This window comes from Agrobacterium sp. GW821-FHT14E08, assembly GCF_058803865.1.
The window spans coordinates 57,672-113,335 of the sequence record NZ_JBXAPJ010000005.1 but is presented as its reverse complement, the minus strand read 5'-3'; the positions used below and the strand labels follow the sequence as shown (position 1 = coordinate 113,335).

The 55,664-nt window shown below is 59.0% G+C and carries 54 protein-coding genes, 1 pseudogene and 1 riboswitch (2 of these 56 cut by a window edge); of the genes and pseudogenes, 12 read left to right on the top strand and 43 right to left on the bottom strand.

Annotated features, from left to right (window positions below; translation table 11 throughout):
- The 6 genes from proB to rplU form a co-directional block, all read right to left on the bottom strand.
- Positions 1 to 1,057: the 5' portion of a glutamate 5-kinase gene (gene proB, locus AC1ROR_RS18700; RefSeq protein ID WP_498590339.1), read on the bottom strand. Its footprint begins 113 nt before the window's first position; 1,057 of the gene's 1,170 nt are visible here — the first part of the coding sequence; its start codon is at positions 1,055 to 1,057; its stop codon lies beyond the left edge, outside the window.
- Entirely contained in the window at positions 1,054 to 2,121 is a 1,068-nt protein-coding gene (gene obgE, locus AC1ROR_RS18695; protein ID WP_498590338.1) for a GTPase ObgE, read from the bottom strand. The genes proB and obgE overlap by 4 nt, the downstream gene beginning before the upstream one ends.
- A 215-nt stretch (positions 2,122 to 2,336) precedes the next feature.
- Positions 2,337 to 2,927 carry a GNAT family N-acetyltransferase gene (locus AC1ROR_RS18690; RefSeq protein ID WP_003492677.1) on the bottom strand — a complete coding sequence of 197 codons (591 nt, stop codon included), beginning with the start codon at positions 2,925 to 2,927 and terminating at the stop codon, positions 2,337 to 2,339.
- Positions 2,924 to 3,556: a GNAT family N-acetyltransferase gene (locus tag AC1ROR_RS18685; protein WP_498590337.1), complete on the bottom strand. Its 633-nt coding sequence runs from the start codon at positions 3,554 to 3,556 to the stop codon at positions 2,924 to 2,926. Before AC1ROR_RS18685 ends, AC1ROR_RS18690 begins: the two co-directional genes overlap by 4 nt.
- A 131-nt stretch (positions 3,557 to 3,687) precedes the next feature.
- Entirely contained in the window at positions 3,688 to 3,957 is a 270-nt protein-coding gene (gene rpmA / locus AC1ROR_RS18680) for a 50S ribosomal protein L27 (protein WP_003492686.1), read from the bottom strand.
- Between the two features lie 40 nt (positions 3,958 to 3,997).
- Positions 3,998 to 4,312, bottom strand: a complete 315-nt coding sequence (rplU, locus tag AC1ROR_RS18675) for a 50S ribosomal protein L21 (RefSeq protein WP_003492690.1) — start codon at positions 4,310 to 4,312, stop codon at positions 3,998 to 4,000.
- A 330-nt stretch (positions 4,313 to 4,642) separates the two neighbouring features.
- Here rplU and AC1ROR_RS18670 point away from each other — a divergent pair, with 330 nt between their 5' ends.
- Positions 4,643 to 5,083 (top strand): metallopeptidase family protein, encoded by a 441-nt coding sequence (locus AC1ROR_RS18670; protein ID WP_003492693.1) that lies wholly within the window; start codon positions 4,643 to 4,645, stop codon positions 5,081 to 5,083.
- Positions 5,084 to 5,101: 18 nt separating this feature from the next.
- Here AC1ROR_RS18670 and AC1ROR_RS18665 read toward each other — a convergent pair whose 3' ends face one another.
- Together AC1ROR_RS18665 and AC1ROR_RS18660 are read right to left on the bottom strand one after the other, a co-directional pair.
- The gene (locus tag AC1ROR_RS18665; protein ID WP_003492695.1) at positions 5,102 to 5,308 is read right to left on the bottom strand and encodes a DUF1737 domain-containing protein; all 207 of its coding nucleotides are present in this window, start codon (positions 5,306 to 5,308) and stop codon (positions 5,102 to 5,104) included.
- A complete protein-coding gene (locus AC1ROR_RS18660) occupies positions 5,305 to 6,216 on the bottom strand; it encodes an HpcH/HpaI aldolase/citrate lyase family protein (RefSeq protein WP_498590336.1) in 912 nt (303 codons plus the stop codon). The genes AC1ROR_RS18665 and AC1ROR_RS18660 overlap by 4 nt, the downstream gene beginning before the upstream one ends.
- 109 nt (positions 6,217 to 6,325) lie before the next feature.
- On the opposite strand from AC1ROR_RS18660, the gene AC1ROR_RS18655 reads away from it, so the two are divergent.
- The 3 genes from AC1ROR_RS18655 (at position 6,326) to leuB (ending at position 8,662) form a co-directional block, all read left to right on the top strand.
- Positions 6,326 to 6,556 (top strand): hypothetical protein, encoded by a 231-nt coding sequence (locus tag AC1ROR_RS18655; protein ID WP_020809819.1) that lies wholly within the window; start codon positions 6,326 to 6,328, stop codon positions 6,554 to 6,556.
- A 165-nt stretch (positions 6,557 to 6,721) separates the two neighbouring features.
- Entirely contained in the window at positions 6,722 to 7,327 is a 606-nt protein-coding gene (leuD, locus tag AC1ROR_RS18650; protein WP_020809820.1) for a 3-isopropylmalate dehydratase small subunit, read from the top strand.
- Positions 7,328 to 7,549: 222 nt separating this feature from the next.
- Positions 7,550 to 8,662, top strand: coding sequence for a 3-isopropylmalate dehydrogenase (leuB, locus tag AC1ROR_RS18645; protein ID WP_031233748.1), 1,113 nt, complete (start codon positions 7,550 to 7,552; stop codon positions 8,660 to 8,662).
- Here leuB and AC1ROR_RS18640 read toward each other — a convergent pair.
- The 3 genes from AC1ROR_RS18640 to cobA form a co-directional block, all read right to left on the bottom strand.
- On the bottom strand, positions 8,643 to 9,893 hold the full coding sequence (locus AC1ROR_RS18640; protein ID WP_498590335.1) for a cytochrome-c peroxidase: 1,251 nt from the start codon (positions 9,891 to 9,893) through the stop codon (positions 8,643 to 8,645). The genes leuB and AC1ROR_RS18640 overlap by 20 nt on opposite strands.
- Before the next feature lie 222 nt (positions 9,894 to 10,115).
- A complete protein-coding gene (locus tag AC1ROR_RS18635; protein ID WP_498590334.1) occupies positions 10,116 to 11,432 on the bottom strand; it encodes a cobyrinic acid a,c-diamide synthase CobB in 1,317 nt (438 codons plus the stop codon).
- Positions 11,429 to 12,217 (bottom strand): uroporphyrinogen-III C-methyltransferase, encoded by a 789-nt coding sequence (cobA, locus tag AC1ROR_RS18630; protein ID WP_498590333.1) that lies wholly within the window; start codon positions 12,215 to 12,217, stop codon positions 11,429 to 11,431. Before cobA ends, AC1ROR_RS18635 begins: the two co-directional genes overlap by 4 nt.
- A gap of 58 nt (positions 12,218 to 12,275) precedes the next feature.
- On the opposite strand from cobA, the gene AC1ROR_RS18625 reads away from it, so the two are divergent.
- The gene (locus AC1ROR_RS18625) at positions 12,276 to 13,406 is read left to right on the top strand and encodes a cobalt-precorrin-5B (C(1))-methyltransferase (protein ID WP_498590332.1); all 1,131 of its coding nucleotides are present in this window, start codon (positions 12,276 to 12,278) and stop codon (positions 13,404 to 13,406) included.
- On the opposite strand, the gene cobM is transcribed toward AC1ROR_RS18625, so the two are convergent.
- From cobM to cbiE, 3 genes are read right to left on the bottom strand one after another with little or no spacing between them, the layout of a single operon-like run.
- Positions 13,361 to 14,134 carry a precorrin-4 C(11)-methyltransferase gene (gene cobM / locus AC1ROR_RS18620; protein ID WP_498590331.1) on the bottom strand — a complete coding sequence of 258 codons (774 nt, stop codon included), beginning with the start codon at positions 14,132 to 14,134 and terminating at the stop codon, positions 13,361 to 13,363. The two genes, AC1ROR_RS18625 and cobM, sit on opposite strands and share 46 nt — an antisense overlap.
- On the bottom strand, positions 14,131 to 14,550 hold the full coding sequence (locus tag AC1ROR_RS18615) for a cobalamin biosynthesis protein (protein ID WP_498590449.1): 420 nt from the start codon (positions 14,548 to 14,550) through the stop codon (positions 14,131 to 14,133). The genes cobM and AC1ROR_RS18615 overlap by 4 nt, the downstream gene beginning before the upstream one ends.
- On the bottom strand, positions 14,544 to 15,803 hold the full coding sequence (gene cbiE, locus AC1ROR_RS18610; RefSeq protein ID WP_498590330.1) for a precorrin-6y C5,15-methyltransferase (decarboxylating) subunit CbiE: 1,260 nt from the start codon (positions 15,801 to 15,803) through the stop codon (positions 14,544 to 14,546). Before cbiE ends, AC1ROR_RS18615 begins: the two co-directional genes overlap by 7 nt.
- On the opposite strand from cbiE, the gene AC1ROR_RS18605 reads away from it, so the two are divergent.
- On the top strand, positions 15,802 to 16,584 hold the full coding sequence (locus AC1ROR_RS18605) for a cobalt-precorrin-6A reductase (protein ID WP_498590329.1): 783 nt from the start codon (positions 15,802 to 15,804) through the stop codon (positions 16,582 to 16,584). The two genes, cbiE and AC1ROR_RS18605, sit on opposite strands and share 2 nt — an antisense overlap.
- On the opposite strand, the gene AC1ROR_RS18600 is transcribed toward AC1ROR_RS18605, so the two are convergent.
- The 7 genes from AC1ROR_RS18600 to AC1ROR_RS18570 are packed head-to-tail and all read right to left on the bottom strand — an operon-like array spanning position 16,551 to position 24,870.
- Entirely contained in the window at positions 16,551 to 17,312 is a 762-nt protein-coding gene (locus tag AC1ROR_RS18600) for a precorrin-3B C(17)-methyltransferase (protein WP_498590328.1), read from the bottom strand. The two genes, AC1ROR_RS18605 and AC1ROR_RS18600, sit on opposite strands and share 34 nt — an antisense overlap.
- Entirely contained in the window at positions 17,309 to 18,076 is a 768-nt protein-coding gene (locus AC1ROR_RS18595; RefSeq protein WP_498590327.1) for a precorrin-2 C(20)-methyltransferase, read from the bottom strand. Before AC1ROR_RS18595 ends, AC1ROR_RS18600 begins: the two co-directional genes overlap by 4 nt.
- On the bottom strand, positions 18,073 to 18,705 hold the full coding sequence (locus tag AC1ROR_RS18590) for a precorrin-8X methylmutase (RefSeq protein WP_498590326.1): 633 nt from the start codon (positions 18,703 to 18,705) through the stop codon (positions 18,073 to 18,075). The genes AC1ROR_RS18595 and AC1ROR_RS18590 overlap by 4 nt, the downstream gene beginning before the upstream one ends.
- Positions 18,702 to 20,060 (bottom strand): precorrin-3B synthase, encoded by a 1,359-nt coding sequence (gene cobG / locus AC1ROR_RS18585; RefSeq protein ID WP_498590325.1) that lies wholly within the window; start codon positions 20,058 to 20,060, stop codon positions 18,702 to 18,704. The genes AC1ROR_RS18590 and cobG overlap by 4 nt, the downstream gene beginning before the upstream one ends.
- Positions 20,057 to 23,407, bottom strand: a complete 3,351-nt coding sequence (gene cobN, locus AC1ROR_RS18580) for a cobaltochelatase subunit CobN (RefSeq protein ID WP_498590324.1) — start codon at positions 23,405 to 23,407, stop codon at positions 20,057 to 20,059. The genes cobG and cobN overlap by 4 nt, the downstream gene beginning before the upstream one ends.
- 3 nt (positions 23,408 to 23,410) lie before the next feature.
- Positions 23,411 to 24,448: a cobalamin biosynthesis protein CobW gene (gene cobW / locus AC1ROR_RS18575; protein ID WP_498590323.1), complete on the bottom strand. Its 1,038-nt coding sequence runs from the start codon at positions 24,446 to 24,448 to the stop codon at positions 23,411 to 23,413.
- Positions 24,445 to 24,870: a DUF1636 family protein gene (locus tag AC1ROR_RS18570; protein WP_498590322.1), complete on the bottom strand. Its 426-nt coding sequence runs from the start codon at positions 24,868 to 24,870 to the stop codon at positions 24,445 to 24,447. The genes cobW and AC1ROR_RS18570 overlap by 4 nt, the downstream gene beginning before the upstream one ends.
- A 118-nt stretch (positions 24,871 to 24,988) precedes the next feature.
- A riboswitch (cobalamin riboswitch) is annotated at positions 24,989 to 25,200 on the bottom strand.
- A 134-nt stretch (positions 25,201 to 25,334) separates the two neighbouring features.
- Here AC1ROR_RS18570 and cobO point away from each other — a divergent pair.
- Together cobO and AC1ROR_RS18560 are read left to right on the top strand one after the other, a co-directional pair.
- A complete protein-coding gene (gene cobO, locus AC1ROR_RS18565) occupies positions 25,335 to 25,952 on the top strand; it encodes a cob(I)yrinic acid a,c-diamide adenosyltransferase (RefSeq protein ID WP_498590321.1) in 618 nt (205 codons plus the stop codon).
- A 1-nt stretch (position 25,953) separates the two neighbouring features.
- On the top strand, positions 25,954 to 27,411 hold the full coding sequence (locus AC1ROR_RS18560; protein ID WP_498590320.1) for a cobyric acid synthase: 1,458 nt from the start codon (positions 25,954 to 25,956) through the stop codon (positions 27,409 to 27,411).
- Here the strand turns inward: AC1ROR_RS18560 and cbiB are convergent.
- On the bottom strand, positions 27,398 to 28,363 hold the full coding sequence (cbiB, locus tag AC1ROR_RS18555) for an adenosylcobinamide-phosphate synthase CbiB (protein ID WP_498590319.1): 966 nt from the start codon (positions 28,361 to 28,363) through the stop codon (positions 27,398 to 27,400). The two genes, AC1ROR_RS18560 and cbiB, sit on opposite strands and share 14 nt — an antisense overlap.
- Between cbiB and cobD the strand changes: the two are divergent.
- A pseudogene (cobD, locus tag AC1ROR_RS18550) lies at positions 28,362 to 29,409 on the top strand (threonine-phosphate decarboxylase CobD). The gene cbiB and the pseudogene cobD sit on opposite strands and share 2 nt — an antisense overlap.
- On the opposite strand, the gene AC1ROR_RS18545 reads toward cobD, so the two are convergent.
- From AC1ROR_RS18545 to AC1ROR_RS18505, 9 genes are all read right to left on the bottom strand, one after another.
- Entirely contained in the window at positions 29,391 to 30,668 is a 1,278-nt protein-coding gene (locus AC1ROR_RS18545) for an L-fuconate dehydratase (protein WP_498590318.1), read from the bottom strand. The pseudogene cobD and the gene AC1ROR_RS18545 overlap by 19 nt on opposite strands.
- Positions 30,669 to 30,704: 36 nt before the next feature.
- The gene (locus AC1ROR_RS18540) at positions 30,705 to 31,034 is read right to left on the bottom strand and encodes an L-rhamnose mutarotase (protein WP_498590317.1); all 330 of its coding nucleotides are present in this window, start codon (positions 31,032 to 31,034) and stop codon (positions 30,705 to 30,707) included.
- A gap of 11 nt (positions 31,035 to 31,045) precedes the next feature.
- Entirely contained in the window at positions 31,046 to 32,179 is a 1,134-nt protein-coding gene (locus AC1ROR_RS18535; RefSeq protein ID WP_498590316.1) for a mannitol dehydrogenase family protein, read from the bottom strand.
- Positions 32,176 to 33,186, bottom strand: coding sequence for a zinc-binding alcohol dehydrogenase family protein (locus tag AC1ROR_RS18530; protein ID WP_498590315.1), 1,011 nt, complete (start codon positions 33,184 to 33,186; stop codon positions 32,176 to 32,178). The genes AC1ROR_RS18535 and AC1ROR_RS18530 overlap by 4 nt, the downstream gene beginning before the upstream one ends.
- 3 nt (positions 33,187 to 33,189) lie before the next feature.
- Positions 33,190 to 34,011 carry an amidohydrolase family protein gene (locus AC1ROR_RS18525; RefSeq protein WP_498590314.1) on the bottom strand — a complete coding sequence of 274 codons (822 nt, stop codon included), beginning with the start codon at positions 34,009 to 34,011 and terminating at the stop codon, positions 33,190 to 33,192.
- A 4-nt stretch (positions 34,012 to 34,015) separates the two neighbouring features.
- Entirely contained in the window at positions 34,016 to 35,029 is a 1,014-nt protein-coding gene (locus AC1ROR_RS18520) for an aldo/keto reductase (RefSeq protein WP_498590313.1), read from the bottom strand.
- A gap of 115 nt (positions 35,030 to 35,144) precedes the next feature.
- Positions 35,145 to 36,086: an ABC transporter substrate-binding protein gene (locus AC1ROR_RS18515; protein ID WP_498590312.1), complete on the bottom strand. Its 942-nt coding sequence runs from the start codon at positions 36,084 to 36,086 to the stop codon at positions 35,145 to 35,147.
- A gap of 75 nt (positions 36,087 to 36,161) precedes the next feature.
- Positions 36,162 to 37,184, bottom strand: a complete 1,023-nt coding sequence (locus AC1ROR_RS18510) for an ABC transporter permease (protein ID WP_035221922.1) — start codon at positions 37,182 to 37,184, stop codon at positions 36,162 to 36,164.
- A gap of 8 nt (positions 37,185 to 37,192) precedes the next feature.
- Positions 37,193 to 38,758 carry a sugar ABC transporter ATP-binding protein gene (locus tag AC1ROR_RS18505; protein ID WP_035221924.1) on the bottom strand — a complete coding sequence of 522 codons (1,566 nt, stop codon included), beginning with the start codon at positions 38,756 to 38,758 and terminating at the stop codon, positions 37,193 to 37,195.
- 258 nt (positions 38,759 to 39,016) lie between these two features.
- On the opposite strand from AC1ROR_RS18505, the gene AC1ROR_RS18500 reads away from it, so the two are divergent.
- Entirely contained in the window at positions 39,017 to 39,709 is a 693-nt protein-coding gene (locus tag AC1ROR_RS18500; RefSeq protein ID WP_035221925.1) for a FadR/GntR family transcriptional regulator, read from the top strand.
- Between the two features lie 42 nt (positions 39,710 to 39,751).
- Positions 39,752 to 41,284, top strand: a complete 1,533-nt coding sequence (locus AC1ROR_RS18495) for a UxaA family hydrolase (protein WP_035221928.1) — start codon at positions 39,752 to 39,754, stop codon at positions 41,282 to 41,284.
- 119 nt (positions 41,285 to 41,403) lie between these two features.
- Here AC1ROR_RS18495 and purH read toward each other — a convergent pair whose 3' ends face one another.
- The 4 genes from purH to htpX form a co-directional block, all read right to left on the bottom strand.
- Entirely contained in the window at positions 41,404 to 43,020 is a 1,617-nt protein-coding gene (gene purH / locus AC1ROR_RS18490) for a bifunctional phosphoribosylaminoimidazolecarboxamide formyltransferase/IMP cyclohydrolase (RefSeq protein ID WP_498590311.1), read from the bottom strand.
- A gap of 154 nt (positions 43,021 to 43,174) precedes the next feature.
- Positions 43,175 to 44,842, bottom strand: coding sequence for a heparinase II/III family protein (locus AC1ROR_RS18485; RefSeq protein WP_498590448.1), 1,668 nt, complete (start codon positions 44,840 to 44,842; stop codon positions 43,175 to 43,177).
- A gap of 124 nt (positions 44,843 to 44,966) precedes the next feature.
- Positions 44,967 to 46,352, bottom strand: coding sequence for an RsmB/NOP family class I SAM-dependent RNA methyltransferase (locus tag AC1ROR_RS18480; protein WP_498590447.1), 1,386 nt, complete (start codon positions 46,350 to 46,352; stop codon positions 44,967 to 44,969).
- Positions 46,349 to 47,314 (bottom strand): zinc metalloprotease HtpX, encoded by a 966-nt coding sequence (htpX, locus tag AC1ROR_RS18475; protein ID WP_035221934.1) that lies wholly within the window; start codon positions 47,312 to 47,314, stop codon positions 46,349 to 46,351. Before htpX ends, AC1ROR_RS18480 begins: the two co-directional genes overlap by 4 nt.
- A 119-nt stretch (positions 47,315 to 47,433) precedes the next feature.
- Here htpX and AC1ROR_RS18470 point away from each other — a divergent pair, with 119 nt between their 5' ends.
- Positions 47,434 to 47,634, top strand: a complete 201-nt coding sequence (locus AC1ROR_RS18470; protein ID WP_035221936.1) for a DUF1674 domain-containing protein — start codon at positions 47,434 to 47,436, stop codon at positions 47,632 to 47,634.
- A 60-nt stretch (positions 47,635 to 47,694) separates the two neighbouring features.
- On the opposite strand, the gene AC1ROR_RS18465 is transcribed toward AC1ROR_RS18470, so the two are convergent.
- The 8 genes from AC1ROR_RS18465 to hemE all read right to left on the bottom strand — a co-directional run.
- Positions 47,695 to 48,576: a ParB/RepB/Spo0J family partition protein gene (locus AC1ROR_RS18465; RefSeq protein ID WP_080836325.1), complete on the bottom strand. Its 882-nt coding sequence runs from the start codon at positions 48,574 to 48,576 to the stop codon at positions 47,695 to 47,697.
- A gap of 30 nt (positions 48,577 to 48,606) precedes the next feature.
- Positions 48,607 to 49,401 (bottom strand): ParA family protein, encoded by a 795-nt coding sequence (locus AC1ROR_RS18460; RefSeq protein ID WP_035221942.1) that lies wholly within the window; start codon positions 49,399 to 49,401, stop codon positions 48,607 to 48,609.
- A 19-nt stretch (positions 49,402 to 49,420) separates the two neighbouring features.
- Entirely contained in the window at positions 49,421 to 50,038 is a 618-nt protein-coding gene (rsmG, locus tag AC1ROR_RS18455; RefSeq protein ID WP_498590310.1) for a 16S rRNA (guanine(527)-N(7))-methyltransferase RsmG, read from the bottom strand.
- A gap of 11 nt (positions 50,039 to 50,049) precedes the next feature.
- The gene (mnmG, locus tag AC1ROR_RS18450; protein ID WP_498590309.1) at positions 50,050 to 51,933 is read right to left on the bottom strand and encodes a tRNA uridine-5-carboxymethylaminomethyl(34) synthesis enzyme MnmG; all 1,884 of its coding nucleotides are present in this window, start codon (positions 51,931 to 51,933) and stop codon (positions 50,050 to 50,052) included.
- A 62-nt stretch (positions 51,934 to 51,995) separates the two neighbouring features.
- Positions 51,996 to 53,321 carry a tRNA uridine-5-carboxymethylaminomethyl(34) synthesis GTPase MnmE gene (gene mnmE, locus AC1ROR_RS18445; protein WP_498590308.1) on the bottom strand — a complete coding sequence of 442 codons (1,326 nt, stop codon included), beginning with the start codon at positions 53,319 to 53,321 and terminating at the stop codon, positions 51,996 to 51,998.
- An 88-nt stretch (positions 53,322 to 53,409) separates the two neighbouring features.
- A complete protein-coding gene (gene rho / locus AC1ROR_RS18440) occupies positions 53,410 to 54,675 on the bottom strand; it encodes a transcription termination factor Rho (protein WP_003492784.1) in 1,266 nt (421 codons plus the stop codon).
- Positions 54,676 to 54,859: 184 nt separating this feature from the next.
- Entirely contained in the window at positions 54,860 to 55,405 is a 546-nt protein-coding gene (gene hemJ / locus AC1ROR_RS18435) for a protoporphyrinogen oxidase HemJ (RefSeq protein WP_498590307.1), read from the bottom strand.
- Positions 55,402 to 55,664, bottom strand: the end of a protein-coding gene (gene hemE / locus AC1ROR_RS18430; RefSeq protein ID WP_498590306.1) for a uroporphyrinogen decarboxylase. Its footprint extends 772 nt past the window's final position; the window shows 263 of its 1,035 coding nt (coding positions 773-1,035); its start codon lies beyond the right edge, outside the window — the gene reads right to left on this strand; the stop codon is at positions 55,402 to 55,404. Before hemE ends, hemJ begins: the two co-directional genes overlap by 4 nt.

The following is a 55,664-nucleotide window of genomic DNA, read 5'->3' as shown; positions in this document are numbered from 1 at the left end:
CGATCTCGTTCGACTTGTGGCCGATGATGAGACGCGCCTCTTCCGCATCGTAACCCGCAAGACCACGCGCGACCTCGCGGCCCTCCACGCCGATGATGGCGATGGCATCACCGCGGCCGAAATTGCCCTTGACCACCCGCACGCCCGCGGGAAGCAGGCTTTTACCGGCATAGAGGGCTTTTTCCGCGCCGGCATCCACGTGGATTTCACCGGCCGGCTGCAACTGCCCGGCAATCCAGGTCTTGCGCGCCGTCACTGGTGTGCCTGATGGCGCAAACCATGAGGAGCGGGCACCGTTTTCGATGGCCTTCAGTGGATTGAGCGTCTTGCCGGAGGCGATGATCATGCCGCAGCCCGCAGCCGTCGCGATCTTGCCCGCATCGATCTTGGTGCGCATGCCGCCACGCGAAAGCTCGGAGGCCGCGCCGCCTGCCATGGCCTCGATCTCAGGTGTAATATCCGCAATCGTCTCAAGGAATTTCGCATACGGATCGAGATGCGGTGGGGCGGTGTAAAGCCCGTCAATATCCGACAGCAGCACCAGAAGATCGGCACCCGTCATGGTCGCGACGCGCGCCGCCAGACGGTCATTGTCGCCATAACGGATTTCGGTGGTCGCAACCGTGTCGTTTTCATTGATGATCGGTATGGCGCCGATCTTCAGGAGCTGGTTGATGGTCGCCCGCGCATTGAGATAACGGCGGCGCTCCTCGGTATCGGAGAGCGTCAGCAGAATCTGGCCCGCAACAATCTCATGCCGCGACAGACTTTCAGACCATGCCCGCGCCAGCGCAATCTGGCCGACTGCGGCGGCCGCCTGACTTTCCTCCAGCTTCAATGCGCCGGAAGGCAGGCCGAGCACGGTACGGCCGAGCGCGATGGCACCCGAAGACACGACCTGCACATCCGCGCCGTTTTTCTTCAGCGCGGCGATATCCTCGCAGATGGCGTCAAGCCAATCCTTCTTGAGCCCGCTTTTCCGGTCCACCAGAAGTGCCGAACCGATCTTGATGACGATCCGGTGATGGCTGGCCAGCGGTTTGCGGGTCAGGCTCATAGGCGATCGTCCTCTTCCTCAACCTCGCTCTCGGAAGGCATCGAACGATCGGGAAGGGCGGTTTCGCCGCCATGGCTCGCCGAGACAATGATATCGCGAAGGGCGCGCAACGCTTCCGTCATGCCGATATGGGCGGCAGCGGACAACAGGAGCGGCGGACGGCCGCAGGCCTTCTCCAGTTCCTTGGCCTTCTTTTTCAGCTCTTTTTCATCGAGCACGTCGATCTGCGACAGCGCCACGATTTCCGGCTTGTCGGTCAGCCCGCCACCATAGGCGTCCAACTCGGCCTTGACCGTCTTATAGGCCTTGCCGACGTTTTCTTCCTGCGCCGAGACGAGATGCAGAAGAACGCGGGTACGTTCCACGTGACCGAGGAACCGGTCACCGATGCCGACGCCCTCATGTGCGCCTTCGATGAGGCCCGGAATATCGGCCAGCACGAATTCACGGCCATCGATGGTCGCGACGCCCAGGTTCGGATGAAGGGTGGTGAAGGGATAATTGGCGATCTTCGGCCGCGCACGGGTGACCGTCGCAAGGAACGTGGATTTTCCCGCATTGGGCAGACCAACAAGACCGGCATCGGCGATCAGCTTCAGGCGAAGCCAGACCGTCTTTTCCTCGCCGGCAAGACCCGGATTGGCATGGGTGGGCGCCTGGTTGGTGGACGACTTGAAATAGGCATTGCCGAAACCGCCATTACCGCCGGCGGCAAGACGAAAGCGCTGACCTTCCTTCGTGAGGTCGACGATCAGCGTTTCATTGTCTTCCTCGAATATCTGTGTACCGACGGGTACCTTCAACACCACATCCGAACCCTTGGCGCCGGTGCGGGTCTTGCCCATGCCGTGCTGCCCGATGGAGGCCTTGAAATGCTGCTGAAAGCGGAAATCGATCAGCGTGTTGAGGCCGTTAACCACCTCAACCCAGACATCGCCGCCGCGTCCGCCATCGCCACCGTCAGGGCCACCGAATTCGATGAATTTTTCGCGCCGGAAGGAAACAGCGCCTGCGCCACCATCACCGGACTTGATATAGACTTTTGCTTCATCGAGAAATTTCATCGGACTGCCGTTCTGTCGGTTTGCGGGCGCATTCGTCAATCGCGTTGCGCCAAACAAAAATATCGTCGTTTCGAATACAAGCGCTTCTTCACGAGGTCAAAGACTATCGTGCGGGAAGCCCCTGCGTGAGACAAGGTCGGTTTGGGATAAACCGGCCCTGTTCAAAGCATCGGGCCGAAAACTGTAATGGTTTTCGGCCCGATGCTCTTCAGGTGTCAGCGATGCGGCGGAATGAAATCCTCAGCCGTGATCACCGTATCGATATGCGCCACCATGGCGGCACGCGCCGTGGCATAGATCTGGTGGCAGCCGGTCACCCGGAAGCCCAGTTTCTCCTGCACGCGCAGGGATGCAGGGTTATCCGCGAACACGCCGGAATGGAGAACCACCCCCGGCATGCGGCGGAAGAACCGCTCGACCACAGCAGCCACCGCCTCGGTCATGTAACCCTTGCCCCAGTAGAAACGGTTGAGCCAGTAGCCCAGATGCCACTCGCCATGCCGCAGCTCGATCGAGACAACCCCGATCAGGGTATCGTCACCACTGGTGATGGCGAAATCCCAGTCGGGCAGGGTGCCGGAAGTGCGCAGAACCAGCCATTCCAGCGCATCCTGCCTGTGGTAGGGTGCGGGAACACGGGCCAGCATCCTGGTCACGGCGAAATCGCCAAGCGATTCCGCAATGCTACCAGCATCGGAAAGCCGCTGCGGGCGCAGCACAAGACGCGACGTCTCAATGACAGGGCAGGGGCCGGGCGGCGCTGCGGTTGCAGCTGCACGGCGACGGGTAAGCTCGAGCGTGCTCATCCCATATCCCCCCAGCTCTTCAGCGAAACCCAGGTCTTGCGGTCCAGCCGGTACCATTCAACCGGCACCATGCCGCCCAGCGCCAGCGAACCAACCATGCCGGAGCCCTGGAACTGGAAACCGCACTTCTGGATGACGCGACGCGAGGGAATGTTGGTGACCCGGCAACGCGCATCGATCTGGTCGATTTCACGCGTGCGGAAGGCCATGTCGATCAGCGCATGCGCGGCTTCCGTCATATAGCCCCGGTTCCAGTAGGGTTCCCCCAGCCAGTAACCGATTTCCAGCGTCTTTTCGTCTTCCTGGGGTTCCAGCGCGCAGCAGCCCAGAAACTCGCCATTGTCCATGCGGGTAATCGCATAGACGCACTTGCCAATCTCGCCAGCTTTGGTGCGTCGCACGAAGTCCGCGGCGTCTTTGGCCGTGTACGGGTGCGGCATACGCGACACCATGGTCGCGATATTGGCGTTGTTGGCAAGATGGGCAAGGGCGTCGATGTCTTCTTCGTGAGGCTTGCGTAAAACCAGCCTCTGCGACAGTAAAACGGGGCAATCGCTCCTCGACCGATCGGGCCTCGGCCGTTCCTCGGGTGACCGTGATTGGTCATCCCTTAACAATTCAGCTTGCATGGTTCAGTCCCTCCATGAGGTTAAAGAAAAAGGGGAGTTGGGTGGTGCCCCATCTCCCCTGTTTTCTTGACTGAACCTGATACGTCTCAGCCGGGTCGATGGGACACCGGCTGCATATGACGCTTACCGGCTTATTCTGCGGCTTCCGCTTTCGGAGCCACGGATACGAACACGCGGCCGTTGGCCTTCGTGCGGAAGTTCACGTTACCTGCGGTCAGCGCAAAAATCGTGTGGTCCTTGCCGATGCCGACATTGGCGCCCGGATGCCACTGCGTGCCGCGCTGACGCAGAATAATGTTGCCTGGAATGACGGCTTCGCCGCCGAACTTCTTCACGCCAAGGCGCTTGGATTCGGAATCGCGACCGTTACGCGAGGAACCGCCAGCTTTTTTGTGTGCCATTGGAGTTCTCCTTTAAACCTTGTTTCCCGTGTCGCGCCGATCAGGCAGCAACGATGTCCGTGATGCGGACGACAGTGTGATGCTGACGATGGCCGCGCGAACGCTTGGAGTTCTGACGACGACGCTTCTTGAAGGCGATGACCTTCTTGCCGCGATTGTGCTCGACAACTTCAGCCTTGACGATGGCGCCCTTGACAAAGGGTGCACCGAACTTGGCGTCGGCGCCTTCGCCAACAACGAGAACTTCGGTGAATTCTACAGTTGCGCCTGCCTCTGCTTCCAGCTTTTCGATGGTCAGCACGGCGTCGGCCGCTACGCGGTACTGCTTACCGCCGGTCTTGATGACTGCGAACATTTTTTATCCTTTCATGTTCGTTCCGGCTCTGCCCGCATATGCAAGCTGGCCGTCTTTTTATCAGTCGGAGTAGCGGAAATCCGTCAGGACTGAATGCCCCTTTGAATGTCTGCCGGTGAAGCCGCCTTTTGAGGGGCGGAATAAACAGAAGGCGCACTACGCCATCAATTTGGGTGCCGATTACGCGAGACGTCCGTTTATGTCAAGATGACGACGGCTTGAAAAGTAACTGTAACGCCAAGAATTTCATGCTTTTTCGGCAGGTGGAGCAGTCGGGTCTCGAAATTTGCGCAGCAAGTGTTTATATGGGCCTTCCAACAAGGAGCAGAAATGGCCCGCATAGACCAGACCGACGATTGGCGGGACCGCCATGCGCCGACACTTTCCGCCTTCGAGTCGCTTGCGATCGAGGCATATGGCCACCTGCCAGAAGAATTCCGCGCCTTAACGAAGGATCTCATCATCGAGATCGCCGATTTTCCGACCGATGACGTGTTCGAAGACATGGCGCTCGAAACACCCTTCGATCTTCTCGGGCTGTTTGAGGGACGCGGCATCTCCGAACGTTTCACCATGGAAACGGGCGAGATGGTGAACCGCATCACGCTTTATCGTCGCCCCATTCTCGACTATTGGGCCGAGAACGAGGAAACCCTGGGCGATATCATCACCCATGTCCTCATCCACGAGATCGGCCATCATTTCGGCCTTTCAGATGATGACATGGAGCGGATCGAAGAAAGCGCTGACGAGGCCGCGGCGGAGCGATAGCCCCGCCGACGGCGCGTCTTATTGCTCGCCGAGCTTCATATCCGGATGGTATTCCTTGCCCTCGACCACCTTGGTCACGGCCTGGCCGCAATGCATCACGCCGCTTGCGGCGTTGAAGGCGTAGCTCGGCGAACCGGCAAGCTCCCATCCCTTGTTCAGCGCCTCGGTGACCCGATGGCAGAACTTCGAGTCATCGGGACCGGTTATGAAACGATAGACCTTCACGTCTTTTTTGCCTTTCTCTGTGCGATGATATCGGCCATGGCGACCAGCCTCTCGGCCTGCCCCACATGCAGCCGTTCGATCATCCGCCCGTTCATGTTGATGACGTTCAATTCCATAGATTCAGGTTTTGCGAAAGCGGCAATAATCTCTCTCGCATCCGCAACAGCGGCATCATCTGGCGCAAAGTGCCGATTGGCCGGCTCGATCTGTGCCGGGTGGATCAGCATCTTGCCATCGAACCCCATGGCGCGACCCTGTTCGCATTCACTGTCAAAAGCTGCAATGTCTCGAAAATCGTTGGACACGCTGTCGATGACCTCAAGGCCATAGGCGCGGGCGGCGAGCACCACCTGCATCATCCAGGGTACGAGATAGGTTCGCCCGGGGAGGGCTGGAACACGCGTTTCCTTGCGCAGATCATTCAGCCCTATAACGAATGCGGCAAGCCGTGCGTCGGGCGTATGCGCTGCCTCCGCAATCGCAGCGGCGTTCAAAACACCGAGCGGCGTCTCCATCATCGCCCAGATTTTCAGGTCCTGGGGCGCATCGGCCTCCGCCAGAAGGTCGGCCACGTCATGAATATCTGCGGGCTGCTCCACCTTCGGCAGTAAAACCGCATCCGGCCGGCAGGAAAGCACAAGCTTCAAATCCGCCGCCCCATCAGGCGTGGAAAGCGGATTGATACGGATAATGGTCTCGCGTCCGGCAAATGGCGCGTCCGAAAAAAGCCTGCTGAGATTTTCCCGCGCTGCGCCCTTCATCTCCGGCGCAACGGAATCCTCGAGATCAAGGATTACCCCATCACAATCGAGATCGCGGATTTTTTCGAGCGCTCTGGCATTGATGGCCGGAACCGACAGCAGCGAACGGCGCGGTCTCACAAGAATATTTCCGAAAAAATTAGTCATGCCGCACTTGTGTCAAGCTTTTGTGACATCTGCAACCTGACAATCCACCGAATCCTCTTGCAAGCCGGAAGAAGAAGGCCCACATTCGTCTGGAAAGAAAGGTTGAATCATGCAAGGCATCCGTTCATTTTTCATCGCCGCCTCCGGCATCGCAATTCTGGCGATTGTCGCTCTTTTCACGGCGTCGCTCACTGTCGCTTTTATCGGCGTACTCGCCGTTCTTAGCGCTGCCCGTCTGCTTTCGGCGCGTCTGAAGCCGGCCCCCATTCCGGTCAAGCCCCGCAACCAGCGCGATATGCGTGTCTGGAACGACGGCAAAGGCACGATTATCGATCTCTGAGATCGTTTGATCCGGTCAAAATGCGCGGGCGCCGCACGAGGCGTACCGAAGAACGCGGGTTTGCGCTTCTAAAGCGCCGAGTTTTGCAGTATTTCCCGGCAGAGAACATGCGGCAGCCTTTGGCCAGTGCCGGATTTTGTTCAAGGGAAACACGGGAAGCGACAGATGGAAAAGTTCACGAAGCTGACGGGCGTTGCGGCGCCTATGCCGGTTGTCAATATCGACACCGATATGATCATTCCGAAAGACTATCTGAAGACCATCAAGCGCACAGGCCTCGGAAAGGGCCTTTTCGCCGAGTCGCGCTATCTTGAGGATGGATCGCCAAACCCGGATTTCGTGCTGAACAAACCCGCCTACCAGAACGCCCAGATCCTTGTCGCCGGCGACAATTTCGGTTGCGGCTCCTCGCGCGAACATGCGCCATGGGCGCTTCTCGATTTCGGCATCCGCTGCGTGATTTCCACCAGCTTCGCCGATATCTTCTACAATAACTGTTTCAAGAACGGCATCCTGCCGATCGTCGTCAGCCCCGAAAACCTCGAAAAGCTGCTGGACGATGCGTCGCGCGGATCGAACGCCGTTCTCTCCGTCGATCTGGAAAGTCAGGAAATCAGCGGCCCCGATGGCGGCACGATCACCTTCGAGATCGATGAATTCAAGCGCCATTGCATGCTGAACGGTCTTGATGATATCGGCCTGACGCTGGAACATTCCGGCGCCATCGACACGTTCGAAAAGGCAAATGCCTCGGTCCGCCCCTGGGCCTGACCACATTTCCGCTCTTCAAAAAAGCCGATCCTGTACCAAACAGTACCGGATCGGCTTTTGCTTTGCTTGAAAAGCCCTTGAGGCGGAGATAAGAAGCCTCCGATCCCGTCCGGCCGCGATACGATTTGCCATGTGCAGGACGGAATGAGTTTGACGCCGCGCTCGCCGCAATCGAAAACCCTTCAGGATGTTTTTCGGCGCGCCGCCCAAGGAGGGTTTCTCATGACAGTCCGTTCGCTTTTCCTGCTGCCCGGTGACGGTATCGGCCCCGAAGCCATGGCCGAAGTTCGCAAGCTGATCGATTATATGAACAGCGCGCACAATGCCGGTTTCACCGTCTCGGAAGGTCTGGTCGGCGGCTCTGCCTATGACGCCCATGGCGTTGCGATTTCCGATGCGGATATGGAGAAGGCGCTTGCCGCCGATGCGATCCTGTTCGGCGCCGTCGGCGGCCCGAAATGGGACGGCGTGCCCTACGAGCACCGCCCGGAAGCCGGTCTGCTTCGCCTGCGCAAGGATCTCGAACTCTTCGCCAATTTGCGCCCCGCCATCTGCTACCCGGCGCTTGCCGCCGCTTCCTCGCTGAAGCCGGAACTGGTCGAAGGCCTCGATATCCTCATCGTCCGCGAGCTGACGGGCGGCGTTTATTTCGGTGAACCGAAGCAGATCATCGATCTCGGCAACGGCCAGAAGCGCGGCATCGACACGCAGATCTACGACACTTTCGAAATCGAGCGCATCGCCAGCGTCGCTTTCGAACTGGCCCGCACCCGCGACAACCGCGTCTGCTCGATGGAAAAGCGCAACGTGATGAAGTCAGGTGTTTTGTGGAACCAGGTGGTCACCGAAACCCACGCCGCCAAGTTTAGAGATGTTCAGCTGGAACATATGCTGGCCGATGCCGGCGGCATGCAGCTGGTGCGCAAGCCCAAGCAGTTCGACGTGATCGTCACCGACAACCTCTTCGGCGACATGCTCTCCGACGTCGCCGCCATGCTCACCGGCTCACTCGGTATGCTGCCCTCCGCTTCGCTTGGCGCACCTGACGCCAAGACCGGCAAGCGCAAGGCCATGTATGAGCCGGTGCACGGTTCGGCTCCTGACATTGCCGGCAAGGGCATCGCCAACCCCATCGCCATGATCGCGTCCTTCGCCATGTGCCTGCGTTACTCGTTCAACATGGTGGATGAGGCAACAAAGCTCGAAGCAGCGATCGCAAACGTGCTCGACAAGGGCATCCGCACCGCCGACATCATGGCCGAGGGCAGCCGCCAGGTCGGAACCTCCGAAATGGGTGATGCGGTTCTCGCCGAATTCAAGGCGCTTTCGGCGTAACGCTCGACGAAACCGGTTGGGCAGGCGGCGCGTTCGCCTGCCCATCTTCCTTCGGCAGAAGATGCTCATATCTTTTGTCAGTCAGCGTCTTCAGAAAGGCGACGATGGCGTCCACACGCTTGTCGTCCAGCGCAGGCGCGGATGTCAGTTCCGCCATGGCGATATTTTCAGGCACTTCCGGCGCATCCCACGTCTTGCCCGTTTCCGGATTGATCTGGCGGCTCGGCTTCTTGCTTTTATATTTCACATAAAACAGCACCACCGTGCGCAAATCCTTGAACACGCCATTGTGCATGTAAGGACCGGTGACGGCGACATTGCGCAGCGTCGGCACCTTGAACTTGCCACGCTGGGCAGCATCGCCAGCAACTCCAGGATTTTGCGCCAGACCCAGATCGACCGCGCCCGGCTTGGAGCCGTTCACGGCCCGAACCGATATATTGGCGGGAACGCCGATGTTAAAATATTTGTGGTTGGTGAAGAGGCCGTCTTCCAGACCCTTGGCACCACGGATTTCATGGCAGGTATTGCAATTGGTGAATTGTGTCGAGGAGATCAGAACCCGGCCCAGCTCTTCCTGATCGGTCAACTTCTCCTCGCCGCGCAGGAAGCGGTCATATTTGGAATCGAAGGTGGAGAACTCATCCGAGCGCTCAAAGCTGGCCAATGCCTTCGTCATCGCGGCATAGGCGGTGTCGTCGCTCGCAAAAACATCCTTACCGAACTGCGTGCCGAAAGCCGCGACATAATCCGGGTTTTCCCTGAGCCGTTTGACGACCGAGGCCTTGTCCGGCATGCCCATTTCGAGGGGATTGAGCGGCGGACCGCCCGCCTGATCTTCAAGCAGGGAGGCGCGGCCATCCCAGAACTGCCCGCCGACATATTCTCCCGCCGCATTCCTGCCGAAAGGCGGCGTGAAGCGGGCATAAGCTGCAGTGGGCGCGTTGCGGTCACCCAGTGAAATGCCGTCATCGCCGAGCGATACGTCCCGCCCCACCTTATCGCTCTCCCGCGCATCGGAAAAACCGGCGGCCTGCATATGGCAGGTGGAACAGGCCATGGTGCGGTTCATGGAAAGACTGGGATCGTCGAACAGCGCGGCACCGAGCTTTTCCAGCGTCGCATAGTCTTCACCGCCATGGGCAGCCATGCCATCGACACCGGTGCCCAAGGGGGCCAGCAGAATGGATGCGGCAAGAGCAGCGGAGACAAAAAATCCGGGTTTCATCATCGGTAGGCACGCTCGATATAAATGCGCGAGAGCAGGTTCGGACCGGGACATATGAAGCGGCTTTCGGTCCCACCGCGCTTCATCGAACATGGATCACGGGAGATAACTCCGCCCTTCCATGCCCTATAAAGACATCTATAGCACTTTCCCGTGATCCAGGCCTACAAACTTTCGCAGCTTGGTCCACTTTGCCGCAGGTCCACGGACCACAACGGGAAACGATCAACCGCCTCTGGCAATGGCATGGAAAAAGGTGCCCGAGACAAAACCTCTTCTGCCACCTGATGGCCCGAGCGGACGACCCTGCCCGTCAGCAATCTGGGCGAAGGGCTCATCGCGGCCGGCATCGGTAACCCGCGCATAATGGAATTCATGGCCGCGCAGAACATCACCCGCCGTGCCGAGCGGTCCGCTTGCCGCGATTGTTGCCTGCCGGTAGCCGAGATTCATCTTGCGCGTCGCAAAGCTGGTGGCATGGGACAGAAGCCCGGTCATGGCATGGGTCACGCCATCCGCATCTTCCAGCGCCTCGCCGAGCACCATGTAACCGCCGCACTCGCCATGAACGGGCTTTGTCGCGGCAAAGCGGGCAAGGCCGGCCTTGAAGCCAGCCGCATCCGCAAGCTTTCCGGCAAAAAGCTCGGGATACCCTCCCGGTAGCCAGCAGATATCGCAGCTCCCGTCAGGCGCCTCATCCGCGAGCGGGGAGAACGGCACGATCTCGGCCCCGGCCGACTGCCAATGCTTCCTGAGATGCGGATAAAGGAAAGTGAACGCCGCATCCTCCGCCAGCGCGATGCGCTGGCCGGGTGGTGCAATCGCCGCGTCCACCGAGCCGGAAGGCACATTCACCGGCGCGGCGAGAGAAAACAGGGCATCGAGATCAATGGATTTTTCCATCGCATCCGCCAGCCGTTCGATATGCGCATCGATCTCCGGATGTTCGCTGGCCTGCACCAGCCCCAGATGCCGCTCGGGCAGGATGAGCGAAGGATCACGCAGCACACAGCCGGCAACGGGAAGGCCGATTCTTTCGATGGCTTCCGTACACAGCGTCCGGTGTCTTTCGCTGCCCGCCCGGTTCAGCACAACGGCCGCCATGGTAACGGCCGGATCGTAGTGGGCAAAACCATGGGCGACGGCAGCGGCCGTCTGCGACTGGCCGGACACGTCGAGCACCAGCAGGACGGGAATGCCGAACAGCCGCGCCAGATCCGCCGCCGAACCCGTGCGATTTTCCGCAACCGGAATACCGTCGAACAGGCCCATGGCGCTTTCGATCAGAACAAGTTCCGCATCCCCGGTCTGCTGCGAAAACAGATACCGCAGCAATTCCGGCCGCATGGCCCAGCTATCCAGATTAAGACCCGATGTGCCGGTGGCGAAGGCATGGAAACCGGGATCGATGTAGTCAGGCCCCGTCTTGATGCCGCGCACCTTGATACCGCGTCGGGCAAAGGCCCGGAGCAAGCCGATGGTCACGCTGGTCTTGCCAGAGCCCGAGCGCGGCGCACCAATGATGATCGCCCGCGCCGTCATGAACCGGAAACTCCAAGACGCGCCCGCATCGAAACAATCTCGCCAATGACGATCAAAGCTGGCGCTTCGAAATTTTCCCGCTTTGCATCGTCAGCTATGCTTTCCAGTGTGCCGATGAAAATCCGCTCCTGCGCCGTCGTTGCCGACATGATGACGGCGACCGGCGTTTCGCCGGAACGGCCACCCTGCATCAGAAGATCGGCGATCGTACCGATATTCTTCAGCCCCATATAAACGACGATGGGTTCGCGTGTTTTCGCCAGCGCCAGCCAGTCCAGATCCTCTTCCGTGCCCGCCGCGTGGCCAGTGGCCAGCGTTACGGCGCGGCTGATGCCGCGCATGGTTGCGGGGATGCGGGCTGAAGCAAGCGCTGTGAACGACGAGGTCATGCCCGGCAATATGCGAAACGGAATGCCGGCATGGACAAGCGCCTCCGCCTCTTCACCGCCGCGCCCGAAAATAAAGGGATCACCGCCCTTCAGCCGCAGCACCTTTTTGCCCTGGCCGGCGAAATCGATCAGTGAAGCGGTAATATCGTCCTGTGTCGCGGAGGGCTTGCCACCCCTTTTGCCCGCAAAAACAATCTCCGCCTGCGGACCAAGCGCTATGACTTCGTCGCTCACCAGCGCATCACGCACGATGATATCGGCCTGAGACAGCGCGAGCGCCACTTCCAGCGTCAGATAACGCACATCGCCCGGCCCTGCACCCGCGAGCCAGACGTCACCGGCCTCGAAGACCGGACCTTTTGCGGCAATGCTGTTCAAAATCTGCGCTATCGACATTCTTCTTGGCTGCTTTTTAACGATGACGGAAAAAGCCGTCCCGGCTATAGAAATTCATATGGATACGGATGGAAAGACCCTTCGCCGCGGCTGGACCACGGGCACCTGCGCGGCAGCCGCCACGAAGGCGGCCTGCGCCGCCCTTCTGACCGGCGAGTTTCCTTACCCTGTCGAGGTCGAACTTCCAAGCGGCGCGAGGCCGGCATTTTCCCTCGCCACCGAGGAAAAGGGCGAAAACTTCGCGCGCGCCGGCGTCGTCAAGGATGCCGGAGACGATCCGGACGTTACCCATGGTGCGCTGATCGAAAGCACGGTTAGACGAGGTCAGCCGGGAAGCGGCATCACCTTCAAGGCCGGAAAGGGCGTCGGCACCATCACCCGGCCAGGCCTGCCCTTGCCGCCGGGAGAACCCGCCATCAACCCCGTGCCGCGCAAGATGATCGAAACCGCCATTCGCGAAGTGGCTGGCGAAGAGGCCGATTTCGAGGTCGAGATTTCCGTCCGCGATGGCGAGAAACTGGCGGAGAAAACCCTGAACGGCAGGCTCGGCATCGTCGGCGGCATTTCCATCCTCGGCACCACCGGCATCGTCATTCCCTTTTCCTGCTCGGCGTGGATTCACTCCATCTGGCGCGGTATCGATGTGGCGCGTGCGACCGGCTGCACCCATGTGCTGGGCGCCACCGGCAACACCTCCGAAAAAGCCGGGCAGGCGCTTTACGATCTGCCGGAAACCGCGCTGATCGACATGGGCGATTTCATCGGCGGCATGCTGAAATATCTGCGCAGCCACCCCGTCGAGCGGGTGACGATTGCCGGCGGCGTCGCCAAGATGACCAAGCTTGCCCAGGGCATGCTCGACGTGCACTCCAAGAAGGGGCTCGCCGATCTCGATGCGCTGGCGGCACTGGCGATGGAAGCCGGAGGAGATGAAAATCTCGCCATTGCCATCCGTCAGGCCAATATGGTCGCGCACGCCTTTGAGCTGGCCGAACGCGCAGGGATAGACCTCGGCGCGATCGTGGCGGAAAAAGCCTGGGTTACCGCAGCGGCGGCGCTGAAGACGCCGGCCATTGCGCTCGATATTCTGGTGTTCGATCGTCAGGGCACGCTCAAAGGGCGCACCGCCTCCACGCCGTCGCATCAGCCCTGCGCATCTTCCTTCGGAGACCGGAACCGCCGCACATAGTCGGTGCTATAAAGCGCGCTTTCGCGAAAATCTGTCGAGGCAAGTCCACGCCCAACGAAGATCAGGGCCGTCCGCTCCACCGGTTCGGCGGCGAGCTTGTCCTCAATGTCGAACAGGGTGCCACTGATAACCCGCTCATCCGGCCAGGACGCGCGAACGACGATGGCGACCGGGCAGTCGGAGCCGTAAAGCGGCGTCAGCTCTTCCACCACCGTGCCGATGGCATGAATGGCGAGATGGACGGCGAGCGTTGCGCCCGTCGCACCGAAAGCCTTCAGTGTCTCACCCTCGGGCATCTTCGATGCGCGCCCGGAAATGCGGGTCAGCACAAGGCTCTGCGCCACTTCCGGCACCGTCAGTTCCCGCTGCAAAGTGGCGGCCGCAGCGGCAAAGGAGGGCACGCCGGGCGTGACGGTATAATCGAGACCCAGTCGCTCCAGACGGCGAATCTGTTCGCCCATGGCGCTCCAGACGGAAAGGTCGCCGGAATGCAGCCGCGCCACATCCTTGCCGGCCTTTGCTGCGGCCACGAATTCCGCCTCGATCTCATCCAGCGAAAGTGCTGCCGTATCGACGATGCGGGCGCCCGGCGGGCAATATTCGATAAGCGCCTTCGGAACCAGCGACCCGGCATAAAGACACACCGGGCAGGCGGCGATAAGATCGCGCCCGCGCACCGTAATGAGATCGGCGGCGCCCGGACCGGCGCCGATGAAATGAACCGTCATTGTTGTTCTCCATATTCGATGGCACAGCCGCTATCGCGTGGGGCATCGTCAGTCGTTGCGATGGCCACAGTCACATCGCCAACGACAAGACGCGGCGCGACCAGCCTTGCATTCTCTCCGGCGGCGGCAAGCGCCGCCGCTTCGCTCACGCTCGGCGAGCCGGCATAATCAAGGCTTGCCTGTGAAAATGTCATTGTTTTCGAAGCAACCGCCTCGAGCCGCTCCTGCGATACGATTTCAAGCGGCAGCGACAGGCTTTTCGCCGCTTCCACAAGACCGGCTTCATCGGCTTTGAGCGGCGCAGTCGCCAAGCGTTCCGCCCTCATTCCCAAAGCATGCTCCGCAGCGCGCACGGCGGCAATAACAGCATCTGAACCCGTGCCTCTGCGACAACCTATGCCAGCCACGGTCACCATGGCTTGTTCCAGCTCCATTGCGTCACCGGCATTGCCGGACGCCAGCCCGACATGGAACCGACAGCCGCCACCCGCGACACATCCAGACGGATCATCGAGCCGCCGTGCCGTGCATGTGCGGCAAGAAGCATAGCCTCCATTTCCAGCGTCACCGCATTGGCAACCAGCCGCCCGCCGGGTTTCAGGGCCTCCATAGCTCCCTCTAGCACGCCCGCTTCACTGCCGCCGCCGCCAATGAAAATCGCATCCGGCTGAGGCAAGCCTTCAAAAGCCGCAGGGGCCGCGCCGATCATGACCTCAAGCCCCGGAACACCGAAAGCTTCGGCATTACGAGCGATACGCTCTGCCCTTTCCGGGTGTTGTTCTATGGCGATGGCGCGGAGCGAGTGGTGCGACAGCATCCATTCTATGCCGATTGAACCCGAACCGGCACCGATATCCCACAGCAACTCGCCCCGCCGTGGGGCAAGAGAGGAAAGTGTCACCGCGCGGATTTCACGCTTGGTGATTTGCCCGTCATGTTCGAACAGGCTGTCATCAAGCCCACATGTGAAAGGCAGAATACGCGCACCCTCATCCGCCACAACATCAATCGCCACCACATTCAGCGGATCAATATCAGCAAATGCGAAATCAGCCGCCCTGACCTGCCGCCGCCTCTCCCGCTCTCCACCCAGGGCTTCGAGCAAGATGAATTCCGACTGGCCGAAACCCAAATCGGACAACAATTCCGCGATCAAGGCCGGGGCGTGGGCGTCCGAGGTAAGCGCGATGATCCGCGCACCGGCATGGAGATACGGCCGCAAGAGATCGATGGAACGCCCGTGCAGCGAAATGCAGTCGACCGATTGCAGCGCCCAGCCAAGCCGTGCGGCGGCCAGCGAGAAAGCGGAGGGCGAGGGATAAGAAACTGTCTCACCCGCATCGATACGCCGCAGAAGCGTAACACCGACGCCATAAAAGAACGGATCGCCGGAAGCCAGAACGCAAACCCTTTTGCCGCGCAGCGCCACGACATCGCCCATATCCGTGTCGAACGGCACCGGCCAGCGCCGTGCTTCACCATGAATGGCCGCAGCCGCCAGTTCCAGATGGCGTTTGCCGCCGAAAATCACCTCGGCCGCCTCTATCGCCTCAATCGCGTTCCGGCCCAACCCTTCGAGCCCATCCTCACCAATACCGACGATGGAAAGCCAGGGCTTTTCTTTCTTTTCTGTGGAAGCATCGCCCGTTCCGGAATATTCAGACGTCATGACACGCTCCATACTCATCCTTGGCGGCACGGCGGATGCCCGTATTCTGGCCGGCAGGCTGGCCGAAGAACCCGGCTACCGAATTCTGCTCTCCATGGCCGGCCGCACGCTCTCGCCGGTCGAACAGCCGGTGCCGATGCGCAGCGGCGGTTTTGGCGGCGCGGGCGGTCTTGCGGATTTCATTCGCACCGGGGGTTTCGATATTCTGGTGGATGCCACCCATCCCTATGCGGCGAAGATTTCCGCCAATGCCATTGAGGCCGCAGGGCTTGCCAAAGTTCCGCTGGTCGTTCTTTCGCGCCCTGCCTGGCAGCGCCAGCCGGGTGACAGGTGGCATGAGGTCGACAGCGTCGAACAGGCTGTCACCGCGCTCGGCAGCGAAGGCAGGCGCGTGTTTCTGGCTTTGGGACGGCAGGAGCTTCTTCCTTTCGAAGCCGCGCCCCAGCACAGCTATCTCATCCGCAGCGTCGATCCGGTGGAGCCGCCACTGAAACTGCCGCATGCGCGCTATATTACCGCGCGCGGCCCCTTTGCTTTGGACGACGAAATCCGCATGCTGGAAGAAAACCGCATCGAGACGGTGGTCTCGAAAAACTCCGGCGGCAGCGCGAGCTATGGCAAGATCGAAGCCGCAAGACGGCTCGGCCTGCCGGTCATCATGATCGACCGGCCGCAACGGCGGAACGACGCGTCCCCGGATGGCGCGACCGTGACGGATATTGCATCCGCGCTCACCGCCATCCACCATCAGCTCTCTCTTCTTGAAAAACGCGGCGAATAAACCAGCGGTTCTTTGCCAGAGCGCTCGATCAGACGGGTTTCAACCGAACCGACGATGATGCAGGTGGCCATATCCGCCATATCGCTCGTTGCTTCCGACAGGGGCACGACACGAACACGCTCATCCGCCCGTCCGGCGGCCCGTCCGAAGATTACGGGCACTGAGGCTGGCAAATGTGCCCGCAACAGATCAAAAGCGGTACCGAGCTGGTGCGGACGCGCCTTGCTGACGGGATTGTAGAAAGCCATTACAAATCCGGCCTCAGCCGCCGCGATCAAACGCTTTTCGATAATGCCCCAGGGTTTCAGATTATCCGATAGCGAAATGGCGCAGAAGTCATGACCAAGCGGCGCGCCGGCCTTTGCGGCCACGGCCAGCATGGCTGTCACACCCGGCACGACGGAGAAATCGATATCGCGCCATTCGGCGGGGCCGCTTTCGATCGCCTCGCAAACCGCCGCCGCCATGGCGAAAACACCGGGATCACCGCCGGACACCACACAGACCTTGCCGCCCTCGGCCGCAAGCCGCAGCGCCTGTTCGGCGCGGGAGATTTCCTCACGATTGTCCGAAGCATGGCGGCGTTGATCGGGTCTCAGCGATAGACGGTCGAGATAGGGAATATAGCCGAAGAAATCCTCCGACACCTCGACGGCGGCAAGCGCCTCCGGCGTTACCTGCGCCGCACTGCCGGGGCCGAGGCCGACAACGACCAGCCTGCCGGTCATGGCTTTTCACCTGCAGAGGGTCTGGTTTTCCAACCCGGCACCAGAACCAGCGAAAAATAGGGGGCAGGCGATGCATCACGTTCGATGAGCCGCACCGCATGGCTGTTGGCCATGGTGCCGCGCTCGACATAAAGCGCCTCGTTGAGCTTACCCGCTTTTTCCAGCGCCCGGCGAATTTTTGGAAGGTTGCGCCCCACCTTCATGATAACGGCACCATCCGTGCCGGACAGACGTTCCGTCAGCACATCTTCACCAAGCGTGCCGGGAAGCACGCTCAAAATATCATCGCCCTGCACCAGCGGGAGACCGGCCATGGACCAGCAGCCGGACATGGCCGTGATGCCAGCAACGACCTCCGCCGGGTAAGACGGCGCAAGCCGCAGATGAAGGTGCATATAAGAACCGTAAAACAACGGATCGCCTTCCGACAGCACGGCGACATTGCGCCCGGCTTCGAGATGCACAGCGATGTCCTTCGCCGACTGATCGAAAAAGGCGGCAATGGCATCGCGGTAATCGTTGCCATTTTTATCGCTTTCGACGGTTACCGGATAGACCAGCGGCATTTCCAGCGTTCCGGGCCGGATGAAGGCTTCGACAATACCGCGACCGTTGCCGCTGCTGCCTTTCTTGCAGAAGAAGGCAAGCACATCGGCATTTTCAATGGCGCGGACAGCCTTCAGCGTCAAAAGCTCGGGATCGCCGGGGCCGGTGCCGACGCCCACGAGTTTACCCTTCGGATGTTCAAAAAGAGCCGCGCTCACAGGCCAGCCCTCGCAACCGCATTGACAGCGGCAGCCGTCATCGCCGAACCACCCATGCGTCCCTTGACGATGGCATAGGGAATGCCGAGCGAACTTGCCTCCAGCGCGTCTTTCGATTCCGCCGCACCGACAAAGCCAACCGGCATGCCGATGATGGCGGCCGGGCGTGCAGCACCTTTTTCCAGCATCTCAAGCAGATAGAACAGTGCAGTCGGCGCATTGCCAATGGCAACCAGAGCGCCGTCCATTTTCTCTGCCCACAGGTCAAGCGCGGCGGCGGAGCGGGTGTTGCCGATCTTTTTTGCCAGCTCCGGCGTGCGGGGATCGCGAAGGGTGCAGACCACCTCATTATCAACCGGAAGGCGGGCACGCGTTACGCCATGGGCAACCATTTCCGCATCGCAGAGAACCGGCCTGCCGGCGAGCAGGGCACCGCGTGCCGCGGCAACAAAATCCGGCGAAAAGCGGAAATGGCTGGCCGCCTCCACCTGCCCGCAGGCGTGGATCATGCGAATGGCGATATCCGCCTGTTCTTCGGTAAAGGCGGACAAATCCGCCTCTTCGCGAATGATGGCGAAGGAGCGCTCATAGATCGCATTGCCGTCGCGAATATAGTCATAGTCAGTCATCGGTCATCCTGTCGAAGCGCCGCGCCGATCACCTGTTTGCCCAGCCGGGCAAAGAAGTTGGCCGCGTTTTCCCCGGGCTTATGTTCTTTTTCGTAAAGACGGGCAAGCCGCGAAAGCGCCGTCCTCTGCTGCTCAAAAGGTAAAATACCGTCCTGCGCGTCGCAGGCGCGGCCCGAAATCGAAAAGCCCAGGCCATCGGCGCTGCCGGAAAAAGTGAGAAGTGATGGGGCAGGATACGCGCAGCCCTTTCCGCAGCCGGAAATATGCAGCGTAAATGACCCATCGAGCAGAGAGACCAGTTCCTTCGACGCAAAGGCGGCCAGATCATGTGTGGGAAGGAAAGCCGAAGCGCACCCCGGCACCCCGGGACAGACGGCAATGAAAGACCGCACATCATCTGCCGCAATGATGAAACCGGAAGCCCTGGCCACTTCCAGCACCGCAAAGCAGGTATCCCATGAACCGAAGAATAGCAGGCTATGATTGAGTGACGGCCGCAATGTTTCTATACCGATTGCGCGCACCCGCTCGCAGAGCCGCGATAGATCGGAGGCCCGGACTTGTCCGAAAGCAGGCGCGATACCGGCGGCAAAAATACCCTTATCCGCCAGGATCAGCCCCAAAGGCGAAGAAGGCGCGAGCGCCTCTCTCTCAATTGCGCAATCCAGCAGACGATCGCCGCAGATCGCTTTTATCGTTTGCTGATCCAGATCACGGCCCCGGGCAGACACCCCTTGGCCGGCAAGATAGACAAGCAGCAGCAGGACAACATCAGCCGCATTGTCCGTCTCAACCAATCCCGCGCGCAGCGCCCTGCTCTCGGGGCCGCCAACAAACAATTGCCAGAAAACCTGCCCGTCCTGCCGCACCGCTTTCAGGCGAATATCGGCCAGCAAATCTGCCATTGAGGGAAGGCCGCCGCCGTCAATGACAACGGACATTTTCGCTGCGAGCTTTTCATGCAGCGCCAGCGCGCCAACCTCTCTGCGAATCTCGTCAGCAAGAGAACTGCCATCGGCGATTTCCCGCGCGTCCCGACCGGCAAGAACAGAAGCCTCGACGGCTAGCCCTTCCCGAAGCGGCAAACCGCGCGCCAGAACATCATTCTCCAGGGCGCAGGCGCTTTCCGGCGTCAGGCCGCGAAATTGCAGGTTGCCGCGCGCTGTTATGTCGATCAGACCGTTGCCATGCCGCTCCGCGAGATCGCAAAGCGCCATCATGTCATGGGGCGTGATATCCGCCTCGAATGCGATCCGCGACAGAAAACCGTCACCGGTCAGCATCGGTGTCGATAGGGCTGGACACATCCCACGGCGGCCGAATGGCTGAACCGGTTCGGAAACGGCCGTCCTCATGCGCTCACCCTTTCAGGGCGCGGGAGGATCAACATTTCGAGCTCGGCATCGACCGCATTGCGCCGGCTATGCCACAGGCCGCGACGGCGAGCGGATAAAAAGCGCGCCGCCATCACCTCCGCCGCCTTCGGATTTTCCCGCAGGATGAAGTCGCGAACCTCCTCATTGCCGAAATAGGCGTCATAGACTGCCTCGATCAGTGAGGAGGAAACCGCATGGGTGGTTTCGGCAAAGCCGATCAGCCGGTCAACCGTCTCAGCAAATTCCGCCGCCCCGCGCGGGCCGTGCCGCATCTGGCCGGCAATGAAGCGTGGATTGATGGCGCGGGCCCGAACAACCCGCGTCAGCGCCTGTGAAACGGATCGCGCGCGTGGACGCGCCGGATCGGTCGTATCCAGTGCGACAATATCGGCAACGCCGCCAAGGGCGGCCTTTGCGGCAGAAAAACCGCCCATGAAGGCAACATCGGAAGAACCGTCAAGAAGATCGCGGCCGGGATCGTCGCCGGTGTGAACCAGAAGATCGGCCCGCCGTACCAGTTCCACAAAACCGGTATCCTCGAAAATCTCAAGCCCATCTTCGCCGCCGAAGGCATGGCTTGCCGCGTCCAGATAGGCCTGCCCCAAATCCTCACGTTCGTCCCATTTTCCGCTGGCGAGTTTTTCCTCTATGCCCGCACCATAGGTGCCGGGCGCCGAACCGAAGATGCGCGCCGGTATATGACCGAGCGCGGCCGCTTCTTCCGAAAGCGGATTGTCGCCCGGCGCTTCGTCCCGCCGCGCGACCGCCTTGGCGGCAGCATCGAGAAGAGCGATAAGCGCCGGAAACATGTCGCGGAACAGGCCGGAAATCCGAAATGTGACATCGACACGCGGCCGCCCGATACTGGCTGGCGGCAGAACCTCGATGCCGGTAACGCGCCCCGTCGCAGGGTCATGGATCGGTCTGGTGCCCATCAGATGCAGCGCCTGTCCTACATCCTCGCCGCCATTGCGCAGGCTGGCGCTGCCCCAGAGATCGAAAACCAGATGTTTCGGCCAGTCTCCATGGGATTGCAGATGGTGACGCAGTACCTCTTCGCCCGCCATGCGGCCCAGTTCAAAAGCCGTCGGCGTCGGCATGGTGCGTGGATCAGCGGCATAAAGGTTGCGACCAGTCGGCAGCACGTCAAGCCGTCCGCGCGCAGGTGCGCCGGAAGGGCCGGGGATAACATGCCGGCCCGCGAGCGCTGCAAGCAGAGCTGCTTTTTCCGCCGCAGCGCTTTCAAGCCTCAGAAGATCGGTCTCGCCTTCGGGTGAACGACCGAAAATATGCTGGCCGTCCTTGATTGCGAAATCCTTGAGGTCACAAAGAAACGCGTCGATGCGTGACAGTGCCGCATCGGCGTCATCCGTCGCCCCCACCCCAGCATCCGCCGCTAGCCCGGTTTCCAGCGCTTTTTCGACAATCAGTTTCGCCAGCCGGTCGCGACGACGACGATCCAGCCCGTCCGCCTGTGCATATTCATCGACCAGCTGCTCCAGCGCAGATTGGTCCGGCGAAAGCCCGGCATCTATCAGCACCGGTGGAACATGTCCGATGGTGACAGCGGCAATCCGCCGCTTGGCGACAGCCGCTTCGCCCGGATTGGACACGATGAAAGGATAGACCACCGGCAACGAGCCCGTGACGATCTCGGGAAAACAATCCCGGGAAAGCGCCACCGTCTTGCCCGGCAACCATTCCAGCGTACCGTGCGCGCCCACATGCACGATGGCATGCGCGCCTGCGACCCGCTGCATCCACACACCGAAGGCAACCAGTGCATGGCGCGGCGGCAAAGCAGGATCATGATAATCCACCCGCCTATCCTCGTTTCGTCCACGGTCCGGTGCCAGCGCCACGAACACCTTCCCGAAACGGGCGACGCGGAAACGGAATGCGCCATTGACAAGCGCATCGTCCTGTTCGGCCGAACCCCAGGTCGCATCCAGAGAGGCGACCGCCTCCTGCGGCAAACCCGCGAGAAAATCCTGATAGGCTGAAAATTCGACAGTCGCTTCCTGCTGCTCGACGCAATCCAGCAAGGCCCTTGCCGTTTCGGGAATATCCGAAACCGCATATCCCGCCCCGTCAAGATCGCGCAGCATTTCAAGCACGCTCTGCGGCACATCGAGACCGACGGCATAACCGGTGCGCCCCGGCGCGGCACCGGGATAATCCGGCATCAGAATGACGATGTGCCGCTCCTGTGGGGCAGATTGCTTCAACCGCAAAAAGGCGGCGATACGGTTTGCCACCTGCTCCACACGATCGGCTTCGGGCACGTTCAGGAGACTGACACCGCCATCGGTCCGCACTTGCTTGAACGAAATCGCACCGGCAAGAATCCTGCCATCGAGTTCCGGCAGGACCACATGCATGGCAAGATCTGACGGGTTAAGACCACGCGCATTCTCGGACCAGCCATCCCGTCGCGTGGTCGCCATGACCACCTGAAACACCGGCACCCCGAGACGATCGAAGAGTGTCTTGCCACCTTCATCCGTCTGACTGGCAAAGGCCGTGGCGGCAATGATTGCGGCGGGCTCCAGATCAGGTAGCACCGTTTCGAGAAAACGGATCGCTTCCCCATCCTTCAGGCCGCTGACAAAAATCGGCAATGGCGCAAAACCGCGCTGCGATAGTGCGTGAAAAAGCGCGTCCACGGGCGCAGCATCGCCTGCCAGAAGCATGGAGCGGTAAAAGAGAACCGGCAGGATGGCTGCACCGGCGGAGAAACCTGCGCTGGCTTCCCCCTGGTCCACGACACCTTTACCCGGCCGGTAGAAGCCGGCTTTCGGCAGCGGCTGGGCCTCGATATCCGGCCATGCGCCACCGCTTGCAAGCGCCGCAAGACCAGCGGCAAGCCGACCCATATTCTCGCGCCCACCCTCGCGGAAGAAGGAGAGGACAGAGGCCAGAATTTGCCGATCAACGGTTGAGGCCGCCTCGAGTTTTTCGTCCCTCTCGCTGCATTCGCCCGGCAGGAGCAGCAGTTTTATGCCCCGCCGCCGGGCGAGAATGGCAAGCTGTTCAACACCGTAACGCCAGCGCTCCGCGCCACCCAGAATCCGGATAAGAATGACGCTGGCATGTTCCGCCGTCTTTTCGATCCAAAGATCGACCGACATCGGATGGCGAAGCTCGGAGAGGTTCGCGGCGGATAGCGACGGAAGGCCAGGCTCGGCTTGCCGCCACACCTGTTCCAGCCCGGCAAGATCACTCGTTGAAAAAGACATGACCACCACATCCGAACGGGGCTGGTTGAGATCAACCGGCTCGATCAGATCGTCCAGAGACGAGGATGTGGTGGCGAGAATATGCATGGGTCAGGCGGCCAGCATCTGTTCGATCTTTTCGCGGTTGATGCCCTTTTCGCCGATGACGACGAGGCGGCTGCGGCGCTCCTCGCCCGCGGCCCAAGGCCGGTCGTAATAGTGGTTCACGCGGCTGCCGACAGCCTGCACCTGCAGGCGCATCGGCTTTGCGGAAACCTCGATGAAGCCCTTGATGCGCAGGACATTTTCCGCAGCCGCCGTCTCGGCGATACGGGCTGCCAGCGCTTCCGGATCGGTCACGGCCGGCAGATCGATGACGAAGCTGTCGAAATCGTCATGCTCGTGGTCAAGTTCACCATCGTGATGGGTACGGCGATTTTCGATATCCTCTTCCACAGCAAGACCAAGACCGATCAGCACGGCGGGGTCGATGGCGCCATTCGAAGCGACCACGATCTTTGCGGCCTTCGGCAGATGCTCGAGGATATGCGCCTTGGCCTTGTCGAGGCCGGCAACGTCCAGGAGATCGGCCTTGGTCAGCACGATAAGATCGGCGCAGGCGACCTGATCTTCGAATACCTCTTCAACCGGGTCGTCGTGATCCAGCGCCCCGTCATTGGCCCGCTGGGCGGCAAGGGCTTCCATGTCGTGCGCCACCTGCCCTTCGGCAAGGGCGGCACCATCCACGACGGCCACAACGGCGTCCACCGTCACGCGGCTCTTGATCGCCGGCCATTGGAAAGCCTGCACCAGCGGCTTGGGCAGGGCAAGTCCCGAGGTCTCGATGAGAATGTGCTCCACCTTCGGCTGGCGGCTCAGAATCTGTTCGATGGCGGGCTGGAAATCATCCGCCACGGTGCAGCAGATGCAGCCATTGGCCAGTTCGACGATGTTTTCTTCGGGGCAGCTTTCAATGCCGCAGCCTTTGAGGATTTCACCATCAATGCCGATATCGCCAAATTCGTTGACGATGATCGCCAGCCGCTTGCCGTCGAGTTTTTCGAGAAGGCCGCGCAGTAGCGTTGTTTTGCCGGCCCCCAGAAAGCCGGTGACGATGGTGCAGGGAACGCGGTCCAGAAGGGTGCTCATGATCTCTCCTCGGTAAAATCGAATGGGGGAATGCGCGCCACCATGCCGCGCTTCAATGGTTCGGGGCGGCCGCGCCAGGGCATCAGGCCATCGGGAGCGGCAGCCAACAGCCGTGCGCCGGTCAGCAGGTCTTCCGCGTCACCGGGTGTCAGCCCGCCGAATACATAGGACCAGCCATTGGCGCTGCGCAGCACAGCGCTAAGGCCGCGCTTGCAATTGGCAAGGCAATTGACGGAACGAACGATAGTGCCGGATTCTTTCGCCTTCGCGATGACGGCGTCGGCGAGACGCGAACCGGGGCGTGGTTCGGCATTGGGGTCGGCTTCATCGCGACAGCTTCTGCAAACGAAGACGATCACGCCGGACGCCGTTTCGTCTTGCCTATTCTCGCTCGAGCATGAAGATGTCGCTGAAATATCCAAACCGTATCGTTTCCCGCGCCTAGCAAAAATCTCGGGGTGCGGATGTCGAAAACGGCCTACGCGTCGGCGCAAACCGGATGTTCGATCTAACCGACTGACCGGAGCACCCCGCCCGGCAGACGTTTTTCCTGAAACGGCAGGTCTCCTGGCTCGCGGCTCTACACCCAGACACCGCCTTCCCGAACCATATTGAGGGTCCAGTGGCTTTACGGTGCGGGCTTACCGCTTACAGTTGCGGGGGCAGCCACGGAATGACCTTGTCAGGGTGGAACCGTGTTCCCTCTTAGCTTTTCCCGTTGCCGGGAAAAGACCGTCAGTGCCTTACCCTTAGGCTGAACGGGCGTGGGGGTCAATGCCGCGGCCCTGTCCCTCACGCATTGCCGGGTGCGGCAAATTGAGTATAGTCGCCGCTCCGAATGGCAGGGGCATCCGGTCCCGCGCCGCTGGATGAAAAGGAAAACGCGATGACACGCGACATCAGCGACGGCGAAGCCGAACGTCACCGGCAGAAAATGGTCAACCGCAAGACGGTTCAGGATGCTGAAGTGGCCGGGAAGACCATCGAAAAAGGCCTGCTGATGATCAATACAGGCCCGGGCAAAGGCAAATCCACAGCCGCTTTCGGTCTCGCCTTGCGCATGCTCGGCACCGGGCGCAGGGTCGGTGTGGTGCAATTCATCAAGGGTGCATGGTCAACGGGTGAACAGCAGGCCCTGACGCTCTTCGGCGATAAGGTTGTCTGGCGCACCATGGGTGAGGGCTTCACCTGGGACACGCAGGATCTGAAGCGCGATGTCGCGGCAGCCACGAAGGCCTGGGAGGAAGCCAAGGTCCTGATGGCGGACGAGACCATCGGCCTGCTGATCCTCGATGAGCTGAACATCGCGCTCCGTTACGATTACCTGCCGCTGGAAAACGTCGTTGAAACCCTTTCCAGCCGCAGGCCCGATCTGCATGTCATCGTTACCGGCCGCAACGCCAAGCAACCGCTGATCGACGCCGCCGACATGGTGACTGAAATGACCCTCGTCAAACATCATTTCAAGGCGGGCGTGAAAGCACAGGCGGGGATAGAATTCTAACATGGCTGCACGCGTGCTGATGTTTCAGGGAACCGGCTCCGACGTCGGCAAATCGCTGATGGTCGCCGGCCTCGCCCGCGCCTTCGTCAAGCGAGGCCTGTCCGTCATGCCGTTCAAGCCGCAGAACATGTCGAATAATGCCGCCGTCACCGCCGATGGCGGCGAGATCGGCCGCGCACAGGCGCTGCAGGCGCGTGCAGCGGGTGTTCCGCTCTCCGTTCACATGAACCCGGTGCTGCTGAAGCCGCAGAGTGAAACCGGCGCGCAGGTGGTGGTGCAGGGCAAAATCGTCGGCAACGCCAAAGCGGCCGAATATCAGCACATGAAGGCCGGGCTGATGCCGCGTGTGCTGGAAAGCTTCGAGCTCCTGAAAAATCAGGCGGATCTGGTGCTGGTGGAAGGGGCGGGCAGCGCATCCGAAATCAACCTGCGCGCCAACGACATCGCCAATATGGGTTTCGCTCGCGCCGCTGATGCGCCGGTGATCCTGATCGGAGATATCGACCGGGGCGGGGTCATCGCAAGCCTCATCGGCACAAAAACCGTGGTCGAACCAGACGATGCCACAATGATAAAAGGCTTTATCGTCAACCGCTTTCGCGGCGATCCGGCCCTGTTTTCGGACGGCATGCGGATGATTGCGGAAACGACCGGCTGGGCGTCAATCGGGCTTCTGCCCCATTTTTCCGATGCCGCGAAACTGCCGGCAGAGGATGCTCTTGGACTTTCCGGCCCGGCTGGGCGAAAGCCCGATGCAAAGATCCGCATCGCCGTGCCGATCCTGCCGCATATTTCCAATTTCGATGATCTCGATCCGCTGGACATGGAGCCGGAGGTGGAGTTGATCCGCATACGGCCGGGCGACACCATTCCCGCTGATTGCCATCTGGTCCTGCTCTGCGGCTCGAAATCCACCATTGCCGATCTCGCCGTGCTGAAAGCTGCGGGTCTCGATATCGATATCAAGGCCCATGCCAGACGCGGCGGCTATGTTCTTGGGCTGTGCGGTGGATACCAGATGCTTGGAAAAACTATTTCCGACCCTCACGGCATCGAAGGACCGCCAGCGACGGTGGAAGGGCTTGGCCTGCTGGACGTGACGACGGTTCTGACCGGCGACAAGAGGCTTGTTTCCGTGCAGGGCAGAAGCTTCGACGGAATTAACTTATCCGGCTATGAAATGCATGTGGGTGAAACAAAAAGCGCAGCGGGCAGCCAGCCATTTTCGACCATAGATGGCCGTGCCGACGGTATCATATCGCCCGATGGCGGCATCTTCGGCACCTACATACACGGCCTGTTCGCGGATGACCGCCAGCGCGGCGCATGGCTTGAACGGCTTGGCGGACACAGCACGAAACTGAACTACGAAGCGCAGGTGGACGACGTTCTCGACCGTCTGGCAGCGCATATGGAACAGCACCTCGATCTCGACAGACTGCTTTCTATAGCACGATAAGGACTGCCAGCAGCCCGAACAAGCCGATCAGCAGGAGGTCGGCGATCCGCGCCAGCCGCAACGCTTTGCGAATATCGCCAGCGACGAGCGACGCCCTCCCGCCTTCGCCCATGAACCGCGCCTCGATCATCTGCCCGCCATAGGAACGCGGACCCGCAAGGGCGAAGCCGAGGGCACCCGCAAGCGCCGCCTCCGGCCAGCCGGCATTGGGCGAGCGATGATGATGCGCATCTCGCCGTATCGCAGCGATGGCCCCGCTCGGCGATGCGCCCTTCACAAAAAATGCCGCAAAGACAAAAAGACCGCCACTCAACCGGGAAGCCGGCAGGTTGACCAGATCGTCCAGCCGGGCAGAGGCCCAGCCGAATGCTTCATGGCGCGGCGAGCGATGGCCGATCATGCTGTCGGCTGTATTGATCGCCTTGTAACCCGCACCACCCGGCAGCCCCAGCAGACCGAGCCAGAGGGAAGGAGCGACGATACCGTCGGAGAAGTTCTCGGCCAGACTTTCGATCGCCGCCCGGCAAATAGCCGCCTCGTCCAGCGCCTGCGGATCGCGGCCGACGATCATCGAAACGGCTTTGCGGCCTCCCTCCACACCCTCACGTTCCAGCTCGATGGCAACGGCCTCCACATGCTGTTCCAGGCTTTTCTGCGCCGGAAGTGACGCGCCGAGCACCGCAGCAAGCAACAGACCGAAAGGAAGCAAAAGCAGAGCGGATTGCGCAAGCCATGCGGCAACCACTGTCAGCCCCAGAAAAACCGCCAGTGCCATGACGCCTGCGACCTTACGCTGCGAAAATGACGCGCTCTCCCGGTTCCATTTTTTGTCCAGCAGCGCGATAAGCGAACCGATCCAGGTGACGGGGTGGCCGATGCGTTTGAATAGCCAGTCCGGATAGCCGGTCAGGCGTTCGATCACGAGCGACAGGAAAGCGAGAGCAAAGAACATGGGCGAAACAGTACCAGAAAAGGCGCAGGCTGCGATCCGTCACGGTGGCAATCTCGGCAAGGCGCGGCTGATGTTTCCCGAAGCGCCGGAACCGTGGATCGATCTGTCGACCGGGATCAATCCGCACTCCTACCCGCATTCGCCCGTTCCCGCCAGCGCATTCGCCCGCCTGCCGGAGCCTGCCGCCGTCGAAAAATTGAAAGAGATGGCAGCCGCCTCCTTCGGTGCACCTTCAGCCCGGCATGTGATGCTTTCTCCCGGCACCCAGATGCTGATGCCATTGCTGGCTCACATCGCGCTCAAACGCGGCGCTAAAAGCGGAGCCGTGCTTTCCCCCGCCTATGCCGAACACGCCCGAACCGCTCGCATGGCCGGATTGACTGTGACCGAGGTGGAGAACATCGGCGATCTGTCGGCTCACGACTATGCGGTGGTGGTCAATCCCAACAATCCCGATGGCCGCATCACGGATCGCAACGCGTTGCTGTCGTTGGCGGAAGCGATGCGCCGCAAGGGCGGCCTGCTTGTCGTGGATGAAGCCTTTATCGAAACGGGAGGAGCAGAAAGCCTCGCGAGTGCCGCAGGGCACGACGCGCTGGTGGTCCTGCGGTCCTTCGGCAAGTTTTACGGCATGGCGGGTGTTCGGCTGGGTTTCGCGATTGCGCATGCGGATATCGCTGCGGAACTGGAGGCCAGGCTTGGCCCCTGGGCGGTTTCCGGCCCGGCGCTGCATATCGCGACGCAGGCCTTGGCAGACAGGGAATGGCAATTCTCCATGCGTCTCCGGCTCGCTGAAGAAGCGCAGCGTATGAATGGCCTGCTGCAAAAAGCCGGACTAACGATTGCGGGCAGCACGTCCCTTTTTACTCTCATGCGTGACCATCGCGCCGCCGGGTTGTTCGACCATCTTGGCCGGCGCGGCATTCTGGTGCGCATTTTTGATGAAAGGCCGAACGACATGCGTTTCGGCCTTCCCGGCAGCGAAGCGGAATGGCAGCGCCTCGAAGAAGCGCTGTCATCCGTTTGATCATTCTTCGAACGTATAGGTCTCGATAGACTCCGGCTTCATTTCGATGGAGAAGCCCGGCAGCTTCGGCGGCATGTAAGCAGCGTTTCTGATATCGCAGGGTTCGATGAAGTGCTCGTGCAGGTGGTCGACATATTCGATCACGCGGCCTTCCTTGGTGCCCGACACGACCAGATAGTCGATCATCGACAGATGCTGCACATATTCGCAGAGGCCGACGCCGCCGGCATGCGGCCACACCGGCAGGCCGTATTTCGCGGCGATCAGCAGAACCGCCAGCACCTCGTTCAGGCCGCCCATGCGGCAGCTGTCGATCTGCACCACATCGATGGCGCCCTCGGCGATGAACTGCTTGAACATGATGCGGTTCTGGCACATTTCACCGGTCGCCACCTTAACGGACCCGATGGCCGCACGGATCTTGCGATGACCGGCAATATCGTCCGGGCTGGTCGGCTCTTCGATGAAGAATGGCTTGGCGAAGGCGAGCTTCTTGACCCAGTCAATCGCCTGATCCACTTCCCACACCTGGTTGGCATCGATCATCAGATAACGGTCGGGACCGATCACCTCGCGGGCGATGGTGAGACGGCGAATATCGTCTTCCAGATCGCGGCCAACCTTCATCTTTACATGATTGAAGCCGGCATCGATCGCTTCCTGGCAAAGGCGCCGCAGCTTGGCGTCGTCATAACCAAGCCAGCCGGCGGATGTCGTATAGCAGGCGTAGCCCTCGTTCTTCAGCGTCTCGATCCGCTCCTTCTTACCGCTTTCGGCTTTTTTCAGGATCGCCAGAGCATCGTCGCGGGTGAGCACGTCTGTCAGATAACGATAGTCAACGATGTCGGCGATTTCTTCCAGGCTCATATCGGCAACGAGCTGCCAGACCGGCTTGCCCGCCTTCTTGGCCAGCAGATCCCAGACAGCATTGACGACCGCGCCGGTGGCGAGATGCATCGCGCCCTTGTCCGGACCGATCCAGCGCAGCTGGCTGTCGCTTGTCAGATGCCGCCAATATTTGCCGGGGTTCTCGGTCACGGTCGCAAGGTCGGTGCCGACCACCAGATGGCGCATCGCCTCGATTGCCATGCAGCAAATGTCGTTGCCACGACCGATGGTAAAGGTCAGCCCGTGGCCTTTGAGCCCCGGCTCGTCAGTGTCGAGAATGACGTAAGCCGCCGAATAATCCGGATCGGGGTTCATCGCATCCGAACCGTCAAGGCTCTGGGATGTGGGGAAACGCAGGTCGAAAACACGCAGATCTGTAATTTTGGTCATGGCCGTTCACTCGCGGTCAGTGTCAAAGGAAATCGTTCAATCGTGGTGGAAGGTTTCTTCCATCGTGGCCCACCACTCGCCTTCCTTTCGGCTTTCGAGCGGTTGCTGGCAGGGAATGGTGAAAGACCACCATTCTTGGTTCTTGGGACTGGCGGCCATCTTCGCCATGTCGGCGCTGAAATCGCTGCCGTGATATTCCCAGTAGCCGAAGAGCAGATTTTCCGGCTCACGCAGAAAAATCGTGTAGTTGCGGATATTGCAGTCGCTGATGAGCGCCAGAACCTCCGGCCAGACGGCAGCGTGCAGCCTTTTATATTCCGCGATCATCTCCGGTTTGACGCCTATGACCATGCCCATGCGTTGCATGAAAAACTCCGTTATTGCTTGATGGTGGCAAGCGCGGCGCGCAGCCGGTGCTGCGGCAGGCCCAATCCCAGCCGTTCCGCAGCAGCGATGATCGGGATGAATCGGCGACGCTTCTTTTCATCATGATTGCCGGCGATGTCGGCCAGCCGATGCGCGAGAAAGGGATTGCGCAAACGCTCCCGCAACACACCAATATAGGCCTGCGCCTCATCTCCCATGCCTTCCGCCGCAAAGACCGGCAAAACCTCGTCTCGCCAGAGCGTTTCCAGATCCGCAACAAGAGCACCGTCGGCCATTGCCTGACGCACCGTCTCGTCCTTCGCACGCGCATCCTGCAACCAGCGTTCCGCCAGATAGGAATGGCCGAGATTGAGCAGGAACAGTTTCAGCTTTTCGTAGTGGTCCAGATCGTCCGTTAGCACCACTGCCGGGTGGATACAGGGAAGAACGAGACCTTCCTGCTTTTCGATCGCCCAAAGCGCATAGGGTTCGGCAACCGCACCAACCGGATCGATGGGCTCGGAGACGATGCGATCCACCAGACTATTGGCGAAACGGCATTTTTCATTCAGGTAAAAGGCAAACCCCGCCGGCAACTGCCATTCATCTGCCAGCTGGCGAATGACTTGCTTCAACCGGTCACCATTGCGGGGAACAAGCTCGCAGGGGAAGATTGACAATGTCGCTTCCGGATTGGTCTGAAAACGCTCCAGCAGCAGCAGGCAGAGCTTGGCCGGAAAGCTCTTCGGCACGAGCGCCAAATCGTCGGCAAGCGCCGGTCCATCGGACGAATCCAGCTCATAACCGCGATCACCGGTATTGGACAGGATGACCTCGGCCACGCAGGCAATGCGCCGAACCTCGGTCCAGTCCGTATCCGCCGTCAGTGCCAGCGCAACAGCCTTGCCTTGAATTTCCTCGTCCACCTCCTGCCCGTCGCGAATTCCACGAATGCGCACGGGGTATGGGGCACCGCTGTTCAGCGCCGCAACGCGCTTCAGGCTTTCCGCATTGCCCGTTGTCTGGACGATAGCAACAGGCCCGAGAGCCTCGCCCTTATCCAGAGCCTGCGAGATAAACAGATCCGCATGCGCCAGCAAAAAGCGGCTGGTGCCGAATTGCAGGATGGGTGTACCAGCTGTCATGCGACCTCCACCATGCCTTTGATGACTCCGGCTTTCGGATCGGTCAGCCCGGCGAATTTGGAAGGCACATCGGCCAGTGTCATGCGGTGAGTGATGAGGGCTTCCGATACCTTGCCTTCCCGCAACGCCTGCAACACCCGCTCAAAATCCTCCGGCGTGGCGTTGCGGCTGCCGAGCAGCGTCGTCTCACGTTTGTGAAATTCCGGATCGTTGAAGCTGATATCGCTGGCGACGATGGAAACCAGAACATAGGAACCGCCGTGGCCGACGAAGGAGAAACCGCGCTCCATGGCTTTGGGATTGCCGGTCGCGTCAAAAACCGCGTCGAAGAAATCACCATCGGTAATATCCGAGAGGCTGTCCCTGTCGCCCTCGCCAAGCGTCACCGTATGGGCAACGCCCAGATGCCGTTTGCAGAAATCCAGCCGGTCGGTGCGCCCATCGATCATGGTCACCTCGCCGCCGTCAAGAACGGCGAAAACCGCCACCGCCATGCCTATCGGGCCGGCACCCACGACCAGAACCTTTTGTCCCTTTTCGACCGCGCCACGTCGCACGGCATGCGCGCCAATCGCCAGAAACTCGGTCATCGCAGCCTGATCAAGGCTCAGACCATCCGCTTTAAGCACGAATTGTTGCGGAATGCTCAGATATTCGACCATGCCGCCATCGCGGTGAACGCCGAGCACGCCGATATTGCGGCAGCAATTGCTCTTGCCCTTCCGGCAGGCGCTGCACTCGCCGCAGGAGATATACGGAATGACAGTAACAACATCGCCCGCCGCAAGCTGGCTGCCTTCAGGCGCTTCTTCCACCGTGCCCGAAAGCTCGTGTCCCATGATGCGCGGGTAGGAAAGATAGGGCTGATTGCCGGTGAATATATGCAGATCCGTGCCGCAGACGCCGATGCGGCGAATGCGCACCAGGACTTCACCTTCGCCACGCACGGGTTTCGGCAGATCCTTGGCGCTGAGTTGACCGGGAGTGTCACAGAGAATCGCCAGCATGCATCACCTGTCAGAAAGGGAATAAAAACGAATGGCGTTGCCACTAAAGACCGCCGCATGGTCCTCTACCGGGACGATATTGCGGCAGAGATCCAGCCATTCCTGATAATCGCCGGCCAGCCGCAACACCGGCCAGTCGCTGCCAAAGATCACGCGGTTGCCGCCAAACAGCTCCAGAATGGTTTCTGCATAAGGCCGCACCGCTTCGGGCTTCTGTTCGCCGCGCTCGGTCAACAGGCCGGAAAGCTTGCAATGGAGATTGGGAAGGGCCGCCAGAGCCGCCATGTCCCTGCGCCATTCACGATAGCGACCGCTGGCGATCAGCGGCTTCGCACCGTGATCGATGACAACAGGCAATTGCGGATGCCGGCGGGCGAAGGACAGGAGATGCGACAGATTCGGTGGCAACACCAGCGCATCGAACACCAGACCATGGTTCACCAGCGCGTCCACGGCAAGGCCGAGCGCCGGATCGTCAATCCAGGCAACATCCTCCATGCCCTGCAGCATGGGGCGCACACCCTTGAAGACAGGATGTTTTGCGCGGCGGGCAATTTCCACCGCCGCATCGGCCGACTTCATGTCCACCCAGCCGACCACACCCTTGATGAAATCCGTGTTCGCCGCCAGTTCCAGCATGAAATCCGTATCGGCCATATCCTCCATCGTCTGCACCAGCACCGTGCCGGAGACGCCGGCCTTGGCCAGCAGAGGCGAAAGATCGGCCGGAAGGAAATCCCGGTAGATGGCAGCCAGAGATGGCGGCGGCCATTGCCCGGCACGATCCTTCATCAGCCAGAAATGCTGGTGGGCATCGATGACCATCGTCTCAGGCCTTTCCGCCTGGCACAGGTGCGCCTTCGGAAATCAGGCCGCGTTTTTGCAGCTCCGCCCAGAATTCATCCGGGATCGCCTGCTCGAACCATTCGATGTTTGACGCGAGTTGCTGCGCATTGCGGGCGCCGGAGACGACCGTAACGGACGCCGGATGCCCAAGCGGAAATTGCAGCGCGGCTGCCTGCAAGGACACGCCAACTTCGTCACAGACACCCTGCAGCGCATCCACGCGCGTGATGATGTCGGCAGGCGCATCGGCATAGTTGAATTTGCGGTTGCCGGCCAGGATACCGGAATTGAAAGCGCCTGCGACCACGATCGCGACACCGGTTTGCGCGCAGCGATTCATGAAATCGAGGCTCTGCTGCTCCAGCAACGTATAACGACCGGCAAGCATGGCAACGTCGATGTCGAAAACATCCATGGTATCACGGACGATTTCCCATTCATTGACACCGAGGCCGACGGCGCCTGTCGATCCTTCCTCGCGCAGCTTGCCAAGCGCCCGGAACCCGCCGCCGGTGGTCAACTGCTCCCAGTAATGCTGTTGCTTTTCGCCATGCGTGTAGGAGCCGATATCGTGCACATAAAGAATATCCGGCTTCAGAACACCGAGCCGCTGCTGACTCGCATCGAAGGAACGCAGGATACCATCATAGGAATAATCATAGACCGGCCGGAAGGGCAGGGGCGCAATATAGGCGTCCTCCTCCGGGCCAACTGTTGCATCCGGAACCATGACGCGACCGACCTTGGTGCTGAGCGTATATTCAACACGATCATGCTCCGTCACCATGGTTCCAAGACGGCGTTCCGAACGCGTATAACCGTAAAAAGGCGCGGTATCGAAATAGCGAATACCGCTTTCCCATGCCTTGTCGAAGGCGCCTTTGGATTCCTCATAGGGCGTGACGCGATAGAGGTTACCCATCTGGGCACATCCGAGGCCCATGACCGTGACTTCGACGGCGCGGCGCGGCAATTTACGTGTATCGGAAACTTTCATCGCGGAGCTTTCTGATTTGCAGAGCGGGATAGCGAAAAATAACACGCGGTTTTCGCCTGGGACCCCGCATCTCTAGATTTTGAGGCGCGCCGCCAGGGCGGCGCGCCGTCATGCGTCAGTAAAGAACGTTCTTGGCTTCCGGCTTGTCGACATTGTCCTTGGTGACAACAACGACGCCGGTGTCGACGAACTTGTCGACCTTTTCCTTGTTGATGAGCTTGGAAATGGTCTCCACGCCCTTCTCGCCCATCTGATAGGAACCCTGAACGACGATACCGGCCAGCGTGCCATCCTTGACGAAGCCCTGAAGGTCCTGGTTGCCGTCGAAACCGATGGCAACGACCTTGCCGGCCTTGCCGCTCTGGGCGAGCGCACGGCCGACGCCGATTGCCGTTGGCTCATTGGCGCCGAAAATGCCCTTCAGATCGGAATTCGCGGCCAGAACGTCAGTGGTCTGGTTCAGAGCGGTCGCCATCTGCGACTGCGAATAGAAAGGGCCGACAATCTTCAGGTTGGAATTCATCTGGATGTAGTCGGTGAAACCGCCGACACGGCCGATTTCCGAGCCGGCACCGGCGACGTAAGACATGACGGCAATCTTGCCTTCCTTGCCCACCTTGTCGATCAACGCCTGCGCTGCCAGTTCGCCGGCTTTCTTGTTGTCGGTCGCGAGGAACGACTGGTAATATTGCTCCGAGCCCTTTGCCAGCTGCGAGTCGATTAGAACCACCGGAATACGGGCCTCCCAGGCCTTCTTGACGGCAGGAACCAGCGCGTCCGGATCGGAAGGTGCGAGAACAATGCCTGCGACCTTACGGTTGATGGCGTTCTCGACCATGTTGACCTGATCGGCGATGGCCGATTCGGCAGCCGGACCCTGAAAGGTCATGGTATTGCCGGAAGAATTCTTCATCGCCGCGTCAGCGCCCTTCTGGACGTTCTGCCAGAAGGTGGAATTCACGGTCTTGACGATGACGGCGATTTCGCCGGCCTGCACGGTGGAAACACTCCACAGCGCGATTGCGGATGTCAGAAGGGCAGTCGCAATTTTCTTCATTTCTTCCTCCGTGATGTCGGCATACCGGGCCTCCCCTGCCGATCTTTTTTGCGGAAAGGGTCCGCAGCCCTTTGATCAGCGGCGGTTGCGCAACTGGTCGATCCAGACGGTGACCAGAATGACGAGGCCGATGATGATCTGTTGCGTGAAGGCGGAAACGCCATTCATATTGAGACCGTTGCGCAGGATGCCGATGACGAAGGCGCCGATGGCCGTGCCGGAAATCGTACCCACACCGCCGATGAGTGACGTGCCGCCGATAACCGCGCTGGCAATGGCGTCCAGCTCATACATCACACCCTCATTCGGCTGGGCAGTGACGAGGCGCGACATCAGCACGCAGCCGGTCAAGCCTGCGAGTGTGCCGGACAGGATGTAAGTGAAATTGGTGACACGGGCGACGTTGACACCGGAAAGGCGTGCGGCTTCGGCATTGGAACCAACGGCATAGATATGACGGCCGAGGATCGAGCGGTTGAGCATGAAGGAAACCGCAAGCGCAATCACCACCATCAGGATAACGGGGTAGGGGATGCCGGGAAACACAACATTCGGAAAGCCGTCGTCACCAATATTGACGATGCGGAAGAGGGCGCCATTACCGAGTTCGCCGAAGGATTCACCGAGGCCGGAGACCGCACGCGCACCCGTTATCTGCAGCGCCACGCCACGGGCGATCAGCATCATGCCAAGGGTGGCGATGAAGGGCGGCAGCTTGAAACGGGTGACCAGAAGACCGTTGATGAGACCGCAGAGCGACCCGGTGAGAATGCCGAGCAACATGCCGATCGGCACCGGCATGCCGAGTTCCTTCACCGCAAGGGCGGCAACGACGCCTGCAAGCGCAAGCACCGAACCCACGGACAGATCGATACCGCCGGTGATGATGACACAGGTTGCGCCGATACCGAGCAGGGCGATGGAGGTCACCTGCAGCGCGATCGTCATGCCATTATTGACGGTGAAGAATGCACTGCTGGTTGCGGAGAAGACCGCGACAAGCGCAAAGAGGCTGCCGAGCGCCGCAAATTTCTGGATAATATCCTTCTGGCGGTCGCTGACAGCAAAGCTCTTCTTGGGTTCTGCAATATTGGCCATGTCGTTCCTCACTGCGCCGCCCGGCCGTAACCGGACGCATAACGCATGATTTCTTCCTGATTGGTCTTGGCGGTTTCGAGCACGCCCGTGATACGGCCCTGATGGAAAACGGCGATACGATCCGTCAGACCCAGAATTTCCGGCAGTTCCGAACTGATGAGAATGACGCCGATGCCCTGCGCGGCCAGCTCGTCCATGATCTTGTAGATCGCGAATTTCGCGCCGACATCGATGCCACGCGTCGGCTCATCGAAGAACAGCACACGCGACTGCCGGAACAGCCATTTGCCGATGATGATTTTCTGCTGGTTGCCGCCCGAAAGCAGCCGCACCGTCTGTTCAATCGATGGGGTGCGGATATTCAGAAGGTCGACATAACGCCTGGCGACATCGTCGTGCTTCTTGAAATCGATCAGCCCGAAACGGTTGGACACCTCACCTATATTGGCAAGCGTTGTGTTGGCGGCGACCGACATCTTGATGGCGAGACCATCACTTTTGCGGTCTTCCGAGAGATAGGCGATGCCTTCCCTGATGGCGTCCTGCGGTGAGCGAATGGAAAGCTCGCGGCTCTCAAATACGATTTTACCGCTGTCCAGCGCATCGGCTCCGAAGATCGCGCGCGCCACCTCGGTGCGTCCGGCCCCCATCAAACCGGCAAAACCCAGAATCTCGCCGCGCCGCAGGGAAAACGAGATATCCTGGAATATGCCCGCCCGCGTCAGCCCTTCAACGGAGAAAATAACGTCTTCCGATGGCTTTGACGTGCGCTCGGGGAATTTGTCCTCCAGCGAACGTCCCACCATGCGCGTAACGATATCGTCAACGGTGATCGAGGCGAAATCATCGGTCGAAATATAGCGTCCGTCGCGCAAAACCGTTACGCGGTCGACAATCTCGGCCATTTCATCAAGGCGGTGAGAAATATAAACAATGCCGACGCCGGATGCCTTGAGATCGCGAATGACCTTGAACAGGAGCCGTGTCTCCTGCTCGGTCAGCGAGGAGGTCGGCTCATCCATGATCAGGACTTCAGCATCGAGAGACAGCGCCTTGGCGATCTCCACCATCTGACATTGAGCAACCGAAAGACCGCGGACAATCTGGTCTGGGTCTATATCGACGCCCAGCCGGTCGAGACAGCGCTTGGCGTCAAGGCGTAACTTTTTGCGGTCAACGAGGAAACCGCGGCGCGGCTCGCGCGCAAGATAAATGTTCTCGGCGACGGAGAGATGCGGAACGAGGTTCAGTTCCTGATGGATGATGGCGATACCGGCGGCTTCGGACTCCAGCGGCGATGCATATTGCACCTTGACGCCCTTGTGCAGAATGGTGCCGTCACTCGGCTGGTAGACCCCGCTGACGATTTTCATCAGCGTCGATTTTCCCGCACCATTTTCACCACAGACGGCATGCACTTCACCACTGCGCAAATCGAAATGCACGTTGGACAGCGCTTTGACGCCCGGAAATTCCTTGCTGATATTGTCGAGACGCAGAAGAACGGAACGCTCGCCGCGCGCGGTCTCCTCAGGCGAAAAATCGCCCCGAATTGTCGATGCGCCCTGCGACATCTGAAAACCTCCCAGCCGTGCTCCCCGCTCCACCGGGGTATCATGAACAGGCCGAATGGTTAGGCCGGTTTTTTCGAATGGTCAAGCCAATTTGGTCAAAACTTGAAAAATGGCGTCGAAGGTGCGTAGGGTCACCTAGCAGCTATATTCATAATAATACTTATAATTCATATATTTAAGTAATTTCTTGCGTATTGATGCGCTTGGCGTTACGGTAAGGCCAAATATAGATCGCAGACAGGGCTCATCAGAAAACACATGAATGGTCAGGCCAAAATAGCGGAACCACGCAGGCTTTATCAGCAGATTGCGGACCAGATACGCGAGCTCATCGATTTGGGCGAGTTTCTGCCCGGAACGCGGCTTCCGGCGGAGCGGGAACTGGCGCAAAAACTTGGCGTTTCAAGGCCGTCCCTGCGCGAAGCGCTGATTGCGCTTGAAATCGACAGCACGGTTGAAATTCGCATGGGTTCCGGCGTTTACGTGTCGACCGAGGCCCTTCAGACGACCCATCACACCAAGTCACTGGGCGATAGCCCATCTGAACTGATGCAGGCACGGGCCGCACTGGAGGGCGCGACTATCGTTTTGGCGGCAGGCCGCATGACCGATGAAACAATCGCCAGCCTTCGTCAGATCCTGAACACCATGCAGAAGGAAATAGAGGCGGGACGCAAGCCTCTGGATCAGGACAGGCTGTTTCACGTCACTATTGCCGAGCAATCCGGAAACAGCGTTCTGGCGCGGCTGGTGGCGAACCTCTTCGATGAGCGCCACAGCCCCATTTCCGCCCAGCTGCGCGTGAAATTCGAAGATCGCGATACATGGGCCTTTGCTCTTCAGGAGCACGAGGCAATTCTGGCGGCTCTGGAGCTGAAGGACCCGCTGCTGGCGCAGGCCGCCATGCACATCCATCTGGAAGGCTCCAAGAGGCGCTGGGTGGATAGCTGAATCTAAAATATAGCAGGCAATATACCGGGAGGAGGAAAACCCGTGAGTGAGAATTCCGAGGCAACCATTTTGCTGAACGCCAACGACAATGTCGCGGTGGCACGCCGGTCGATTCCGGCCGGTGGTGCGACGGGCAGGGGCGATCTGACGGCCCGTGAACTGATCGGGCGTGGACACAAGGTGGCCCTGAAATTCATCCGGTCCGGAGACGAGGTGTTGAAATATGGGCAGGTGATCGGTATCGCCACCCAGGATATCGAGCCCGGCAAGCACGTGCATCTGCACAATCTTGCCATGGTACCATCTGAACACGCCCATCAGTTCAGTGTCGATATCGAAGAAAAGGGCATGGTACCGGAAACCGAGCGCCGCACCTTCATGGGCTATGACCGTGGTCTCGGCGGCGTTGGCACGCGCAATTATATCGGCGTCATCGCTTCGGTGAACTGTTCCGCCACGGTATCGCGTTACATCGCCGATTATTTCAACAAGCAGGGCGGGCTTGACGGTTTCGACAATGTCGACGGCGTCGTGGCGCTGACCCATGGCGGCGGCTGTGCGCTCAATACAAAATCGGAGGGGTATCGCCTCCTGATCCGCACCATTCAGGGTTACGCGCGCCATCCGAATTTTGGCGGCATTCTGCTGATAGGCCTCGGTTGCGAAACCAACCAGATCGCCCCCATTCTTGAACATTACAAGATGGAAGAGGGGGAGCGGCTGCGCACCATGACCATTCAGCAGCACGGCGGCACACGCAAGACGATCGATGCGGCAATTGCCGAGATCAGGGCCATGTTGCCAATGGTCAATGCTGCCAGGCGGACCAAACAACCGCTTTCAAAACTGAAAGTGGCGCTGGAATGCGGCGGTTCTGACGGTTACTCCGGCATATCCGCCAACCCGGCTCTGGGTTATGCCTCCGACCTCATCGTCCGCAACGGCGGCACGACGGTTCTTTCCGAAACCCCGGAAATTTACGGTGCCGAGCACCTGTTAACAAAGCGAGCCGTCACGCCCGCGGTCGCCGAAAAGCTTTTGCAGCGCATTGACTGGTGGCGGGATTACACCGCGCGCAACGGCGACGAGCTGAACAACAACCCGTCCCACGGCAACAAGCTCGGCGGCCTCACCACCATTCTGGAGAAATCGCTGGGCGCGGTCGCCAAGGGCGGCTCCATGCCGTTGAAAGCTGTTTATGAATTTGCGGAAACCGTGACCGAACAGGGCTTCGTTTTCATGGATACGCCCGGCTACGATCCGGTTGCCGTCACCGGCCAGGTTGCCGGCGGCTGCAACGTCATCTGTTTCACCACCGGCCGCGGCTCCGTTTCGGGGTTCAAGCCTGCGCCCTGCATCAAGATCGCCACCAATTCCGAAATGTATGAACACATGAAGGAAGACATGGACCTCAACTGCGGCGAGATCGTCACCGGCGCTGAGACCATCGAAGAATCCGGCGAACGAATTTTTGAACACATTCTTGCAGTGGCTTCGGGCGACAAGACAGTGAGTGAGATTTACGACTATGGTGACAATGAATTCGTGCCATGGCAGGTGGGAGCGGTGACCTGAAGCACTTCAGATAAAAAGGCAATGACGGGTTTGCATTCGAGAAATCCCGATTGTCCCACGTGAAACAAAAAGCCCGGAAATTGCTTTCCGGGCCTTTTATTTGCACTGACGATATTGGCTCAATGGCGGAAGTGGCGCATGCCTGTGAATACCATCGTTACATTATGCTCATTCGCCGCATCGATCACTTCCTGATCGCGCATCGAGCCGCCCGGCTGAATAACAGCGGTAGCACCAGCGGCAATTGCAGCAAGCAGACCATCGGCGAAGGGATAAAACGCTTCCGAGGCCACGGCGGAACCGCGTGTAAGCGGTTCGGCAAGCCCCAGCGCCTTGGCCGCATCTTCCGCCTTCTGAGCGGCGATACGGGCGGAATCGACCCGGCTCATCTGGCCAGCGCCGATACCAGCCGTCTGCCCGTCCTTGGCGTAGATCACGGCGTTCGATTTAACATGCTTGGCGATCTTGAAGGCGAATTTCATGTCTTCAAGCTCTTGCGGCGTCGGCGCACGCTTGGTGACAACCTTCAGCTCAAGATCCTCGACCATGCCATTGTCGCGGCTCTGTACCAGCAGACCACCCGAAACGGTCTTGGCTGTAATGCCCGCCGCGCGCGGATCGGGCAGACCACCGGCGGTCAGCAGGCGAAGGTTCGGCTTGCGGGCAATGATTGCCTTGGCCTCTTCGGTTACGTCAGGCGCGATGATGACTTCGGTGAAGAGCTTGACGATCTCTTCCGCTGTTTCCGCATCGAGCGTGCGGTTCAAGGCGATGACGCCACCAAAGGCAGACACGGAATCGCATGCCAGCGCCCGCCGGTAAGCTTCAGCAAGTGTGGGACCAGTCGCGACGCCGCAGGGGTTTGCGTGTTTGATGATCGCGACAGCCGGCGCATTTTCGGGCAGGAATTCCGCCACAAGCTCGTAAGCCGCATCCGTGTCGTTGATGTTATTGTAGGAAAGCTGCTTGCCCTGAAGCAGCGTTGCCGTTGCGACGCCAGGACGCTTTTCACCGGTCAGATAAAAGCCGGCGCTCTGGTGCGGGTTCTCGCCATAGCGCATCTTTTCCTTCAGCGCGCCACCGATGGCTCGGTAATCCGGTGTTTCGATAGAAAGCGCCTCGGCAAACCAGTTGGAAATCACCGCGTCGTAAGCGGCAGTGCGGGCATAGGCCTTGGCGGCAAATGTCTGGCGCAGCGCGTAAGAGGTCTGGCCATCATCGGCCTGCAGGGCTTCCACCAGGGCGGGATAGTCTGATGGGTCAGTAACAACAGTGACATAGGCATGGTTCTTGGCGGAAGCGCGGATCATCGCCGGGCCGCCAATATCGATATTCTCAACCGTTGTCGGATAATCGCCGCCCTTGGCGCGCACTTCCTCGAAGGGATAAAGGTTGATGACGGAGAGATCGATCGCCTGGATACCATGCGCCTTCATGGCCTCGACATGGTCCGCATCGTCCCGGATCGCCAGAAGCCCGCCATGGACGTTGGGATGCAGGGTCTTGACGCGGCCGTCCATGATCTCCGGAAAATTGGTCACGTCGGAAACATCCGTCACCGGCAGGCCCGCATCCGCGATGGCCTTTGCCGTTCCGCCCGTCGACAGGAGCTTGACGCCGAGCTTCGACAGAACCGTCGCAAGCTCGATAATGTCCGTCTTGTCGGACACGGAAAGAAGCGCCGTGCGGATTTTGACCTTATCGGGCGCGGGGATTTTTTTGGACACGACAGCCATCAGGCATACTCCGTTCAACGGGGAGGACAGGCTGGACTGGGATTGATCCAGCAATTGCCGCCGCGTTAACACAGCTTGCCGTATTAATAAACAGCGGTAACGAGGAACGGTGTAAACTAAGGGCGGTTTTTGCCTGAAACCCGCCTGGAACCGTCTAGGCCTTGCGTTCGATGAGCCAGCGGATTTCACGCGTATTGGCGAGGTTAAAAGGCAGCTCGATCTGCTGCGAGGGCCGCATGCCGGACGCATCGGCCATAAAGACATCCTCGGTGACGAAAAGCTCCAGTCCCGGTGCCGAAAACAGCCAGGTCGTTCCGTCCGCCGCCTCCAGATAAACCGACTCCTCATCCCGCTGATGCAGCTGGATGTGGGGGTGGATATGGAAACGCGACACGGCCGAAACCGACTGCAATTGGGCTTTAACGGCATTTTCGTCGGCACGCAGAAGGTCGCGGCCCTTTATCTTCGTTCCCGCTGCATTCAATTCGATTTCCCGCTCATGATAACAGCCGAAATTCTGCAGATATCCGTCATGTGACGCCCACAGGACATCATTGCCATTTCCATCCGCTCCGCGCCGGCTATCGACATGGCTGACTCCGGAAACCATGATGGGTCCAAGCAGTCTCGAACGCGACAGCCTGCAAGACGAGGTGTCCGCCAGTGTCACGGTGGAGTGGGCGGCCGTCGACCGGCTGGCCCGCTGATATTCCGGTGCTGCATTTTTGGGAAAGCCGGAATTGACGATGAACCTGTTCTTGCCGCAGGACATCTCAAAAGACAGACACCCCGAATGGGCGTTGCGTGAAAGCTCCGCCGAACCGGGATAGCCCGTATCCACAATGATGACGGTATCATCGGTCGCAAGCCGATGATAATTCACATCCGGCAGCACTTTGGAGGGCCGGCCCGCCGTTTCATCATAGCGGAGCACGGAGACAAGTTCATTTGCAAGCGTGGCCGTCGCGCCGTTAAACAGCGCCAGATCCCCGCCCTGATGCCGGAAAAACCGGATTGCCGGAAACATGCGGTCTATCGCCGGCACAAGCCCGGACGGCAGGTCGTGGCCGAGATTGATATAGCTTTGCCGAAGCGGCAAAAGATCGAGCAGCAGATCCAGCATGACCCGCGGATTACGGGAAACATGACCGCCATCGGGAAGAATCTGGCGTTCCATTTCCTGAGCCAGCTTCATTCCATGCCGAGTAATGCGGGAAAGGCGGGTGGGCATGGCGATGGAGGCCATGGCCAGAGCAATCCTGATCCTTAGCCTCGCTTCCCCATCGGGTGCGTGTTTCACGATCCTGTCGAGATAACGGACATGAAAGGCAAGGCTTTTCAGAAAGCGGCGGTAAAAGCCCGCGTCAGCCTCATATAGAACGACGGGGGAGTGGGACAGCCAGGCGATCAACCTCTGCGCCGCAATCTCCGGTGACCAGGCTGTGCCGGTGAGCCGCTTGCCATTGATGGCGATCCACTCGGCAACGATGCGGCGGGCGCGCTTACACGCCTCGCTCGATCTGTCGGAACGGATATGCCGCAACCAGCCGAACGCATGTAGCCGCTCTTCGAAAACCAGCGAAGGATAATCCACCTGAAATGGCGACAGGCCGCCGGTTTCAACCACGCGACCAGCAAGCGCTATGCGGCCGTGCAGGAGTTCCTCGGCAAAATAGGGGTCGATGGCCCTGAGATCGGTGGGCGCTGCCACCAGCCCGTCGGGAACACGATTGGCAAACCGCGATAGATGCAGGCGCAAAGGAGTGAGGCCGACACACAGATGCCGATACGCCATCCGTGAAAGAAGACCGGCCGCATTCATGCTGCCTGCGAAGGACCCTAACAAGCTGTGTTTCCCGTTCACATGTTTTGTTTTTATCAGTGAACCGCGATGACCGGAACGTTATCGATAAATATCTAATGATTCGCGAAAGCTTCGCTTTTTTCTACTTCTTACGCAAGACACTGCTAAAAAACCCATCGACCCCACCGAACATATCCGGCGTCGTGCGAAGATCGCCCTCTGCCGTGATGGCGGCTTCCATTGCAGGCCAGTCCTCCTTGCGGACGGCAATACGCTCAATGCCGGGGTTTTCCGCGAGAACCTGCGCGATCATCATTTCCCCTTCCGAGGGATCGAGCGAGCAGTTGGAAAAGACAACAATGCCGCCGGAATCGATCATGGTGAGTGCATGTCGCAGCATCTGGCCCTGAAGAGCTGCAAGTTTGGCAATATCATTTTCATCCTTGGTCCAGCAGACATCGGGATGTTTACGAAGCGTGCCGGTTGACGAGCAGGGCGCATCGAGAAGGACGGCGTCGAAAGGCTGTTCCGGCTGGTACTTCATCATATTGATCTCCACCGTTTCGGCGTGAAGGCCGAGCCGGTCGAGATTTTCCCTCAGGCGGCGAAGACGATTGCCGGACTGGTCAAGCGCGGTCACTTTCGCGCCTGCAAGCGCAAGCTGGGCGGTCTTGCCGCCCGGAGCCGCACAGAGATCGGCAACACGCTTGCCTGAAATATCACCCATCAGCCTCACCGGCATGCTGGCAGCGAGATCCTGCACCCACCACGCCCCCTCGGCAAAGCCCTGCAGCGAGGGAATTTGGCCGTCGAATTCCCCAAGCCGCACACTGCCATTTGGCAGGAGCGTGCCGCCCAGCTTCTCCGCCCACAGAGCCGGATCGGCCTTGACCGTGAGATCGATGGAGGACGGCGTCAGCTGCGCCTCGGAAATCCGCTTTGCAGTCTCATCGCCATAGGCCGAAACCAGGCGTGCATAGAACCAGTCCGGCAGCACCGGAACCTGCGCAATGGCCTGTTCGATGTCCGTTTTTTCCCGACCCAGCCGCCGCAGAACCGCGTTCACAAGCTTGACGAAACGCTTGTTGCGCGGATCGCGATGGGCCTGTTCCACGGCCAGATCCACAGCGGAATGATCCGGAACATCCAGATAGAGCATCTGCGCCGCACCGACGACAAGGACGTGATGCAGCGAACGGGCGCCCTGCGGCAACGGCCCGTCAAGTAGCATCGATAGCGCCGTCTCGATACACGGGAGGTGGCGAAGCGCGCTGTTGACGATGGCTCTTACCAACGCCCGGTCTGCAAGGGAAAGCGCGCGATAAACGGGATTACCGTTTTCGCTGTCCAACATTCCGTCGAGCGATGTCTTCTTTTCAAGAACGGCTGCGAGAATGCGCGTCGCGGCAATGCGTGCTGCAAGGCCCGGCTTATCCTGGAAAGACGAAGGGCCGTCTTCACGGCCCTTGCCATTGGCCGACCTCGGCTTTTTGGACCGCGCCGGCTTATTCTGCATATCGGATGTCAAGACCACGGCCCTTTGCGCTCGTTTTCATTGCCTCGGCCCCTGCCTGTCGAGGGAACCGAGCCTGATTTGCGCAGAGGCTTATCATTCGCTGGCGTCGGCGTCGATCCTCGCGGGTAAAACTCATGTGCCATTGCGTGCAATGCCGCCACGCGGTTTTCCGTATTTGGATGGGTGGAGAAGAGATTGTCCATGCGCTCGCCGGAGAGCGGGTTGATGATGAACATATGCGCCGTTGCCGGGTTGCGCTCAGCATCGTCATTGTGAATCTGCTGCGCCATACCGGAAATCTTCTGTAGCGCAGACGCCAGCCACAGCGGATTGCCACATATTTCCGCGCCGCGCCGGTCGGCGGAATATTCCCGGGTACGGCTGATGGCCATCTGCACCAGCATCGCAGCCAGCGGTGCCACGATCATCGCGACCAGAACGCCGATGAAGCCAAGCGGATTATTGTTGTTTTCGCGATTGCCGCCGAACAGGAAAGCGAAATTGCCCAGCATGGAGATCGCGCCCGCCAGCGTCGCGGTGATCGTCATGGTCAGCGTATCCCGGTTCTGCACATGTGCCAGCTCATGCGCCATGACACCGGCTACTTCTTCAGGTGTCAGACGCTCGAGCAAGCCCGTCGAGGCGGCGACAGCGGCATTTTGCGGGTTTCTTCCCGTCGCGAATGCATTGGGCTGCGGGCTATCGTAAATATAGACCTTTGGCATCGGCAGGCCGGCATTATGCGAGAGATCGCGGATCATATGAAAGAATTCGGGCGCATTGGCCTCATCGATCTCCTTCGCGCGATAGGCGGAAAGGACCATCCTGTCTGAGTTCCAGTAGGAGAACAGATTCATGCCGGCAGCGATGAGGAAAGCAATCATCATGCCGCCTTTGCCGCCGATCAGAAAACCGACACCCATGAACAATGCCGTCATGAATGCCAGAAGCATTGCCGTGCGCATCATGTTCATCTGCCAAAATCTCCTCATCATCTATCAGGGAATATTCCGGGGGTTTATAAAGCCGGTTTGATTATATAATCTGGTAAACGGCAAACATATTTCAATATCCCGTCACAGGGAGGATTCTCATGCAGGATGCAGACAATGACAACGGCGCGGAAATGGCGAAGCGGCTTTCGCCGGCGGCGGAACGCGCATTGAAGGAAGCGGAAGAGCGCCGCAAACAGCAGGCGGATCTTCAATTACCACCGGAAACCGGTGGCCGCGGCGGCGCAGAACCCGTTCGTTTCGGTGACTATGAAATAAAAGGTCGGGCGATCGATTTTTGATCGGTAAAACAAAAAATACCCGCTAAAAGCGGGTATTTTTCAATAAAAACAGATGATTACTTATTTCTGTTCCAAAAGTCGGCAGACCGCTTCCAGTTGCTCCAGTGTGCGGTAGCCAATACGGATTTGTCCGGAACCGCCTTTGTGGCTGATCTTCACATCAAGACCAAGGGCGTCGGATAGGCTGCGTTCCAGCGCAATGGTATCGGAGTCCTTCTCGGCAGCCGGACGCTTCTCGGTAACATCGCCCTGCGACTTGATATCATTTTGCGCCAGACGTTCGGCATCACGAACCGAGAGACCTTTGGAGACGATGGTCTTCGCCAAAGTCGCCGGATCGGAAGTCGACACCAGCGCTCGCGCATGGCCGGCGGAAAGAGAACCGTCTGCCAGCATATCGCGCACCGGATCGGGCAGCTTCAGCAACCGCAAGCTATTTGCAACATGGCTTCGGCTTTTGCCGATGATTTCACCGAGATCGTTCTGAGTGTAACCATGTTCGGCAATCAGCTGTTCGTAACCCATTGCCTCTTCAAGCGGATTGAGGTCGGAACGCTGCACGTTTTCGACAATCGCCAGCTCCAGGGCCGTGCGATCGTCCACATCACGAACGATGACCGGCACATCCGTAAAACCAGCCAGCTGCGCCGCGCGCCAGCGCCGTTCACCGGCGATAATCTCGTAGCGGTTGACACCAACCGTTCGCACCACCACAGGCTGAACAATTCCATGCTGACGAATGGATGCGGCAAGATCCTGCAGCTCATTCTCATCAAAATGGCGACGTGGGTTTCTCTGGCTGCGGGCAATGAACTCAATCGGAATGGTGCGATCAGCGTTGACGGCGCGCTGCGGCTCACCCACTGGCACCGGTTGATCCATTTCTCCGATCAGCGCCGCAAGACCACGCCCGAGCCGACGCTTGGAAAGATCATCACTCATAAGATATTACTCCATACATTCCGGTGAACGTCACGCGGCCTTGCGCAGACGCTCTCTCTGGATCACTTCAGACGCCAGCTGCAAATAGGCTTGGCTACCGGCGCATTTGAGGTCGTAAAGAATTGCTGGCTTACCATAAGACGGCGCTTCGGAAACGCGAACATTACGCGGAATGAGCGTGTGGTAAACCTTTTCGCCCAGATGCGTCCGCACATCGGTAACGACCTGTTGCGCCAAGTTGTTGCGCGCATCAAACATCGTCAGGACGATACCCTGAATATCCAGCTGCGGATTAACCGAGCCCCTTATCTGACTTACCGTATCCAGCAACTGGCTGAGACCTTCCAGTGCGAAGAACTCACACTGCAACGGCACCAGCACGGAATGCGCGGCCGTCATGGCATTCATGGTCAGGAGGTTAAAAGAGGGCGGGCAATCAACCAGGATATAGGAGTAAGCTCTCGCCTCCGGTGTTTCCATGGCAGCGCGCAGCAGAAACACACGATTATTGACATTCGCGACCTGCATTTCGAAGCCGAGCAAATCCATCGTCGAAGGAACAATGTCCAAATTCGGAACCGCTGTCGGAACCGCGACTTCGGAGATGCCATTATCGCCCACCAGGAGATCGTAGGATGACAATTTGCGCTCTTTACGATCGATACCGAGCCCGGTGCTGGCATTACCCTGCGGATCAAGATCAATGATCAACACGCGCTCACCGATCGCCGCCAATGCGGTCGCCAGATTGATGGCCGTCGTTGTTTTGCCAACGCCGCCCTTCTGGTTTGCAACTGCGATAATCCGATTTTTCTCAAAGCTCATGCCGCACCCGGTCAGTTCGTCAGTGCCTTAAAATGAGGTTTCTGATTTCAAGAACAACAGAATCTGCCTCAATGACACTCTGATGTTTTACCAGATCAAACTGCCAGCGGCCATGCGCTTTCTGCACTTCGGAATCATAATCCCGGCCTTTATTAAAATAGGCCTTGAGATGCGGATTATTCTTCGCCCAAGGATGGATATAGTCGAACAACAAATCCAGCTCCGCAAGTGCTCTCGCGGAAACGGCGTCGCAGTCTTTTACCGATTGTGGCGCTTTTTCAATCCTGACTGGATGAACGGAGCCTCTTGCGCCGGTTTCCTTCAGCGCAATGCGCAGAAAAGCTGCTTTTTTATTGTTGCTTTCGACGAGATCAACCCAGCCATCGCCGAGCTCGGCCAGGAAAATCGCGGTGATAACGCCAGGAAATCCACCGCCGCTGCCGAGATCGATCCATTTTTTAGGTCCAGGGGAGAGCTGAAATATCTGCGCGCTATCGGCCACGTGCCGGCTCCAAAGCTCAGTAAGAGTTGAAGGCGCCACCAGATTTGTGGTTTTATTCCACTTCTTGAAAAGCTCGACAAAGTGCTCGAGTCTTTCCTGTGTTTCACGTGAAACACTCTGGCCGTTTATCTTCATAGTCCGACTCGCTATTGGTGCATGCGCATTTTTTCATTTCGCGTTGCAGAGCTTTTCCGCAGCAGTGCGAGTAGCAGCGATATAGCAGCAGGCGTCATACCGTCAACACGGGCAGCCTGTGCAATGTTTTCAGGACGCGCCTTTTCCAGCTTTTGTTTCAATTCGTTGGAAAGACCGGACAAGGTCTGAAAATCGAAATCACCGGGGATTTTTCTATCCTCGTCTCGCTTGATATCGACAATATCTGCGCTCTGGCGCTGCATATAGACGGCATAGCTGGCCTCAATTTGCAAAACCTCAGAAACTTTGCTGTCAATCGATCGCAACTCCGGCCAATGCACAGCAAGCGTCTCCAGGCTCATCTCGGGATAGGCGAGCAATTCATATACCGTGCGGCGCTGGCCATCCTGATTTAGCTTCAATCCCTGTTTCGCTGCCTGAGACGGGCTGATAGACATGTTTTTCATCACCTCCCGTCCCTTATCCAGATCCGAGAGGAAACCCGAGAAGCGCTCTTGCCTCTCACGACCAATGATGCCGGCAGCGTCACCAATAGGTGTTAGCCGCAGGTCGGCATTATCGACACGCAACGAAAGTCGATATTCAGCTCTCGATGTGAACATGCGATAGGGTTCGCTGACACCTTTTGAGGTCAGATCATCGATCATCACGCCGATATAGGATTCCGTGCGGCTAAAATAGATGGCGTCAGCATCGCCAGCATAAAGCGAAGCGCTCAGCCCGGCCACAAGACCCTGAGCCGCGGCTTCTTCATAGCCCGTCGTTCCATTGATCTGCCCGGCAAGAAACAACCCCGGAATTTTACGGCACTCCAGAGAGGGCTTAAGCTCCCGAGGATCGACGTAATCATACTCAATCGCATAACCCGGCTGAAGAATGGAAACTCTTTCCAAGCCCGGTATAGTTTGAATAAATTGTTCCTGAACGAATGCGGGAAGCGACGTCGAAATTCCGTTTGGGTAGATGGTGTGATCGTCCAGCCCTTCCGGTTCCAAAAATATCTGATGGCCATCGCGTTCGCCGAACCGGGTGATCTTGTCCTCTATCGACGGGCAATATCGCGGGCCTACCCCTTCGATCTGCCCCGAATACATCGCCGAGAGGTGAATATTGTCTTGAATGATCTTATGCCCGGCCGGCGTCGTCCGGGTGACACCACATTCGATCTGCGGATTGAGAATGTGATCCGTCATGAAAGAGAAAGGGATGGGATCCTCGTCAGCCGCCTGTCGATCCACCGCATTCCAGTCGATCGTACGGCCGTCGAGCCGGGCAGGGGTTCCCGTCTTCAAGCGGCCCATGGCAAGACCCAGGCGCGAGAGCGTTTGCGAGAGGCCGAGGGATGGCTCCTCACCAACGCGACCGGCGGGAATCTTTTCGGAGCCGATATGAATGAGGCCACGCAAGAAGGTGCCGCTGGTAAGCACAACAGCGCCACAATGAATCCGGCTACCATTCGCCATGATAACGGCAGAGACGCAATCACCAGCCATTTCAATATCGAAAGCATCGCCCTCAATAATCGTCAAATTCTCTATTGCACTGATTTCGCGCTGCATGGCCTCGCGATAAAGACGTCGATCGGCCTGCGTGCGTGGGCCACGAACGGCAGGACCTTTTTTGCGATTGAGCATACGGAACTGAATGCCTGCAGCATCCGCAACGCGGCCCATCAGCCCATCCAATGCGTCGATTTCTCGAACGAGATGTCCCTTGCCTAGACCTCCGATCGCCGGGTTGCAGGACATCACGCCAATCGTTTCGCGCTTATGGGTAACGAGAGCGGTTTTAGCACCATGTCGCGCAGCCGCAGCCGCGGCCTCGCTGCCGGCATGGCCGCCCCCGATAACGATGACATCGAATGACTGGTGCATATCCCTGCGCCCTATCTTAATTCATCAGCTTTGCCGCATCGGCAGCCAATGTTTCACGTGAATCATTTTCCAATGCAGAATTCCGAGAAGATTACGCCGAGCAAATCTTCCACATCCACGCGGCCCGTAATACGCCCGAGTGAGGTCGCCGCCAGCCTCAAATATTCAGACCTTATCGCAAGGTCCATGGCTTCGGAATGGAGCGCATCACTAACATAATTCAGCGTCTCTTCAAGGCGTTTTTTATGGCGCGCACGCGCGGGAACCAATGTCTGCCCAGCGCCGACGCGTTTCTCGATCTCACGCTTGATCGCTGCACGCAGCTCATCCAGGCCGAGCCCTTCTCCAGCCGAAATAGACAGGTCAAAACTCGCTTCAGCAGCAGGAGAAAGTGCCGATTTGGTTCGCACCTGCAAAAGACGTTGGTTCGCGAAGGAGGTTAAGGATTGTTTCGGAATCGAATCGTTATCCCGCAACAACAGGATGAGATCAGCAGTTTCCGCCGTCAGAACCGCGCGCCTAACGCCCTCCTGTTCGACCACATCCTGCGTATCGCGGATTCCCGCGGTATCGAATATCCGAACCAGATAGCCATCCAGATTGATATCGACACTCAGAACATCTCTGGTGGTGCCAGCTATGTCGGTCACAATGGCCACGTCACGACCGCTCAAGGCGTTCAGAAGAGTGGACTTGCCCGCATTGGGTTCCCCGACCAACGCCACCTTGAAGCCGTCACGGATGATTTCACTATTTCCACCACTCCGCAGATGACCGGCAATTTCATCCCTAAGCTCAGATACTGTCTGCCAGACCTGGGACGCGACGGAATCCGGGATATCATCTTCATCGGCGAAATCGAGTTCCGCCTCGATCAACGCGCGGGCGCGAGTCAAACGATTTGCCCAGCCATCATAAAGGGCCGACAATTTACCCGTACTCTGCTCCACCGCCAGGCGTCGCTGCATTTCCGTTTCCGCCTGCAACAGATCCGCAAGCCCCTCGATCTCGAGAAGGTCCATCTTGGCGTTCTCAAATGCGCGGCGGGAGAATTCACCCGCATCCGCAGGCCGGAGTCCCTGATGATTTTCAAGTTCGGTGAAAATTGACGCCAAAACGGCGCGACTGCCGTGACTGTGAATCTCGACGCAGTCTTCACCCGTAAAGGAATTGGGAGCAGGGAAAACAACCGTCAGTGCCTGATCGATTATATCTTCGTTTTGATCCCGAATCGAACTCAGAGTGACCTGTCGGGGAGCAGGAAGCGCGCGGCCGGTCAATATTTCCAGAGCCTCAAAGGCTTTTGGTCCGCTGATCCTGATGATGGCGACACCAGCCGGCAAAGCGCCGCTTGAAAGCGCGTAGATCGTATCGGCGGAAGCTGACATCACTCACCTCGTTTAAAACAGTCAAGCCGCATCCGAACAAACGGATGCGGCTTTAAAGTTTGGTCAATGAATCCGGCTAAACTCCGGATCAGGTATTCATGGACTCGAAGAAGTCCGAATTGGTCTTGGTCTGCTTGAGCTTGTCGATGAGGAATTCGATGGCGTCCATGGTTCCCATGGGTGCCAGAATTCGACGAAGCACGAAGATCTTCTGCAGGTCCTGGCGCGGCACCAGCAGGTCTTCCTTGCGCGTGCCGGACTTGAGAATATCGAGCGCCGGGAAGATGCGCTTGTCTGCGACCTTGCGGTCAAGCACGATTTCCGAGTTACCCGTACCCTTGAATTCTTCGAAGATCACTTCATCCATACGGCTGCCCGTATCGATCAGTGCGGTTGCGATAATCGTCAGCGAACCACCTTCTTCGATGTTACGTGCGGCACCGAAGAAGCGCTTCGGCCTCTGGAGCGCATTGGCGTCCACACCGCCGGTCAGAACCTTGCCGGAAGACGGAACGACCGTATTGTAGGCGCGTCCGAGACGGGTGATGGAATCGAGCAGGATGACAACGTCGCGGCCGTGTTCGACCAGGCGCTTGGCTTTCTCGATGACCATTTCAGCGACCTGAACGTGGCGTACGGCGGGTTCGTCGAAGGTGGAGGACACAACCTCGCCCTTGACCGAACGCTGCATGTCCGTGACTTCCTCAGGGCGTTCGTCGATCAGCAGAACGATCAGATAACATTCCGGATGGTTTGCCGTGATGGAATGCGCGATGTTCTGCAACAGGACGGTTTTACCGGTGCGCGGCGGCGCGACGATCAATCCACGCTGGCCCTTGCCAAGCGGTGCGACGAGATCGATCACCCGCGAAGACAGATCCTTCGATGTCGGAACATCGAGTTCCATTTTGAAGCGCTCGTTTGGATAAAGCGGCGTCAGATTGTCGAAGTGAACCTTGTGACGGATCTTTTCAGGATCGTCGAAATTAATCGTGTTGACCTTGAGAAGCGCGAAATAACGTTCGCCTTCCTTGGGTCCACGGATCGGGCCTTCAACGGTATCGCCGGTCTTCAGCGAGAAGCGGCGGATCTGCGAGGGCGAAATATAGATATCATCCGGACCGGGGAGATAATTCGCGTTTGCGGACCGCAGAAAACCGAAACCGTCCTGCAGGACTTCGACGACGCCTTCGCCGATGATTTCGATGTCCTGGCTCGCGAGAACCTTGAGGATTGCGAACATAAGCTCCTGCTTGCGCATGGTGCTCGCATTTTCAACTTCCAGGGATTCAGCAAAAGTCAGCAAGTCGGTAGGCGATTTGCTCTTAAGTTCCTGAAGCTTCATTTCAGCCATGAAGGAAAGACCGTTTGATAATGTATTTGGGGGAGGGCGTGTTCGCGAATCAGATGCTGAGGGAGATACCGCAGATGACTGAATAATTCACATGCCACGAAGATGAGTGAAGCGAAAATAGCGATTGAACACGGCCGCCGCAAGAGGAAAGCACGAATTCCGCGAAATTTATCGTTACCCCGTCTTAACCAAAGGGTTTCACAACCACAAGTATGACGATGAGGATCATCAGGACGGTCGGAACCTCATTCATCAACCGCCAGTGACGGGCCGGTCTGGTATTTTCATCCCGCGCGAAACGTTTGGCGCTGCGGGTGAAATAAACATGGGTGATCGTCAAAATCACGACCAGTCCGATCTTCGCATGCAGCCAGCCGCCGGAAAAACCATAAACCGACCAGGCGAGATAAAGTCCCAGCACCCAGGATATCATCATCGCCGGATTCATGATGACCTTGATCAGCCGCTGTTCCATCACCTTGAAGGTTTCGGATTGCTGTGAACCGACCGGCGCATCGGTGTGATAGATGAACAGCCGCGGCAGGTAAAAAATCGCCGCCATCCAGGAAATCACCGCGATGATATGAAGCGCTTTGATCCAGAGATAGAGATCGGCTGGATCGGCGTAAAACAGCAAGGCGACAAATGCCGCAAAGACACCAAGTGCCACTCCGGCACGAAGTGCGGCCCTGTTTCCCGAACGGGCGGAGGTCTGTTTCTCGTTGCTCATGCCCCGGCTCCGAGAGCGCGCACCCGCTGCACCAGCCGCGTGACGTTTTCCGGGTCGGCCTGCGGGGTAATGCCATGACCGAGATTGAAGATCAGCGGACCCTGTCCGAGCCCCTCTAGCACTGCATCGATGCCATCCTGCAACGCCTTACCGCCCGCCACCATCAGCATCGGGTCCAGATTACCCTGCACCGGGCCTTCCTTCTGAAGATCGCGAGCGAAGCTGAGGGGCACAGACCAATCTAGCCCAATGGCGTCTG

What these genes read in the sequence shown, in the direction of transcription:
- cobN (WP_498590324.1), bottom strand. Translation starts at nt 23,407, where the DNA reads ATGCATATTCTCGCCACCACATCCTCGTCTCTGGACGATCTGATCGAG.
- AC1ROR_RS18500 (WP_035221925.1), top strand. Translation starts at nt 39,017, where the DNA reads ATGAATGGTCAGGCCAAAATAGCGGAACCACGCAGGCTTTATCAGCAG.
- AC1ROR_RS18640 (WP_498590335.1), bottom strand. Translation starts at nt 9,893, where the DNA reads ATGATGAAACCCGGATTTTTTGTCTCCGCTGCTCTTGCCGCATCCATT.
- rho (WP_003492784.1), bottom strand. Translation starts at nt 54,675, where the DNA reads ATGGCTGAAATGAAGCTTCAGGAACTTAAGAGCAAATCGCCTACCGAC.
- obgE (WP_498590338.1), bottom strand. Translation starts at nt 2,121, where the DNA reads ATGAAATTTCTCGATGAAGCAAAAGTCTATATCAAGTCCGGTGATGGT.
- AC1ROR_RS18520 (WP_498590313.1), bottom strand. Translation starts at nt 35,029, where the DNA reads ATGAAAGTTTCCGATACACGTAAATTGCCGCGCCGCGCCGTCGAAGTC.
- cobO (WP_498590321.1), top strand. Translation starts at nt 25,335, where the DNA reads ATGACACGCGACATCAGCGACGGCGAAGCCGAACGTCACCGGCAGAAA.
- AC1ROR_RS18635 (WP_498590334.1), bottom strand. Translation starts at nt 11,432, where the DNA reads ATGACGGCGCGGGCGATCATCATTGGTGCGCCGCGCTCGGGCTCTGGC.
- AC1ROR_RS18605 (WP_498590329.1), top strand. Translation starts at nt 15,802, where the DNA reads ATGACACGCTCCATACTCATCCTTGGCGGCACGGCGGATGCCCGTATT.
- hemJ (WP_498590307.1), bottom strand. Translation starts at nt 55,405, where the DNA reads ATGAGCAACGAGAAACAGACCTCCGCCCGTTCGGGAAACAGGGCCGCA.
- AC1ROR_RS18600 (WP_498590328.1), bottom strand. Translation starts at nt 17,312, where the DNA reads ATGACCGGCAGGCTGGTCGTTGTCGGCCTCGGCCCCGGCAGTGCGGCG.
- AC1ROR_RS18530 (WP_498590315.1), bottom strand. Translation starts at nt 33,186, where the DNA reads ATGCTGGCGATTCTCTGTGACACTCCCGGTCAACTCAGCGCCAAGGAT.
- AC1ROR_RS18685 (WP_498590337.1), bottom strand. Translation starts at nt 3,556, where the DNA reads ATGCAAGCTGAATTGTTAAGGGATGACCAATCACGGTCACCCGAGGAA.
- rpmA (WP_003492686.1), bottom strand. Translation starts at nt 3,957, where the DNA reads ATGGCACACAAAAAAGCTGGCGGTTCCTCGCGTAACGGTCGCGATTCC.
- AC1ROR_RS18470 (WP_035221936.1), top strand. Translation starts at nt 47,434, where the DNA reads ATGCAGGATGCAGACAATGACAACGGCGCGGAAATGGCGAAGCGGCTT.
- AC1ROR_RS18655 (WP_020809819.1), top strand. Translation starts at nt 6,326, where the DNA reads ATGCAAGGCATCCGTTCATTTTTCATCGCCGCCTCCGGCATCGCAATT.
- AC1ROR_RS18525 (WP_498590314.1), bottom strand. Translation starts at nt 34,011, where the DNA reads ATGGTCATCGATGCCCACCAGCATTTCTGGCTGATGAAGGATCGTGCC.
- AC1ROR_RS18660 (WP_498590336.1), bottom strand. Translation starts at nt 6,216, where the DNA reads ATGACTAATTTTTTCGGAAATATTCTTGTGAGACCGCGCCGTTCGCTG.
- cobA (WP_498590333.1), bottom strand. Translation starts at nt 12,217, where the DNA reads ATGTCGATAGCGCAGATTTTGAACAGCATTGCCGCAAAAGGTCCGGTC.
- mnmG (WP_498590309.1), bottom strand. Translation starts at nt 51,933, where the DNA reads ATGCACCAGTCATTCGATGTCATCGTTATCGGGGGCGGCCATGCCGGC.
- cobG (WP_498590325.1), bottom strand. Translation starts at nt 20,060, where the DNA reads ATGAGGACGGCCGTTTCCGAACCGGTTCAGCCATTCGGCCGCCGTGGG.
- cobW (WP_498590323.1), bottom strand. Translation starts at nt 24,448, where the DNA reads ATGAGCACCCTTCTGGACCGCGTTCCCTGCACCATCGTCACCGGCTTT.
- AC1ROR_RS18460 (WP_035221942.1), bottom strand. Translation starts at nt 49,401, where the DNA reads ATGAGCTTTGAGAAAAATCGGATTATCGCAGTTGCAAACCAGAAGGGC.
- rsmG (WP_498590310.1), bottom strand. Translation starts at nt 50,038, where the DNA reads ATGAAGATAAACGGCCAGAGTGTTTCACGTGAAACACAGGAAAGACTC.
- AC1ROR_RS18670 (WP_003492693.1), top strand. Translation starts at nt 4,643, where the DNA reads ATGGCCCGCATAGACCAGACCGACGATTGGCGGGACCGCCATGCGCCG.
- purH (WP_498590311.1), bottom strand. Translation starts at nt 43,020, where the DNA reads ATGGCTGTCGTGTCCAAAAAAATCCCCGCGCCCGATAAGGTCAAAATC.
- AC1ROR_RS18615 (WP_498590449.1), bottom strand. Translation starts at nt 14,550, where the DNA reads ATGGTGACCGTGGCTGGCATAGGTTGTCGCAGAGGCACGGGTTCAGAT.
- cobM (WP_498590331.1), bottom strand. Translation starts at nt 14,134, where the DNA reads ATGACGGTTCATTTCATCGGCGCCGGTCCGGGCGCCGCCGATCTCATT.
- AC1ROR_RS18515 (WP_498590312.1), bottom strand. Translation starts at nt 36,086, where the DNA reads ATGAAGAAAATTGCGACTGCCCTTCTGACATCCGCAATCGCGCTGTGG.
- AC1ROR_RS18625 (WP_498590332.1), top strand. Translation starts at nt 12,276, where the DNA reads ATGGATACGGATGGAAAGACCCTTCGCCGCGGCTGGACCACGGGCACC.
- AC1ROR_RS18690 (WP_003492677.1), bottom strand. Translation starts at nt 2,927, where the DNA reads ATGAGCACGCTCGAGCTTACCCGTCGCCGTGCAGCTGCAACCGCAGCG.
- AC1ROR_RS18485 (WP_498590448.1), bottom strand. Translation starts at nt 44,842, where the DNA reads ATGAATGCGGCCGGTCTTCTTTCACGGATGGCGTATCGGCATCTGTGT.
- rplU (WP_003492690.1), bottom strand. Translation starts at nt 4,312, where the DNA reads ATGTTCGCAGTCATCAAGACCGGCGGTAAGCAGTACCGCGTAGCGGCC.
- cbiE (WP_498590330.1), bottom strand. Translation starts at nt 15,803, where the DNA reads ATGACGTCTGAATATTCCGGAACGGGCGATGCTTCCACAGAAAAGAAA.
- AC1ROR_RS18510 (WP_035221922.1), bottom strand. Translation starts at nt 37,184, where the DNA reads ATGGCCAATATTGCAGAACCCAAGAAGAGCTTTGCTGTCAGCGACCGC.
- mnmE (WP_498590308.1), bottom strand. Translation starts at nt 53,321, where the DNA reads ATGTCAGCTTCCGCCGATACGATCTACGCGCTTTCAAGCGGCGCTTTG.
- leuD (WP_020809820.1), top strand. Translation starts at nt 6,722, where the DNA reads ATGGAAAAGTTCACGAAGCTGACGGGCGTTGCGGCGCCTATGCCGGTT.
- AC1ROR_RS18505 (WP_035221924.1), bottom strand. Translation starts at nt 38,758, where the DNA reads ATGTCGCAGGGCGCATCGACAATTCGGGGCGATTTTTCGCCTGAGGAG.
- AC1ROR_RS18535 (WP_498590316.1), bottom strand. Translation starts at nt 32,179, where the DNA reads ATGACAGCTGGTACACCCATCCTGCAATTCGGCACCAGCCGCTTTTTG.
- AC1ROR_RS18540 (WP_498590317.1), bottom strand. Translation starts at nt 31,034, where the DNA reads ATGCAACGCATGGGCATGGTCATAGGCGTCAAACCGGAGATGATCGCG.
- AC1ROR_RS18465 (WP_080836325.1), bottom strand. Translation starts at nt 48,576, where the DNA reads ATGAGTGATGATCTTTCCAAGCGTCGGCTCGGGCGTGGTCTTGCGGCG.
- htpX (WP_035221934.1), bottom strand. Translation starts at nt 47,314, where the DNA reads ATGAACATGATGCGCACGGCAATGCTTCTGGCATTCATGACGGCATTG.
- cbiB (WP_498590319.1), bottom strand. Translation starts at nt 28,363, where the DNA reads ATGTTCTTTGCTCTCGCTTTCCTGTCGCTCGTGATCGAACGCCTGACC.
- AC1ROR_RS18545 (WP_498590318.1), bottom strand. Translation starts at nt 30,668, where the DNA reads ATGACCAAAATTACAGATCTGCGTGTTTTCGACCTGCGTTTCCCCACA.
- AC1ROR_RS18560 (WP_498590320.1), top strand. Translation starts at nt 25,954, where the DNA reads ATGGCTGCACGCGTGCTGATGTTTCAGGGAACCGGCTCCGACGTCGGC.
- leuB (WP_031233748.1), top strand. Translation starts at nt 7,550, where the DNA reads ATGACAGTCCGTTCGCTTTTCCTGCTGCCCGGTGACGGTATCGGCCCC.
- AC1ROR_RS18590 (WP_498590326.1), bottom strand. Translation starts at nt 18,705, where the DNA reads ATGACTGACTATGACTATATTCGCGACGGCAATGCGATCTATGAGCGC.